At 70.7% G+C, this 56,378-nt stretch carries 55 protein-coding genes (1 of these 55 cut by a window edge); 16 read left to right on the top strand and 39 right to left on the bottom strand.

Going from position 1 to position 56,378, the window contains the following annotated elements:
- The 10 genes from ABZ815_RS42590 to ABZ815_RS42545 all read right to left on the bottom strand — a co-directional run.
- Positions 1-14, bottom strand: partial view of an MFS transporter gene (locus ABZ815_RS42590; protein WP_357707183.1) — the 5' portion only. Its footprint begins 1,225 nt before the window's first position; only the first 14 of its 1,239 coding nucleotides appear in the window; its start codon is at positions 12-14; the stop codon falls past the left edge of the window.
- Between the two features lie 201 nt (positions 15-215).
- Complete coding sequence (locus tag ABZ815_RS42585; RefSeq protein WP_357707181.1) at positions 216-1,106, bottom strand: serine hydrolase; 891 nt, start codon at positions 1,104-1,106, stop codon at positions 216-218.
- A 93-nt stretch (positions 1,107-1,199) separates the two neighbouring features.
- The gene (locus ABZ815_RS42580; RefSeq protein WP_357707180.1) at positions 1,200-2,144 is read right to left on the bottom strand and encodes a zinc-binding dehydrogenase; all 945 of its coding nucleotides are present in this window, start codon (positions 2,142-2,144) and stop codon (positions 1,200-1,202) included.
- A 38-nt stretch (positions 2,145-2,182) separates the two neighbouring features.
- Positions 2,183-3,076: an alpha/beta hydrolase gene (locus ABZ815_RS42575; RefSeq protein ID WP_357707179.1), complete on the bottom strand. Its 894-nt coding sequence runs from the start codon at positions 3,074-3,076 to the stop codon at positions 2,183-2,185.
- A 60-nt stretch (positions 3,077-3,136) separates the two neighbouring features.
- A complete protein-coding gene (locus ABZ815_RS42570; protein ID WP_357707178.1) occupies positions 3,137-4,531 on the bottom strand; it encodes an FAD-dependent oxidoreductase in 1,395 nt (464 codons plus the stop codon).
- Positions 4,532-4,710: 179 nt separating this feature from the next.
- Positions 4,711-5,502, bottom strand: coding sequence for an ABC transporter permease (locus ABZ815_RS42565; protein ID WP_357707177.1), 792 nt, complete (start codon positions 5,500-5,502; stop codon positions 4,711-4,713).
- Entirely contained in the window at positions 5,499-6,350 is an 852-nt protein-coding gene (locus ABZ815_RS42560) for an ABC transporter permease (protein ID WP_357707176.1), read from the bottom strand. Before ABZ815_RS42560 ends, ABZ815_RS42565 begins: the two co-directional genes overlap by 4 nt.
- Positions 6,351-6,352: 2 nt before the next feature.
- Positions 6,353-7,585 (bottom strand): spermidine/putrescine ABC transporter substrate-binding protein, encoded by a 1,233-nt coding sequence (locus ABZ815_RS42555; RefSeq protein WP_357707175.1) that lies wholly within the window; start codon positions 7,583-7,585, stop codon positions 6,353-6,355.
- Positions 7,586-7,594: 9 nt separating this feature from the next.
- Positions 7,595-8,662, bottom strand: coding sequence for an ABC transporter ATP-binding protein (locus ABZ815_RS42550; protein ID WP_357707174.1), 1,068 nt, complete (start codon positions 8,660-8,662; stop codon positions 7,595-7,597).
- A gap of 14 nt (positions 8,663-8,676) precedes the next feature.
- Complete coding sequence (locus ABZ815_RS42545) at positions 8,677-10,110, bottom strand: gamma-aminobutyraldehyde dehydrogenase (protein ID WP_357707173.1); 1,434 nt, start codon at positions 10,108-10,110, stop codon at positions 8,677-8,679.
- A gap of 203 nt (positions 10,111-10,313) precedes the next feature.
- Here ABZ815_RS42545 and ABZ815_RS42540 point away from each other — a divergent pair, with 203 nt between their 5' ends.
- Entirely contained in the window at positions 10,314-10,805 is a 492-nt protein-coding gene (locus ABZ815_RS42540) for an Lrp/AsnC family transcriptional regulator (RefSeq protein ID WP_125631294.1), read from the top strand.
- On the opposite strand, the gene ABZ815_RS42535 is transcribed toward ABZ815_RS42540, so the two are convergent.
- From ABZ815_RS42535 to speB, 3 genes are read right to left on the bottom strand one after another with little or no spacing between them, the layout of a single operon-like run.
- On the bottom strand, positions 10,802-11,458 hold the full coding sequence (locus ABZ815_RS42535) for a cyclase family protein (RefSeq protein WP_357707235.1): 657 nt from the start codon (positions 11,456-11,458) through the stop codon (positions 10,802-10,804). The genes ABZ815_RS42540 and ABZ815_RS42535 overlap by 4 nt on opposite strands.
- Positions 11,458-12,963, bottom strand: coding sequence for a cytosine permease (locus tag ABZ815_RS42530; protein ID WP_357707172.1), 1,506 nt, complete (start codon positions 12,961-12,963; stop codon positions 11,458-11,460). The genes ABZ815_RS42535 and ABZ815_RS42530 overlap by 1 nt, the downstream gene beginning before the upstream one ends.
- Complete coding sequence (gene speB, locus ABZ815_RS42525; protein WP_357707171.1) at positions 12,960-13,892, bottom strand: agmatinase; 933 nt, start codon at positions 13,890-13,892, stop codon at positions 12,960-12,962. Before speB ends, ABZ815_RS42530 begins: the two co-directional genes overlap by 4 nt.
- A 70-nt stretch (positions 13,893-13,962) precedes the next feature.
- On the opposite strand from speB, the gene ABZ815_RS42520 reads away from it, so the two are divergent.
- Entirely contained in the window at positions 13,963-15,417 is a 1,455-nt protein-coding gene (locus ABZ815_RS42520; protein WP_357707170.1) for a PucR family transcriptional regulator, read from the top strand.
- A 10-nt stretch (positions 15,418-15,427) separates the two neighbouring features.
- Here the strand turns inward: ABZ815_RS42520 and ABZ815_RS42515 are convergent, their stop codons facing one another.
- Genes ABZ815_RS42515 through ABZ815_RS42500 form a run of 4 tightly spaced genes read right to left on the bottom strand, consistent with a single transcriptional unit; the run spans position 15,428 to position 21,295 of the window.
- Complete coding sequence (locus ABZ815_RS42515; RefSeq protein ID WP_357707168.1) at positions 15,428-18,151, bottom strand: alpha-mannosidase; 2,724 nt, start codon at positions 18,149-18,151, stop codon at positions 15,428-15,430.
- A complete protein-coding gene (locus ABZ815_RS42510; RefSeq protein WP_357707167.1) occupies positions 18,142-19,230 on the bottom strand; it encodes a Gfo/Idh/MocA family oxidoreductase in 1,089 nt (362 codons plus the stop codon). Before ABZ815_RS42510 ends, ABZ815_RS42515 begins: the two co-directional genes overlap by 10 nt.
- On the bottom strand, positions 19,227-20,126 hold the full coding sequence (locus ABZ815_RS42505; protein WP_357707165.1) for a TIM barrel protein: 900 nt from the start codon (positions 20,124-20,126) through the stop codon (positions 19,227-19,229). The genes ABZ815_RS42510 and ABZ815_RS42505 overlap by 4 nt, the downstream gene beginning before the upstream one ends.
- Positions 20,117-21,295 carry a CehA/McbA family metallohydrolase gene (locus ABZ815_RS42500; RefSeq protein ID WP_357707164.1) on the bottom strand — a complete coding sequence of 393 codons (1,179 nt, stop codon included), beginning with the start codon at positions 21,293-21,295 and terminating at the stop codon, positions 20,117-20,119. The genes ABZ815_RS42505 and ABZ815_RS42500 overlap by 10 nt, the downstream gene beginning before the upstream one ends.
- 226 nt (positions 21,296-21,521) lie before the next feature.
- Here ABZ815_RS42500 and iolC point away from each other — a divergent pair, with 226 nt between their 5' ends.
- From iolC to ABZ815_RS42475, 5 genes are read left to right on the top strand one after another with little or no spacing between them, the layout of a single operon-like run.
- On the top strand, positions 21,522-22,460 hold the full coding sequence (iolC, locus tag ABZ815_RS42495) for a 5-dehydro-2-deoxygluconokinase (RefSeq protein ID WP_357707162.1): 939 nt from the start codon (positions 21,522-21,524) through the stop codon (positions 22,458-22,460).
- Positions 22,457-23,362 carry a deoxyribose-phosphate aldolase gene (locus ABZ815_RS42490; RefSeq protein ID WP_357707161.1) on the top strand — a complete coding sequence of 302 codons (906 nt, stop codon included), beginning with the start codon at positions 22,457-22,459 and terminating at the stop codon, positions 23,360-23,362. Before iolC ends, ABZ815_RS42490 begins: the two co-directional genes overlap by 4 nt.
- A complete protein-coding gene (iolB, locus tag ABZ815_RS42485; RefSeq protein ID WP_357707160.1) occupies positions 23,359-24,198 on the top strand; it encodes a 5-deoxy-glucuronate isomerase in 840 nt (279 codons plus the stop codon). Before ABZ815_RS42490 ends, iolB begins: the two co-directional genes overlap by 4 nt.
- Positions 24,195-26,030: a 3D-(3,5/4)-trihydroxycyclohexane-1,2-dione acylhydrolase (decyclizing) gene (gene iolD, locus ABZ815_RS42480; protein ID WP_357707159.1), complete on the top strand. Its 1,836-nt coding sequence runs from the start codon at positions 24,195-24,197 to the stop codon at positions 26,028-26,030. Before iolB ends, iolD begins: the two co-directional genes overlap by 4 nt.
- Positions 26,031-26,090: 60 nt before the next feature.
- Complete coding sequence (locus tag ABZ815_RS42475) at positions 26,091-27,095, top strand: AI-2E family transporter (protein ID WP_357707158.1); 1,005 nt, start codon at positions 26,091-26,093, stop codon at positions 27,093-27,095.
- Here the strand turns inward: ABZ815_RS42475 and ABZ815_RS42470 are convergent.
- Positions 27,076-27,672, bottom strand: coding sequence for a PadR family transcriptional regulator (locus ABZ815_RS42470; RefSeq protein WP_357707157.1), 597 nt, complete (start codon positions 27,670-27,672; stop codon positions 27,076-27,078). The genes ABZ815_RS42475 and ABZ815_RS42470 overlap by 20 nt on opposite strands.
- Positions 27,673-27,768: 96 nt before the next feature.
- On the opposite strand from ABZ815_RS42470, the gene ABZ815_RS42465 reads away from it, so the two are divergent.
- Positions 27,769-29,307 (top strand): FAD-dependent monooxygenase, encoded by a 1,539-nt coding sequence (locus ABZ815_RS42465; protein ID WP_357707155.1) that lies wholly within the window; start codon positions 27,769-27,771, stop codon positions 29,305-29,307.
- Positions 29,308-29,324: 17 nt separating this feature from the next.
- On the top strand, positions 29,325-29,972 hold the full coding sequence (locus tag ABZ815_RS42460) for an HAD family hydrolase (protein WP_357707154.1): 648 nt from the start codon (positions 29,325-29,327) through the stop codon (positions 29,970-29,972).
- Here ABZ815_RS42460 and ABZ815_RS42455 read toward each other — a convergent pair.
- Positions 29,969-30,469: a DivIVA domain-containing protein gene (locus tag ABZ815_RS42455; RefSeq protein WP_357707153.1), complete on the bottom strand. Its 501-nt coding sequence runs from the start codon at positions 30,467-30,469 to the stop codon at positions 29,969-29,971. The two genes, ABZ815_RS42460 and ABZ815_RS42455, sit on opposite strands and share 4 nt — an antisense overlap.
- A gap of 136 nt (positions 30,470-30,605) precedes the next feature.
- Here ABZ815_RS42455 and ABZ815_RS42450 point away from each other — a divergent pair, with 136 nt between their 5' ends.
- Genes ABZ815_RS42450 through ABZ815_RS42440 form a run of 3 tightly spaced genes read left to right on the top strand, consistent with a single transcriptional unit; the run spans position 30,606 to position 32,780 of the window.
- Entirely contained in the window at positions 30,606-31,373 is a 768-nt protein-coding gene (locus ABZ815_RS42450) for an ATP-binding cassette domain-containing protein (protein ID WP_357707152.1), read from the top strand.
- Positions 31,370-32,041, top strand: a complete 672-nt coding sequence (locus tag ABZ815_RS42445; RefSeq protein WP_357707151.1) for a hypothetical protein — start codon at positions 31,370-31,372, stop codon at positions 32,039-32,041. The genes ABZ815_RS42450 and ABZ815_RS42445 overlap by 4 nt, the downstream gene beginning before the upstream one ends.
- 31 nt (positions 32,042-32,072) lie before the next feature.
- Entirely contained in the window at positions 32,073-32,780 is a 708-nt protein-coding gene (locus ABZ815_RS42440) for an SGNH/GDSL hydrolase family protein (protein WP_357707150.1), read from the top strand.
- Between the two features lie 60 nt (positions 32,781-32,840).
- On the opposite strand, the gene rlmN is transcribed toward ABZ815_RS42440, so the two are convergent.
- The gene (gene rlmN / locus ABZ815_RS42435) at positions 32,841-33,941 is read right to left on the bottom strand and encodes a 23S rRNA (adenine(2503)-C(2))-methyltransferase RlmN (protein WP_357707149.1); all 1,101 of its coding nucleotides are present in this window, start codon (positions 33,939-33,941) and stop codon (positions 32,841-32,843) included.
- 132 nt (positions 33,942-34,073) lie between these two features.
- Between rlmN and ABZ815_RS42430 the strand changes: the two genes are divergently transcribed.
- Entirely contained in the window at positions 34,074-35,096 is a 1,023-nt protein-coding gene (locus ABZ815_RS42430) for a suppressor of fused domain protein (protein WP_357707147.1), read from the top strand.
- Here ABZ815_RS42430 and ABZ815_RS42425 read toward each other — a convergent pair.
- The 6 genes from ABZ815_RS42425 to ABZ815_RS42400 form a co-directional block, all read right to left on the bottom strand.
- The gene (locus tag ABZ815_RS42425; RefSeq protein WP_357707146.1) at positions 35,076-35,915 is read right to left on the bottom strand and encodes a phosphatidate cytidylyltransferase; all 840 of its coding nucleotides are present in this window, start codon (positions 35,913-35,915) and stop codon (positions 35,076-35,078) included. The genes ABZ815_RS42430 and ABZ815_RS42425 overlap by 21 nt on opposite strands.
- Positions 35,916-35,972: 57 nt before the next feature.
- Positions 35,973-36,530 (bottom strand): ribosome recycling factor, encoded by a 558-nt coding sequence (gene frr / locus ABZ815_RS42420; protein ID WP_352350337.1) that lies wholly within the window; start codon positions 36,528-36,530, stop codon positions 35,973-35,975.
- Between the two features lie 45 nt (positions 36,531-36,575).
- Positions 36,576-37,274 (bottom strand): UMP kinase, encoded by a 699-nt coding sequence (gene pyrH / locus ABZ815_RS42415; RefSeq protein ID WP_357707145.1) that lies wholly within the window; start codon positions 37,272-37,274, stop codon positions 36,576-36,578.
- A gap of 145 nt (positions 37,275-37,419) precedes the next feature.
- Positions 37,420-38,253 carry a translation elongation factor Ts gene (gene tsf / locus ABZ815_RS42410; RefSeq protein WP_357707144.1) on the bottom strand — a complete coding sequence of 278 codons (834 nt, stop codon included), beginning with the start codon at positions 38,251-38,253 and terminating at the stop codon, positions 37,420-37,422.
- 806 nt (positions 38,254-39,059) lie between these two features.
- Positions 39,060-39,998: a 30S ribosomal protein S2 gene (gene rpsB / locus ABZ815_RS42405; protein WP_357707143.1), complete on the bottom strand. Its 939-nt coding sequence runs from the start codon at positions 39,996-39,998 to the stop codon at positions 39,060-39,062.
- A gap of 243 nt (positions 39,999-40,241) precedes the next feature.
- Positions 40,242-40,856 (bottom strand): helix-turn-helix domain-containing protein, encoded by a 615-nt coding sequence (locus ABZ815_RS42400; RefSeq protein WP_357707142.1) that lies wholly within the window; start codon positions 40,854-40,856, stop codon positions 40,242-40,244.
- Between the two features lie 121 nt (positions 40,857-40,977).
- Between ABZ815_RS42400 and ABZ815_RS42395 the strand changes: the two genes are divergently transcribed.
- Together ABZ815_RS42395 and ABZ815_RS42390 are read left to right on the top strand one after the other, a co-directional pair.
- The gene (locus ABZ815_RS42395; protein ID WP_357707140.1) at positions 40,978-42,306 is read left to right on the top strand and encodes an MFS transporter; all 1,329 of its coding nucleotides are present in this window, start codon (positions 40,978-40,980) and stop codon (positions 42,304-42,306) included.
- A gap of 416 nt (positions 42,307-42,722) precedes the next feature.
- A complete protein-coding gene (locus ABZ815_RS42390; protein ID WP_357707139.1) occupies positions 42,723-43,907 on the top strand; it encodes a peptidoglycan DD-metalloendopeptidase family protein in 1,185 nt (394 codons plus the stop codon).
- Between the two features lie 1,371 nt (positions 43,908-45,278).
- Here the strand turns inward: ABZ815_RS42390 and ABZ815_RS42385 are convergent.
- From ABZ815_RS42385 to rpsP, 13 genes are all read right to left on the bottom strand, one after another.
- Positions 45,279-46,199, bottom strand: a complete 921-nt coding sequence (locus ABZ815_RS42385; protein WP_357707137.1) for a tyrosine recombinase XerC — start codon at positions 46,197-46,199, stop codon at positions 45,279-45,281.
- Positions 46,200-46,415: 216 nt separating this feature from the next.
- On the bottom strand, positions 46,416-47,705 hold the full coding sequence (gene dprA / locus ABZ815_RS42380; protein ID WP_357707135.1) for a DNA-processing protein DprA: 1,290 nt from the start codon (positions 47,703-47,705) through the stop codon (positions 46,416-46,418).
- A gap of 42 nt (positions 47,706-47,747) precedes the next feature.
- Positions 47,748-49,289: a YifB family Mg chelatase-like AAA ATPase gene (locus ABZ815_RS42375; protein ID WP_357707133.1), complete on the bottom strand. Its 1,542-nt coding sequence runs from the start codon at positions 49,287-49,289 to the stop codon at positions 47,748-47,750.
- Positions 49,290-49,643, bottom strand: coding sequence for a YraN family protein (locus tag ABZ815_RS42370; protein ID WP_357707132.1), 354 nt, complete (start codon positions 49,641-49,643; stop codon positions 49,290-49,292).
- A gap of 646 nt (positions 49,644-50,289) precedes the next feature.
- Complete coding sequence (locus ABZ815_RS42365; RefSeq protein ID WP_026215037.1) at positions 50,290-50,613, bottom strand: DUF2469 domain-containing protein; 324 nt, start codon at positions 50,611-50,613, stop codon at positions 50,290-50,292.
- 39 nt (positions 50,614-50,652) lie between these two features.
- Positions 50,653-51,321, bottom strand: coding sequence for a ribonuclease HII (locus ABZ815_RS42360; RefSeq protein WP_357707131.1), 669 nt, complete (start codon positions 51,319-51,321; stop codon positions 50,653-50,655).
- Positions 51,322-51,371: 50 nt separating this feature from the next.
- On the bottom strand, positions 51,372-51,968 hold the full coding sequence (gene lepB, locus ABZ815_RS42355) for a signal peptidase I (protein WP_357707130.1): 597 nt from the start codon (positions 51,966-51,968) through the stop codon (positions 51,372-51,374).
- The gene (lepB, locus tag ABZ815_RS42350; protein WP_357707129.1) at positions 51,968-52,825 is read right to left on the bottom strand and encodes a signal peptidase I; all 858 of its coding nucleotides are present in this window, start codon (positions 52,823-52,825) and stop codon (positions 51,968-51,970) included. Before lepB (ABZ815_RS42350) ends, lepB (ABZ815_RS42355) begins: the two co-directional genes overlap by 1 nt.
- 143 nt (positions 52,826-52,968) lie before the next feature.
- Complete coding sequence (gene rplS, locus ABZ815_RS42345; protein WP_357707128.1) at positions 52,969-53,331, bottom strand: 50S ribosomal protein L19; 363 nt, start codon at positions 53,329-53,331, stop codon at positions 52,969-52,971.
- 137 nt (positions 53,332-53,468) lie between these two features.
- Positions 53,469-54,248, bottom strand: coding sequence for a tRNA (guanosine(37)-N1)-methyltransferase TrmD (gene trmD, locus ABZ815_RS42340; RefSeq protein WP_357707127.1), 780 nt, complete (start codon positions 54,246-54,248; stop codon positions 53,469-53,471).
- Positions 54,248-54,748, bottom strand: coding sequence for a ribosome maturation factor RimM (gene rimM, locus ABZ815_RS42335; RefSeq protein ID WP_357707126.1), 501 nt, complete (start codon positions 54,746-54,748; stop codon positions 54,248-54,250). The genes trmD and rimM overlap by 1 nt, the downstream gene beginning before the upstream one ends.
- 74 nt (positions 54,749-54,822) lie before the next feature.
- Positions 54,823-55,068 (bottom strand): RNA-binding protein, encoded by a 246-nt coding sequence (locus ABZ815_RS42330; RefSeq protein ID WP_020546537.1) that lies wholly within the window; start codon positions 55,066-55,068, stop codon positions 54,823-54,825.
- A 1-nt stretch (position 55,069) separates the two neighbouring features.
- Entirely contained in the window at positions 55,070-55,519 is a 450-nt protein-coding gene (rpsP, locus tag ABZ815_RS42325; RefSeq protein WP_357707125.1) for a 30S ribosomal protein S16, read from the bottom strand.
- 254 nt (positions 55,520-55,773) lie between these two features.
- Between rpsP and ABZ815_RS42320 the strand changes: the two genes are divergently transcribed.
- Positions 55,774-56,378: hypothetical protein (locus ABZ815_RS42320; RefSeq protein WP_357707123.1), on the top strand; the 605-nt coding region annotated here is incomplete at its 3' end.

Raw genomic sequence — 56,378 nt, 5'->3', positions numbered from 1 at the left:
AGATAGGACTTCAAGGGTCTCCGTCCAGATCATGACGGAGACCTCCCGGGGGGAGCACACCGTCGGAGGTGGGCTTCGACCGGGGTAGATACCGGCGCGCGCCGGCCGCCGAGCGGTCAATCAGTTCACTTCAGTCAAACGTGACGAGAGCCGATCCTATTGCAGGGATCGGGCTGCTTGCCGCCGGCAGGGTGCGACGGCCGAGAGGAACACTGTCAGGCGGCCGGGTTCCTCGGGCAGGACCGGGGCGTCGTCGGGGACAGCTCGTCGAGCCGGGAGCCGATCATCCTGGCCACCCCTTCGATGGTCTCGATGCCCACCCCCTCCCCCGGCTGCCCGTCGGTCTGCACCGCCAGCAGCAGGTCGCGCCCCGGCCCGACGACGCGGCCGTAGCTGGTCACCGCCCACGTGTTGTGGATGAACGGGCGCGGCGTCCAGCCGTTCTTCAACGCCACCCGGTCCACCGGGCGGGCGGCCGCGCTGACGCCCCACGACTGGTCCTTGACCACCCGTCCCATCAGGCCGAGCACGAGGGCGCGGTCGCGGTCGGAGAGGCCCTCGCCGCCGTTCACCAGCACCTGGAGCAGGCGGATGCGGTCGGCGGGGCTGGTGTTGGTGCCGCCCCAGAAGACGCCGGGCCCGGGGACGGTCTCGTTCAGGCCCATGCGCCGGTAGAACTCGCCCATCGCGCCGCCGACCCGGCCCCACAACGCGTCGGCGGCGCCGTTGTCGCTCTCGATGATCATGCGCTCGGCGAGGTCGCGCTCCTCCTCGCCCAGGGTCCCGTGGCCGAGCACGAGCGCCGTGAGGATGTCCACCTTGACGCCGCTGGCGGTGATCATGTCGTGCTGGTGCTCGGCGCGGCCCAGGGTGAGGCCGCTGGTGAGCTCCAGCATGCTGTAGGCGACCCGTCCAGGGCGTCGGGAGACGTACTGCTCGACGTCGTGCTCAAGCCGGGCGCGGGCCGCCCTCCCGGCCCTCTTGTCCCGAAATTTCAGGACGCATCGGTCGACCTTCGCTCTGACCTTCACCACGCCCGGCACCCCGGGCAGTCGCTCGACCGAACAACCGGTCACGAACCCCCAGACCACCACCAAGACCAGCAATCTCCACCACACCTACAAAACCCCCGCGATCATCACTTCTCGGGGGTTTTGATCACCCTCTGCCCAGTCGCGGCATTGGCCACACCCTGCCTGTCAGGGCAGGAGCACCACTTTTCCGACAGTTCGCCGTCCGGCCAGGTCCGCCACGGCCCGGGCCGCCTCCGCCAGCGGGTACTCGCCGCCCACCAGCGGACGCAGCCGTCCGGCCGCGGTCAGCGCGAGCAGCTCGCCCAGCGGGGGCCCGACCATCTCCCGCCGCCCCCGCAGCGGACGCAGCCAGAACCCGAGGACGGCGAGGTTGCCCGCGGTCAGCCGCGCGGGATCGACCGGCCGGGCCTGCTCGCCCGACGACGACCCGTAACTCACCAGCCGCCCGAAGGGGGCCAGGACGGTCAGCGCCGCGTCGAAGACCGCCCCGCCGACGGCGTCGAGCACCACGTCCGCCGGCCGGTCGCCGTTGGCCTCGATGACGCGCTCGGCGTACCCGTCGGCCGCGCCGTCCACGGCGGCGTCCGCGCCCAGGTCGAGGGCGAGCGACCGCTTGTCCTCGCTGGAGGCGGTGGCGATCACGCGTCCGGCGCCGAACACCTTGGCCAGCTGCACGGCCAGGCTGCCCACGCCGCCCGCGCCGGAGTGGACGACCACGCTCTCGCCCTCCCTGAGCCGCGCCGACGAACGCAGCAGATGCCAGGCGGTGAGCCCCTGGACGAGCAGCGCCAGCGCCTCGCCGGCCCGCAGCGAGTCGGGCACGACCACGACGTCGCCCTCGTCCAGGACAGCCTTGGAGGCGTAGCCGTTGGCGGTGAAGCCCATCACCCGCCGTCCCCGGTGGTCGCGCCCGACGACCTCGCTGCCGGGGATGTGCGGCAGGCGGTCCGGGCTGGAGTAGTGGCCGGAGATCTGCCGCACGTCGGCGAAGTTCAGCCCCGCGGCCTCGACGTCCACCAGCACCTGGCCCGGTCCCACGACCGGATCGGGCACCTCGGCCTCTTCGAGCACCTCCGGGCCGCCGAAGCGGGTGAACTGGATGGCACGCATGAATCCCCCATTCCGCGCGATACCCCCCAGCGTAGACGTCAGGCTCCGGAGCCGCCCGGCCGGAGGTGCTCGGCGAGGAAGTCCGCGGTCGCGTCCACGGCCTGCGACACGTACGGCTCGCGGTCGTAGAGGTCGACGTGCTGCTTGGCGTCGACCCAGACGAGCTTCTTGGGCTCGTCGAGCCGCCTGAACGCCTCCTCGGCCCCTTCCGGCGGGCAGAACCGGTCGATCACGCCGTGCACGATCAGGGCGGGCTTCGGCGACAGGAAGTCGGCGCCCATCATGTTGTCCATGGTGATCAGCTCGCGCAGACCGGCCCGGGTGACCGCGTTCCGCCAGGAGGAGGAGGCCCCGCGCTCGGTGCCGTAGTAGGCGAACGGCTCGTCGCCCGGCATCGCGGCCTCGCCGTCCTCCGCCACGGCGGGCAGGTACTCGACCGGGCCGCCCAGGTCCTGCCGTTCCAGCACGCCGGCGAACCCGGCCAGCGCCTCCTGGTAGTCCATGCCCGACCGCATCGTGTACGGGTTGTTGTAGGCCCCGGCGATGCCCGCGAACACCCGTACGCGCGGGTCGAAGGCGGCGAACTTCAGCGCGTACCCGGCGCCCAGGCAGATGCCGAAGGCCCCGATCAGGTCGCCGTCCACCTCGGGGCGCGACCGCAGCAGCGACACCGCCGCCCGCAGGTCGTTCAGCTTGGCCTGCGGATCCTCGTGCCCACGTGGCTCGCCGCCGGACTCGCCCCAGTTGCGGTGGTCGAAGGCCAGCGTCACGTAGCCCCGGCGGGCCAGCCGCTCGGCGTACAGGCCCGTGACCTGGTCGCGCACCCCGGTGAACGGCCCGGTGAGCACCAGACCCGGCCAGGGGCCCGTGCCCTCGGGCAGCCGCAGGTCACCGGCCAGGGGCACGCCGTCGGCGGCGAACTCGATCCTCATGGTCACAAGTGTGCGCCAGGCCCGCGGCACGCGGGCCTGGCGCCCCCTCGGAACACCGGATCAGGAGTCGAAGCCGAGGCCCATCCTGTCGAGCGTGCGCAGCCACAGGTTGCGCCTGCCCTGATGCTGGTCGGCCTGAGCGATCGACCACCGGGTGAACTGGATCACCCCCGACCGGACCGGCTCGGGCGGGAACGGCACCGGCTTCTCCTTGACCATCCGCAGCTCGGTCCGCTCGGTGGCCTCCCCCGACAGCAGGTCCAGCATCACGTTCGCGCCGAACCTGGTGGCCCCGACGCCCATGCCGGTGTAGCCCACGGCGTAGGCCAGCCGGCCGCCGTGCGCCGTGCCGTAGAAGGCGCTGAAGCGACTGCAGGTGTCGATCACGCCGCCCCAGCGGTGCGTGAAGCGCACCTGGGACAGCTGCGGGAAGGTGGTGGCGAAGTGCTCGGCGAGCTTGACGAAGGTCTCGTCGCGCTGCTCGTACTCCGGCTTGACCAGGCCGCCGTTGTAGTAGACCGCGTCATAGCCGCCCCACAGGATGCGGTTGTCGTCGGTGAGCCGGTAGTAGTGGAACTGGTTGCCCGAGTCGCCGACGCCCTGCCGGTTGTGCCAGCCCACCTCGGCGAGCTGGGACGCGGTCAGCGGCTCGGTCATCAGGGCGTAGTCGTACACCGGGACGACGAAGTGCTTGAGCCTGCGCAACAGGGGCGGGAAGACCCCCGTGCCCAGCGCCACCCGCCGGCCCGTCACCGACCCGTACGGGGTCCGCAGGGTGATCGTCGTGCCGTCGTCGCGCAGCGAACGCACCGGGCTGCGCTCGAAGACCCGTACGCCGAGCCGCAGGCACGCCTCGCGCAACCCCCAGGCCAGCCGCGCCGGGTCCAGCATGGCGCAGCCGCTGCGTTCCCAGAGCCCGCCCAGGTAGGTCGGCGAGTTGACCTCGGCCCGCACCTGACGCTCGTCCATCGGCACGTAGTCGAGGCCGAGCTCGGAGATCAGGTCCAGGTGTTCGGCCAGCGAGTCGAGCTGCCACGGCTCGGTGGCCACGTGCAGCTCGCCGGTGCGCTCGAAGGAGCAGTCGATGCCGTGCCGCTCCAGCGTGCGCTCGATCTCGTCGAGGTTGTCCACGCCCATGCGTTCGAGGCGGCCGATGTCCTCCGGCCACCGTTCCAGGCCGTTGGCCAGGCCATGGGTGAGGGTCGCCATGCAGAACCCGCCGTTGCGGCCGGTCGCCGCCCAGCCGATCCTGCGCCCTTCGAGCAGGACGACGTCCAGCGAAGGGTCACGTTCCTTGGCCATCAGGGCCGTCCACAGCCCCGAGAAGCCTCCGCCGACGACGACCAGGTCGGCGTCGGTCTTTCCGATGAGCCGCGCGCGCGGCTCGGGTCTGGCCGGACTGTCCAGCCAGTACGGCTTGCGCTCCGCGTCAGCCAGCGCCTTCAGCGGATCCACAAATCCCACTTCCCTACGAAGTTCTTAGATTGTTCATTGTTTTTATTGCGGGATCCAAAGGGGTGATGTGATCACGCGCGGGTTCCCCCCGCCGAAATCCGATCTCGCCTCCCTGTTCTTGGTCGGAATACACCAATCCCCCCGCCGGATCGCGGGGGGAAAGCCTGTTGGAGCAGATCCTAGGCGCGGCGTCTGGCGGCCACCGCGTTCGCCACGGCGATCAGGACACCGATCCCGAAGATGAGCGTACCCATCACGTTGACCTGCGGTGGAATGCCGGTCTTCACCGCGCCCACGATCCACAGCGGGAACGTGACGGTCGAGCCGTTGACGAAGCTCGTCACCACGTAGTCGTCGATCGACAGCGCGAAGGAGAGCATCGCGCCCGCGAGCACGCCCGGCATGATCGAGGGCAGCGTCACCTGCCGGAACGTGCCCCACGCGGTCGCGCCGAGGTCCTTGGCCGCCTCCTCCAGCGACGGGTCGAGCGTGATGACCCGCGCCCTGACCGTCACCACGACGAAGGAGAGCGAGAACAGCACGTGCGCCACGATGATCGTGTTGCCGTCGCGCGGCACGTTGCCCGAGACGAACAGCGACAGCAGCGAGGCCCCCATCACCAGCTCCGGCGTGGAGATGGCGGCGAAGACCAGGAAGTTCGTGGCGCCGAGGCCGCGGAAGCGGTGCCGGCCGACGGCCAGGCCCAGCATCGTCCCGATGACGACCGTGATCACGGTGCTGACCAGCGCGATCACGATCGAGTTGCGCAGCGCCGTGGTCAGGTCGGAGATCTCGAAGAGCTCGCCGTACCACTTGAGGGTGAAGCCCTGCCAGCTCGTGTTCGACTTGCTCTTCTTGTCGTTGAAGCCGAACAGGATCATGACGGCGATCGGCGACGACAGCCACAGGATGATCAGCCAGGTGTAGACGTGCAGCAGGCGGTCGCCGAACCTGCCCCGCGCGCCCCTCATCGCGCCGCCGCCTCAAGAACGTTCTCGGTGCCGAGCGCGCGGGCGTAGACGAAGATGCCCACCAGCAGGATCGCCATCAGCGTGAACGACAGCGCCGAGGCGGTCGGGTAGTCGAGGTTGGTCAGGTACTCGGTCTGGATGATGTTGCCGATCATGGTGTTGGCCGTGCCGCCGAGGATCTGCGCGTTGACCGGGTCGGCCGTCGCGGGCACGAACGTCATCAGCACCCCGGCGAAGACGCCCGGCAGCGACAGCGGCAGCACCACCCGGCGGAAGGCCCCGGCTCGGGTGGCGTACAGGTCCTGGGCCGCCTCGACCACCCGCGGGTCGACCCGTTCCAGGGCCACGTAGATCGGCAGGATCATGAACGGCAGGAAGTTGTAGGTGAGCCCGCCCACCACGGCCACGGTCGTGGCCAGCACGTGGAAGCCCTCGGGCAGCACGCCCCAGCCCTTCAGCGTCCCGAACAGGATGCCGTTGTCGGCCAGCAGGAAGTTCCACGAGATCGTCCGCAGCACGAACGACACGAAGAACGGCAGCAGCAACAGGAACAGGTACACCGACTTGCGACTGCCGCCCTTGAAGGCGATCCAGTACGCCACCGGGTAGCCGATCACCAGCATCGCCACGGTGGCCAGGCCGCCGTACAGGAGCGAGCGCAGCAACTGGTCGCTGTACCTGCCGAGCGCGTCGGCGTAGTTGGAGAAGCTGAACGTCATGGCGTAGCCGTCGATGGCGTTGCCCGTCTGGAGCGAGACCGACGCCATCGCCACCATGGGCACGACCAGGAAGATCGCCAGCCACAGCCAGCTCGGCAGGGCGAGCAGGTAGGGGGTGAGCCGTTTCATGGCTATGCCTGGGTGATCGACTGGAAGATGGAGTTGAACACCTGCTCCTGCTGCGTGGTCAGGGTGGTGTACGTGCGCAGCTTGGCGTAGTCGGCCGCCGAGGGGAACATGAGCGGGCTGTCCACCATGTCCTCCAGGGCCTTCTTGTCCTCGCCCTTGGCCGTCGCGGCCTTCTCGCGCAGCAGGTCCTGGACGGCCGGGATCGGGGTGACGAACTGGATGAACTCATCCAGTTCGGCGGCCACCGCAGGCTGGTACAGGTAGTCCATGAGGGTGAGGGCGTCCACGGGGTTGGCCGCGCCCTTGGGGATGAGCATGTTGTCGGTCCAGATTGTGCCGCCCTCGTCGGGCACCACGAACTTGACCGGCTCGCCGGCGAGCTGCCGCTGGAAGATGTCGCCCGACCAGGCCATGGTCAGCCAGACGTCGCCCTTGGAGACCGCGTCGATGTAGCTCTGGTCGTAATATTTCCGGACGATTCCCGCGTCGCGCTGCTGCTTGAGCTTCTCCCCGGCCTTCTTCCAGTCCGCCTCGGTCGACTTCTCCGGATCGACGCCGAGGGCGAACATGCCGAAGTTGCCGATCTCCTGCGCGTCGGCCATCATCCCGACCCGCCCCTTGTACTTGGGGTCGAACAGGGCCTCGATGCTGGTGATGTCGTCCTTGACGTACTTGGTGTTGTACGCGATGCCGGTCACGCCCGAGGAGTAGGGCATCGTGTACTGGTTGCCCGGGTCGTAGGCGCGTTCCTTGTACTTGTCACCGGCGTTGGCCAGGAAGTTCGGCATCCGGCTGTGGTCGAGCGGCACGATGTAGCCGAGCTCGACCATGTGCTGGAGCTGCACGCCGTTGGTCATCACGACGATGTCGTAGCCGAGCGACTGACCGGCGCGGAGCACGGGGTCGGCCTTGCCGAAGAACTCCGCGTTCTCCTGGATGACCTCCTTGTACTCCACGGAGATCCCGGTGGTCTGGGTGAACTTCTTCAGCGGGGCCTGGTCCTCGGGCATGTACTCGGGCCAGTTGGCGAAGACGAGCTTGCCGTGCTTGCTCTGCTTGGCCCAGTAGTCCTTGACGGCGTCGGCCTTCGGAGGGGCGGCCTTCTGGCCCTGGACGCCGCAGGCGGCGAGCGCGAGGCCGGCGGCCGACAGTCCGGTGACACGGAAGAAGTCGCGGCGGGTGCGGGGCTGGGTCATGCCCCTGAGGAGGGCGGGGGTGATCTGGCGGGGGTTCATGGGGTGCTATCAACTTCCAATCACGTAAGAGTGCTGCGCCTCCCACGACAGCCACACGGAGTCGCCCCGCTCCGCGGTCGCCGTCGCGTCATGCGCGTTCTGCTCAAATACGGTCATCTCGGCCCCGTCGGCGAGCTGCACCGCATAGCTGTTGGAGGTGCCCAGGTAGACCATCTCCGTGACGGTCCCGGGGACGGCGCTCAGCCCGCGCCCCGGCTCGTCCGCGCAGATCGTGATCTTCTCGGGGCGGACGGTCACCGTCACGTCGCCCTCGCGTCCCGGCACCAGCACCCGGCCGCCGCCGATCTCCAGCACCCCGCCGGTCACCGTCCCGCTGATCAGGTTGGAGGTGCCGATGAAACCCGCCACGAACGCGGTGGCCGGCCCTTCGTAGATCTCCCGCGGGCTCGCGAGCTGCTCGACCAGCCCGTCGTTCATCACGGCGATCCTGTCGCTCATGGTCAGCGCCTCGTTCTGGTCGTGCGTCACGTACACGAACGTGATGCCGACCTCGCGCTGGATGCGCTTGAGCTCGATCTGCATGGCCTGGCGCAGCTTGAGGTCGAGCGCGCCCAGCGGCTCGTCGAGCAGGAGCGCCCGCGGCCGGTTGACCAGGGCGCGGGCCAGGGCCACGCGCTGCTGCTGGCCGCCGGACATCTCCCGCGGCCGGCGCTTCTCCCGGCCCGAGAGGTCGACGATCTCCAGCATCTCGCCGACCCGCCGCTGGATCTCCTCCTGCGGCGTCTTGCGCTGCTTCAGGCCGAACGCCACGTTGTCCCACACGCTCATGTGCGGGAACAGGGCGTAGGACTGGAAGACCATGTTGACGTCACGCTTGTTCGGCGGGACGTTCGTGACGTCCTTGCCGTGCAGCCTCACGAGCCCTTTGGTGGGCTCCTCGAAGCCGGCGATCATCCTCATGGTCGTGGTCTTGCCGCATCCGGACGGGCCGAGGAGGGAGAAGAACTCCCCCTCGGCGATGTCCAGCGACACACCTTTGACCGCCTGGACGACCTCGCCGTGCGAGAGGTACTCCTTGACGACGTCCTCTAGCTGGATCGCGAATAGCTCGGTCATGTCCAGGCTCGTCCTTATTCGCCGATGTAGTGCATGACGTGCTTGACCCTGGTGTAGTCGTGCAGACCGAACACCGACAGGTCCTTGCCGTACCCGGAGTGCTTGAAGCCGCCGTGCGGCATCTCCGAGACGAACGGGATGTGCGTGTTGACCCAGACCACGCCGAAGTCGAGGCGGTTCGACATGCGCATGGCGCGGCCGTGGTCGGAGGTCCACACCGAGCCGGACAGGCCGTACCGGACGTCGTTGGCCTTGGCCAGCGCGTCGGCCTCGTCGGTGAACGTCTGGACGGTGATGACGGGGCCGAAGACCTCGTTCTGCACCATCTCGTCGTCCTGCTTGAGGCCGTCCACGACGGTCGGGGCGAAGAAGTAGCCCTTGTCGCCGACGCGGTGACCGCCGGTGAGCACCTTGGCGTGGCCGGGGACCCGGTCCATGAAGCCCTGGACCCTGGAGAGCTGGTTCTCGTTGTTCAGCGGGCCGTAGAGCGCGTCCTCGTTGGCCAGGTCGCCGGTCACGGTGGCGGCGGCGGCCTCGCTCAGCGCGGCCACGAACTCGTCGTGCACGCTCTCCTGGACGAGCACCCGGCAGGCCGCGGTGCAGTCCTGGCCGGCGTTGTAGAGACCGGCGGTGGCGATGTCGGCGGCGGCCTTGGCGAGGTCCTTGACGTCCTCGAAGACCACGACCGGCGCCTTGCCGCCGAGCTCCAGGTGCACCCGCTTGAGGTCGTCGGCGGCGCTCTTGGCCACCGCCATGCCCGCGCCGACCGACCCGGTGATCGCCACCATGGAGGCGGCCGGGTGGCCCACGACGAGGGCGCCGGTCTCGCGGTCGCCGGTGACGACGTTGAAGACGCCGGGCGGCAGCACCGAGCCGACGATCTCGGCCAGCTTGAGCGTGGAGGCCGGGGTGGTGTCCGACGGCTTGAGCACGATCGTGTTCCCGGCGGCCAGCGCCGGGGCGATCTTCCACACGGCCATCATCATCGGGTAGTTCCAGGGGGTGACCTGGCCGATGACGCCGACGGGCTCGTGCCTGATGACGCTGGTGTGCTCGGCGAGGAACTCCCCGGCCGTGGGCCCCTCCAGCGTGCGCGCGGCGCCGGCGAAGAAGCGGAAGTGGTCGGCCGCGACCGGCGTCTCGTCCTCGGCCATGCGGGCGCGCGGCTTGCCGGTGTTGAGGCACTCGGCCTCGTTGATCTCGTCGGCCCGGGCGTCGATCGCGTCGGCGACCTTGAGCAGCAGGTTCGCCCGCTCACCGGGGGTGGTCCGACCCCACGACTCGAACGCGGCGGCCGCCGCGGCGTACGCCGCGTCGACGTCCTCGACGCCGGAGATCGGGGCCTGGACGTAGGCCTCTCCCGTGCAGGGGTCGATGATGTCGGAGAACCGGCCGCTCTGGGCGTCCACGAACTCACCGTTGATGAAGTTCTGCAGACGGGTGGTCAATGCACGACCTCCTCGTTGAGGTGGCTGAGATGCCGCGACTCTTACAGAGCAGTTGCATCTGGACAAGGGATTTCGTGGTGAAGATATCAAATTGCTACGAATTCGCTTGACACACCGCCAAGAACTGACAACATGTCGCACCAGGACGGCAATCGAGCGGGAACGCCCCCGTAACGCCGGACCGCTAGGAGGATTCCTCTGACATGACGACGCCGCCCCGCGTACGACGAACCAACGCCAGTTCCGGGCCCGTCGTGCTCGACGATCTCTCCAAGCAGATCATCGAGCAGCTCCAGTCCGACGGGCGTATGCCGTACGCCGCGATCGGCAAGGCCGTCGGGCTCTCCGAGGCCGCGGTCCGTCAGCGTGTCCAGCGGTTGCAGGACGCCGGGGTGATGCAGATCGTCGCGGTCACCGACCCCCTCACCCTCGGCTTCCCCCGCCAGGCGATGATCGGCGTCAACTGCGAGGGCGACCTCGAATCGGTGGCCGACGAGCTGTCGGCGATCGAGGAGATCGACTACGTGGTGCTCACGGCGGGCTCCTTCGATGTGATCGTCGAGGTGGTCTGCGAGGGCGACGGGCACCTGCTGGAGATCCTCAGCAAGATCCGCGCCATCCCCGCCGTACGGGCCACGGAGTCGTTCGTGTACCTGAAGCTGCGCAAGCAGTCGTACTCCTGGGGCACGCGCTAACCGATCCGCGCCACGGCCCGTACGGGAGCGCCGTCGGCGCCGTCGAGCCGCAGCGGCATCATCCAGACCTCGATCGGCCTCCCCTCGCCCTGGGCGTCGAGCAGCCGGTCGAGGCCGGTCAGGTTCTCCGCGATCACGGCGTGCGCCCCGCACAGGACACGGTGGGCCGGGAAGTCGTCGGCCGGGGTCGGGTCGACGCTCAGCGCGTCGATGCCGACCGTGCGCACGCCCCGCTCGACCAGCAGCGTGGCGGCCTCCTCGGTGAGGAAGGGGTGGCCCAGGTAGGTCTCGCTCCCCCAGTGGGCCGACCAGCCGGTGGCGACCAGCACGATCGGCGCGTCACCGCCGCCGGGCCAGGGCAGGCCGGCCAGGAGCCCGGCCCCGATCGGCGAGCGGGGCGCGAGCCCCCGGGCGTCCGCCACGACGGCGGGCCCGGCGAAGCGCGACAGCGGCAGCTCGCCGAGCGCCGGCAGCGCGTCGTCGATGTGGACGGGCGCGTCGACGTGGGTGCCCGACTGGGAGCCGAGGTGCAGGCCCAGTACGTTGACGCCGTCGCGGGCGACGGTGAGCGCGGGGGCGACCGAGACCTCGGGATCGCCCGGGTAGACGGGCATCCCGGTCTCGACGGGCACCGACAGGTCGACGAGTTCCATCACGCCATCGATTCTGCCGCGTCCACGATGGGCAGGATCGGCGTGTCGGCCGAGCGCACCAGGCGCGGGCCCTGCGGGCCGTACACCTCGCGCGGTTCGGGGAAGAGCGCGAGCAGCGTCAGGTACAGCACGGCCGCGACCGCCAGGCCCAGCGGCAGCGAGATGTCCACGCCGCCGGCCAGGTCGCCCAGCGGCCCGACGAACTGGCCGGGCAGGTTGACGAACATCAGCGCCACGGCCGCCGCGAGCAGCCACGCCGTCAGGCCGCGCCAGTTCCAGCCGTGGGTGAACCAGTACCGGCCGCCGCGCTGGCGCCGGTTGAAGACCTGGAGGGCGTCGGGGTCGTACCAGCCCCTGCGGGTCACGTAGCCGAGCATCATGATCACCATCCAGGGCGCGGTGCAGGTGATGATCAGGGTGGCGAACGTGGAGATGCTGGCCGTCAGGTTCGCCGCGAAACGCCCGACGAAGATGAACACGATCGACAGGGTGCCGATGAACACGGTCGCCTGCACCCGGGAGAAGCGCGGGAACACGCTGGAGAAGTCGAGCCCGGTCCCGTACAGGGAGGTGGTGCCGGTGGACATGCCGCCGATCAGCGCGATCAGGCAGACCGGGACGAAGTACCAGGCCGGCGAGATCGCCAGCAGCCCGCCCACGTAGTTGGGGGCGGCCGGGTCGACGTACTCGGCGGCCTTGGAGGCGATGATCGAGGCGGTGGCCAGCCCGAAGAAGAACGGCAGGATGGTGGCGATCTGCGACAGGAAGGCCGCCGTCACCACGCGGGAGCGGGGGGTCGAGGCCGGGATGTACCGGGACCAGTCGCCCAGGAAGGCGCCGAAGGAGACGGGATTGGACAGCACGATCAGCGCCGCCCCGATGAACGACGGCCAGAACAGCGGGTCACCGGCCGCCAGCGTCCCCGGATAGGACGGGTCGAAGTCCCCGGCGAAGGCGAACAGCCCGAGGACGAACAGCAGCGACGCCGCCGCCACCGCGATCTTGTTGACGAACAGCATGAAGCGGAAGCCGTACACGCAGACCACGAGGACGAGCAGGGCGAAGACGGCGTAGGCCACGCCGTAGGACAGGTCGGTGTCGGGCAGGCCGACGAGCCGGTGCGCGCCGCCCACCAGCGCGTCGCCCGACGACCACACCGAGATCGAGAAGAACGCGATGGCGGTCAGCAGCGACAGGAACGAGCCGACGACCCGGCCGTGCACGCCCAGGTGGGCCGAGGAGGAGACGGCGTTGTTGGTGCCGTTGAGCGGCCCGAACAGGGAGAGCGGCGCCAGGATCAGCGCCCCGACCACCAGTCCGAGCACGGTGGCCGCGAGCCCCTGCCAGAACGACAGGCCGAACAGGATGGGGAAGGCCCCGAGGACGCAGGTGGCGAACGTGTTCGCGCCCCCGAAGGCGACCCGGAACAGGTCGAAGGGCCCGGCGGTGCGGTCGGCGTCGGGGATGCGCTCGACGCCGTAGGTCTCGATCTCGGTGATGCTCATGTCTTCTCCTGCATCGCCAGCAGGCTGACGAGGTCGTAGGCCACGTGGGAGGCGGCGACCGAGGTGATCTCGGCGTGGTCGTAGGCGGGGGCCACCTCGACCACGTCGGCCCCGATCAGGCGGCAGCCGGCCAGACCGCGGAGGATCTCCAGCAGTTCCCGGCTGGTGAGCCCGCCGGCCTCCGGCGTGCCGGTGCCGGGGGCGTGGGCGGGGTCGAGCACGTCGATGTCGACGGAGACGTAGAGCGGGCGGTCGCCGACGCGCTGCCGCAGCACGTCGATGACCTCGTCCAGGCCGCGGCGGAGCACGTCGGCGGCGGTCAGGATGCCGAACCCGAGCCGCCGGTCGTCCTCCAGGTCCTTCTTGCCGTACAGGGGACCCCGGATGCCGACGTGGCTCAGCGCCTCGGTGTCGAGGATGCCCTCCTCGACCGCGCGCCGGAAGGGGGTGCCGTGGGTGTACTCGGCGCCGAAGTAGGTGTCCCAGGTGTCGAGGTGCGCGTCGAAGTGCAGCAGCGCCACGGGACCGTGCTTCTTGGCCGCCGAGCGCAGCAGCGGCAGCGCGATCGTGTGGTCGCCGCCGATGGTGACGAGCTTGGCGTCCAGCTCGTCGGCCGCGGCCTCGATGGTCTCGACGGCCGCGCCGATGTCGAACGGGTTCGCCGCGATGTCACCGGCGTCGGCCACCTGCACGCGCTCGAACGGCGACACGTCCAGCCCCGGGTGGTAGGGGCGCAGCAGCCGGGACGCCTCCCGTACGGCGGCGGGCCCGAACCGGGCGCCCGGACGGTAGGACACGCCCGCGTCGAAGGGCACGCCCACGACGGCCACGTCCGCCCGCTCGACCTGGTCGAGCCGGGGCAGCCGGGCGAAGGTGGCGGGCCCGGCGAAACGCGGGACCCGGGAGGAGTCAACGGGACCGATGTGCATGTCCGTCAGTGTTCGTCACGCTTCTGACCTGCGGCAATTGTTACTCCCACAAAGTAATACGGTGTGTGTTGTGGTTGACCACAAGATGACGGTCGAAGACCTTCTCCGCTCCCCGGCTCTCCAGCTCCGCGTGCTCGCCGGCGAGGCCGGGCTGTCCCGCTCGGTCTCGTGGGCGCACGTCAGCGAGCTGGCCGACCCGACGCCCTGGCTGCTCGGCGCCGAGGTCATCATGACCACCGGCATCGGCCTGCCGCGCTCGGCCGCCCGGCAGCGCGCCTACCTCGAACGCCTCGACGACGCCGGGGTCTCGGCGCTCGCCCTGTCGGCCCAGCTCCACGTCCCGCCGCTGCATCCGGCGTTCTTCGAGACCGCCGAGGAGCGCGGCATGCCGGTGCTGGAGGTGCCGCTCGCGGTGCCGTTCATCGCCGTCTCGCAAGAGGTGGCGGCGGCGCTGCAGGAGGACGCCAGCCACCGGCTGGGCGCCCAGCTCCAGGTGTTCGGGGCGCTGCGCTGGCTGGCCGCCGAGGACCTCGACACCGTCACGTTGTTCAAACGCCTGGAACGCCTGTCCGGCTACGACGTCTACCTGTGCACCCCGCAGGGCCGGCCGCTGCTGCCCGGCGTGCCGGTCCCCTCGCTCGACGTCCTGCCCGCCGAGCCCGACGCGCCGCCCACGATCCCGGGCGGCTTCGCGCTGCCGGTGCCGGCGCCCGGCGGCCCCGCCGGGTTCCTGGTGGCCTTCGAGCGCGAGGGCGCGCGGCCCGCCGGGCTGGCCGTGGTCCAGCACATCGCCACCGTGGCCGCCCTCCAGGTCGCCATGGCCAGGCACGAGCGCGAGACCCTGCGCCGAGAGGGCGCCGAGACGTTGGCCGAGCTGCTCCAGGACGTGCTCGACCCGCCCGCGGCCCGTCGCCGCCTGGCCCGGATGGGCCTGCCGCTGGAGGCCGGGTCGGTGCTGCTCGTCGTGCGTCACGCGCCCGACGACGCGCTGCGCAGGGCGGTGGGCGAGCTGCCGCACCTGATGCTCAGGCGCGGCGACGACCACTACCTGCTGGGGCCGCCCGGCCTGGCGCCGGCGGTCGCCGCCGTGCCCGGGGTCAGCGCGGGGGCGAGCCGCCCGTTCCCGCCGGGCGAGTCGCTGCGGGTCGCCCAGCGCGAGGCCGTGTGGGCCGCCGCGCACGCCGCCGAGTCGGGCAAACCGCTGGTCCACTACGGCGACGACACCACGGGCCGCTGGCTGCCCGACGACCCCTCGACGCTGTCGGCGCTGGTCGGCCACGTGCTGGGCGAGGTGCTGGCCTACGACGAGGCCCACGACTCGCGGCTGCTGCTGTCGGTGCGCACCTGGATGGAGCGCAACCGGCACGTCGAGAACGCGGCGGCCGCGCTGCACGTCCACCCCAACACGCTGGCCTACCGGCTGCGCAGGTTCGCCGCGCTGAGCGGACGCGACCTGTCCTCCAGCGCGGCGTTCGCCGAGGTCTGGCTGGCCGTGCGCGCCGCCCGCCAGCTCGGCCTGTGCTGAGCCCTTCCGGTCAGCGGAGCTGGACGGTGGCGATCTCCCATGGCTTCAGCGGCAGCCTGAGCGTGCCCTCCTCCGCCTCCAGCGGCTCCTCGGGGCGGCCGGTCAGACCGGCCCGCCTGGCCCTGGTGAAGGCGCCCCGCACGACGGCCTCCGTGTCCGTCTCGGTGAGCGCCACCAGGCGCAGCTCGTGCCAGTCGTCGCGGCGGCGCAGCGAGGTCATCGTCACGCCCTGGCCGGACACCGACAGCCCGGCCGCCGCCGGGGGCTGCGGCAGGTCCCATTCGCCCCTGCCGGGCACGACCAGCAGGTCGTGCCGGAACCTCTCCGCCTCCGGCGGCACGTCCCGCCAGTCCATGTACGGCATCAGCGCCAGCGACACGGTGTGCGGCCCGCGTGACTGCGCCGCCGGGGTCGGGAGCTGCGGACCGGCCGGCTCGGGGCGCAGCGCGTTGTGGTTGCGCGACAGGTAGCCGACCGAGCGGAGCAGCGTGAGCGCCAGCTCGTAGCCGTCGTCCAGCAGCTCGTACTCGGTCACGTGCTCCAGCAGCGCGGCCACGCCGCCGGCGGCCACCCAGCCGGAGGCGGGGAAGGTCGGCAGCGGGGTCTCGCCGCAGCCGCCCTCGCTCTCCAGCCCCCGCCTCACCACCGCGAACTGCCCCTCGGCCAGCGAATGGTCGGCATGCCGGGGCAGCGGCACGTGCAACCGCACCCGATGGTCGGCGCACCGGTTGTCGAACGACACCCGCAGCCGGACGAACGGCTCACCCGCCCGCAGCTCGACCCGCATGGTGACCATGACGTCCTCGGTCTCGCCGGTGCGCGCGAGCGGCGGGAGCTGCGGCGAGAACTCGACGCCCTCGCCCGCCGCCGGCCACAGGTACATCCGGGTCACCTCCACGACGGCCACGAGCGGGCCCGGGCAGATGAGCTCCGTGCTGATCGACACCGGCTCGGACACGACCAGGTCGTCCTTGGGGGGCGCGTGGTTGTAGGTGTCGCCGGAGTCGCCGCCGTCCTCGATGCGGCACACGCCGGTGATCGTGCGGCCGTCCTTGCCGAACAGGCCGAGGGTGCCGTCCGGCTCGATCTCGACCCGCAGCAGGCCGTTGTCCAGCGCGCTCTCGTCGGCCTGGACGGGCAGGACCTCGGTGTCGGAGCCGAACCAGCAGTGCTGATGATGCCGGCTCTTCCAGGTCTCCCCCGGCGGCATGGAGTACGGGACCCCTTCCTCTCCCGGCAGCAGGTTCGTGTGGCCGAGGGCGGGCACCTCGACGAAGGCCGCGACCGTGCGCCGGACCTCGGCCTCGACGCGGACGTACTCCACGCCGTCGAGCGCGCCGCGCAGCTCGGCCGGGTCGAACGGGCCGATCGGCTCGCGGGCCACGGTGAGGATGAGGGTGTCGTCCAGCACCTCCCAGTCGACGATGTGCTGGCCGTACAGCTCGGTGCCGTGCACGTAGGTCAGCACGGTGGCCGGGTCGATGCGCTCGTCCAGCAGGAGCGTCGGCGCGTACTCCAGGGTGTGGGTGGGCACCGGGAGGCCGGCGGGGTCCACCAGCGGTTCCAGGCCGGCCATGTCGACGATCACCACGCCGCTGCGGTCGGCCGGCGTCGGGTTGACGACGAGCACGCCGTGGACCGGCACCGCCGCCGCCAGCCGCGCGGTCACCATGTCGCGGACGGCCTGCCCCAGGTGCTCGGCCTCGGCGATGCGCGCGGCGACCTGCTGGGCGGTCTCGTCCACGCCGCAGCCGGTGACCGAGTCGTGGCCGCTCGCGTCCACCAGCCGCCGCCAGGCCATGTCGAGGAACCGTCCGGGCCACGGGCCGCCCCAGAGCGCGGCCAGGGGCTCGGCGTAGCGCTCGACCATGCGCTCGGCCCGGCCCATGGCCTGCTTCACGGCGGCGCGGACGGAGATGACGCCGGGCAGGATGTTGGCGCGGGCGTGCGAGCGCAGCTCGCCGAAGACCTCGGGCAGCCCCGCGGTGTCACCCGGAAATTTCTCGATATAGCCGGACAAGGTGTCCATGCGGGCGCCGATGGCCGCCACCATCTCCGGCAGCCCGCGCACGGGGGCCGAGTGGTCGGTGCCGTACATGGCCAGCAGCTCGCCCTCGGGGCCGTGCCAGGCCCGCATGGACGTGACGAACTCCGCCGCCCGCCCCTCCAGCCCCTTGACGTCGGAGAACAGGTGGGCGCCGTTGCCGTAGCCGCCCTCGGGCAGGTACTGGGTGCGGATCGCCGTGCCGTCGGGAGCCACCCAGGCGAAGGCGTCGGTCGTCACCGACGATGGCACCCCGCGGTAGACGCAGGCGTGCTCCAACCCGGCCCGCCGCAGGATCTGCGGCATCTGGGCGGCGTGGCCGAACATGTCGGGCAGGTAGCCGACCCGCATCGCGCCGCCGAGCTTCTCCGCCCCGGCCAGCCCGAGTTCGAGGTTGCGGACGATGTTCTCGCCCGAGCACAGGAACTCGTCGAGCAGGATCTGCCACGGCCCCACCGCCAGCCGTCCGGACTCGACGAGCGCGGCGACGCGGTCCCGGTTCTCCGGGCGGACCTCCAGGTAGTCGTCCACGCAGGCGAGCTGGCCGTCGAGGGTGAAGTGGTAGGCGGGCTCGGCCTCCATGGTGTCGAGCACCTCGTCGAGCAGGTCCACCAGCCTCAGGCGGAAGCGCTGGAAGGGCTCGTACCACTCTCTGTCCCAGTGTGTGTGCGGAACGACCACTATGTCCATGCCGCCGCCTCCCCTCCGATGGGCAGCCGATGCTGGACGGCGTAGCGGGCGGCGATCCGCTGAGCCGTCACGATGTCCTCCAGTGCGCCGCCCGCGTCGGTGATCGGCGGGCTGCCATCGTTCACATAAGCATGGAAGGCCGTCAGTTGTACCTCGAACGCCTCGGTCACCTCACGGTGCTCGGCGCGGGTCTCGGCCCCGGAGACCACGGTGAGGGTGGTGGGCGCGTTCATCAGGTAGGGGGTGGGGAAGGCCAGCTCGAAGGTGCCCTCTTCGTGGTGGATCGCGACGGTCTCGCGGTAGGCGGGGTAGTCGTCCAGGTAGTGCCAGCGGATGTGGAAACGGCCCGCCACGGGCAACGGCCCGGAGATCTCCAATGAGCCGGGCGTCGGCCCCCAGCTCTCCACGTACGAGATCTCCTCGGGCGAGCCGGTGAAGCGCCGCAGCAGCGACAGGTCGTGGCAGATCGACCCCAGGGAGACCGCGTACACGTTGCGCAGCGACTCCGGGGCCGCCTGGCCCAGCGCCCGGGAGACGAGCGCGTCCTCGGCCTCGCGCAACGCCCCGAGCACGCCGGGCTCGACGTCGCCGGCCCGCGTCAGGTTCGCGAACGCCAGCTGCGACTCCCCGCTCGGATGCAGCACGGTCACCTCGACCGACCGGATGGCCGCCGGCCCGCCCAGCTCGTCCAGCAGCGCGGCGGCCCGGCGCACGGCGGGGTCGTACTGCTTCATGTAGCCGACCATCAGCCGCCCCTCGGGCAGCGCCGCCACCTCGGCCCTGGTCAGCGCGAGCGGCTTCTCGCACAGCACGGCGTACCCGGCGGCCAGCGCCCGGCGCACGGTCTCGCCGTGGGAGCCGGAGGCCAGCACGATCACGGCCTCGAAACCGCCGTCGGACAACATCTCCGCCAGGTCGGTGTGGCGCCGGGGCGCGCCCAGCCGGTCGCCGACGGCGTCGGCCAGCGTGCGCGACAGGTCGCAGACGGCGCTCACCTCGAACAGGTCCCGCCGCCTGGACAGCAGCGGCACGTAGACCGCCTGGGTGACGGCCCCGCACCCGACCAGCGCGATCTTCACAGGCCCAGCTCCCTCAGCCGGTCGCGGTTGGCCGCCTGGTCGGCGATGTTCCGCTCGACCGGCCGGCGGCCCGGCATCGTGTCCTGCTCGACCACGATCCAGCCCTCGTAGCCGATGGCGTCGAGCGCCGCCACGACCGCGGGCAGGTCGAGCTCGCCCGCGCCCAGGCGGGTGAAGCCGCCCCTGCCCATCAGCTCGCGCAGGTCGGCGCCGTCGTCGAGGGCCTGGGCGAGGATCTTGGTGTCGCCGTCCTTGACGTGCACGTGCCCGATCCGGCCGGCCCAGTCGCGCAGCGCCGCCACCGGGTCGCCGCCGGCCAGCAGCAGATGGCCGGTGTCCAGGCAGAGCTGCACGTCGGTCAGCTCCAGGAGGCGCTCGACGTCGCCGGGGGTCTCGACGTAGGTGCCGAGGTGGTGGTGGAAGGCGGGTTCCAGGCCGCGTTCGCGGCAGCGGTCGGCGGCCTCCTGGACGCGGGCGGCGTACCCGGGCCAGTCGGAGGCGGGCAGCCCGGGGGCGCTCCCGCCGGGCCTGGCGAACCTCTCGGGCGAGCCCGAGCAGGCCAGCGTGGGCCGGGGCGCGAACGGCGCGGGCGCCTCGGGCGCGGCGGTGAACACGTCGAGCGCGGCCTCCAGCGCGGGCAGCCCCCGCCGGTACGCCTCGGCGTCGCCGTAGCGCAGGTCGACCCAGCCGCCGGCGAGCAGCAGGCCGTGCGCCGCCAGCCGGGCGGCCAGCTCGGGGCCGGTGCCGAGGTAGCCGATGGGCCCGGAGTCGATGCCCTGGTAACCGGCCTCGGCCAGCGCGCGGACCATCTCGTCGGGGCCCAGGGGCGGCGGCGCGTCGCTGAGCTCGAAGACGCCGAAGCTCACCGGCGCGTTCGCGATTCTCCTCACTCGCATAGGGCGATCACCTCGTTCTCGTAGGTCTCCAGGCGGTGGCGTCCCTCGGCGGCCGGCAGCAGCACCCGCTCGCCGCGGACGGCCTGGCGGGCGCCACCTGGGCGGACCAGCACCAGGCCGTCGGCGTCGAGCGCGAGCAGTTCGTCGCCCAGTCGGAGCAGCAGTGGCGCGTCCGGCCCGGCCGAGACCGCGGTGCGCCCGGCGCGTACGCCGTCGAGCACCGCGCCCGGCTCCTCGGCCAGCACCCACGTGGTCGGCGCGCCCGGGAGCCCGTCGCTGCCGTCGCGGTGGAAGTCGCTGCCGCCGATCGCCACCACGTCGTCGCGCCAGGCGTCGGCCCAGGCCAGCGGCGCCCCCCAGCGGCGGTCCCACCACCCGGAGCTCCACACCTCGGCCACCCTCGGACGTTCGGCGAGGGGCAGCAGCCAGGCGCAGTCGCCGCCCAGCGGGTGGTTGATGGAGATCAGGCCGCCCGCGCGGTCGGCGTGCTCGGCCCAGGAGTCGGCGGGCCGCCGGAAGTCCACCCAGCCGACCTCGCCGAACACGTTGGCGTGGCCGCGGTCGGCGGTGACCTCCTGGCCGGGGATGAGGGTGACGCCGCGGTCGGTCGCGCGCAGCCAGGGGTGGTGGCTGACGGTGTTGTGGTCGGTGACGGCCAGGAAGTCCAGGCCCCGGCCGCGGGCCAGCTCGGCCAGCTCGGCGACGGTGAGCGAGCCGTCGCTGTGGACGGTGTGCGCGTGGAAGTCGCCGGCGAACCAGCGCAGCCCGCCGACGTCGGGGACGTCCCTGCGCGGCGGCCGTTCGCCGGGCGGCGGCTCGGCGGCGACCGGCTCGGACGGGGCCGTGCGCAGGACCGAGACCTCCAGGGTGAAGTCGAGCCCCTGCGGCGGCACGCGGTGCAGCCCGAGCCACACGTGCCAGGTTCCGGGCTCGGGGTCGCCGGGCAGGTAGCCGGGGGTGGCCCAGTCGCGGGTGATCGTGAACTCGGCGCGCGCCCCTCCCGACCAGCCGCGGAAGCCGTCGGGTGAGCCGCAGCCGAGGTCGAGCACGCCCTGGGACCGGTCGTAGTCGAGCCGCACGGTGACGGCCCCGGACCCGGCGGGCACCTCGAAGGGCAGCTCGCGCAGCGCCCGTTCGAGGCGGTCGTCGAGGCTCCAGTGGCCTTTCACGCCGCTCCGCCCTTGCCTGAGGCGGGGCGGAAGGAGAGCTTGGTGGTGTGCTGTTCGTGGTGGACGCCGTTGGGGACGAACATGAGCGAACCTCCTCACCGTCCGACACTACAGAAGTGAGGTGACGGGGGCCCGGCCTGAACGATCATTCCCTAACTTAGCGGACATCCTTATGTCATGACAATATGCCATAGTGTCGAGATAGGGTGCGTCCTCTGGAGGTGCGTTGTACGACCTGATCACGATCGGCCGCTGCGGCGTCGACGTCTATCCGTTGCAGACCGGCGTCGGGCTGGCCGACGTCGAGACCTTCGGCAAGTTCCTCGGCGGCAGCCCGACCAACGTCGCCGTCGCGGCGGCACGCCATGGGCTGCGCTCCGCGGTGATCACCGCGGTGGGCGCCGACCCCTTCGGCGCCTACGTACGACGGGCCATCCGCGACTTCGGCGTGGACGACTCCCACGTCAGCGTCATCGAGGGCCCGGCCACCCCCGTCACGTTCTGCGAGATCTTCCCGCCCGACCACTTCCCGATCTACTTCTACCGCGGCGAGCACCCGCCCGACCTGCGTCTCACCCCCGGCCACCTCGACCTCGACGCCATCCGCGCGACCGGCCTGTTCTGGTTCTCGCTCACCGGCCTGAGCAAGGAGCCGAGCCGCGCGGCGCACACCGCCGCCCTGTCGGCCCGCACCTCCGGCTGGACCGTGTTCGACCTCGACCACCGCCCGGCGCTGTGGGAGTCGCGCGAGGCCGCCCGCGCGGCGGCGCGCGAGGCGCTGCCGCACGCGAACGTGGCGGTCGGCAACCTCGACGAGGTGGAGAACGCGGTGGGCGTGCGCGACCCGGAGGCGGCGGCGAGGGCGCTGCTCGACGCCGGGGTCCGGGTGGCGATCGTCAAGATGGGCCCGGCCGGGGTGCTCGCCCGCACGGCCACCGAGACCGTCGTGGCCGAGCCGGTCGAGGTGAAGGTGGTCAACGGCATCGGGGCCGGGGACGCGTTCGGCGGCGCGGTCTGCCTCGGGCTGCTGCGCGGCTGGCCGCTGGAACGCACGATCCGCTTCGCCAACGCCGCCGGGGCCTTCGTGGCCGCCCGCCTGGCCTGCGCCGACGCCATGCCCACCACCGACGAGGTGCACGAACTGCTGGACGAGGTGCCCACGTGAGCGACCTCACGCTGCCGGGGACGGCCCGCTACGAGTGGCTCACGCGCGTCCGCGCGACGCGCCCCGAGGAGATCGCCGCGGCCGCCGCCCGCCGGCGACGCCGGAGGATGCCCGAGGCGGACGAACGGCTGCTGATCATCGCCGCCGACCATCCGGCCAGGGGCGCCCTGTCCGTACGCGACCGCCCGCTGGCCATGGGCAGCCGCCACGACCTGCTCGACCGGCTCCAGACGGCCCTGGCCCGGCCGGGGGTGGACGGCGTCCTCGCCTCCCCCGACGTCCTGGAGGACCTGCTCCTGCTGGGCGCGCTGGAGGGCAGGCTGGCCTTCGGCTCGATGAACCGGGGCGGCCTGCAGGGCTCGGTGTTCGAGCTGGACGACCGCTTCACCGGCTTCGACCCCGAGGCCATCGACTCGATGCGCCTCGACGGCGGCAAGATGTTGTGCCGCATCGACCCCGGTGACCACGCGACGGCCGCCACCCTGGAGTCGTGCGCCCACGCGGTGACCGGGCTGGCCCGCAGGCGGCTGGTGGCCATGGTGGAGCCGTTCTGGGCGGCGCGCTCGGAGTCCGGCGTGCTGCGCAACGACCTGTCCCCCGACGCCGTGATCCGCTCGATCAGCGTCGCCCAGGCACTCGGCGCCACCTCGGCCCACACCTGGCTGAAGATCCCCGTGGTGGCCGAGATGGACCGGGTGATGGCCGCCACCACGCTGCCCACGCTGCTCCTCGGCGGCGACCCGCCCGACATCGGCGCGGCCTACGCCGACTGGCACCGCGCGCTGGCCCTGCCCGGCGTGCGCGGCCTGGTCGTCGGCCGCGCCCTGCTCTACCCATCGGACGACGACGTGGCGGCTGCGGTGGACGGCGCCGCCGCCCTGGTGAGAGAGGCACACGCATGACCTACCTGCCCTACGGCAAGGCCGCCGGCGGCCCCTGGTCGGTGGAGATCACTCCGTCGCTGGCCGGATGGACGTACTCGGGGCTGCGGGTGGCGGACCTGACCGGCGCGCCGCTGGAGTTCGACACCGGCGAGGAGGAGATGATCGTCCTTCCGCTGGCGGGGTCGTGCACGGTCGAGGTCGCCGGGGAGACGTTCGTGCTGGCCGGGCGCGGCTCGGTGTTCGAGGGGCCGAGCGACTTCGCGTACCTGCCGATCGGCGTCCGGGCCACGTTGAGCGGCGCGGGACGCATCGCGCTGCCGTCGGCCCGCGCGACCCGGGCGCTGCCGCCGCGGCACGTGCCCGCCTCCCGGGTGCCGGTGGAGATCAGGGGCGCGGGGCAGGCCAGCCGGCAGGTGAACAACTTCTGCGCCCCCGGCGTGTTCGACTGCGACAAGCTCATGGCCGTCGAGGTGCTGACGCCGGGCGGCAACTGGTCGTCCTATCCGCCGCACAAGCACGACACCCCCAACCCCGGCGAGGCGGTGCTGGAGGAGGTCTATTACTTCGAGGTCGCCGGCGACGGGCTCGGCTACCAGCGCGTCTACTCCTCCGAGCGGGGGCAGGTCGACACGCTGGCCGAGGTCTCCTCCGGCGACGTCGTCCTGGTCCCGTACGGCTACCACGGGCCCTCCATGGCCGCCCCCGGGTACGACCTGTACTACCTCAACGTGCTGGCGGGCCCGGCGGAGGAGCGTTCGATGGCGTTCTGCGACGATCCCCGGCACGCCTGGATCCGTTCGTCCTGGTCGGGCCAGGACATCGACCCGAGACTGCCGTTCGGGGGGCGCGCATGACCCGGTTGACCGTCGCGCAGGCCGTCGTGCGCTTCCTGGCCGCCCAGTGGAGCGAGCGGGACGGCGTGGAGCGCCGCTTCTTCGGCGGCTGCTTCGGCATCTTCGGCCACGGCAACGTCGCCGGGCTCGGCCAGGCGCTGGCCACCGGCGGCGACGACCTGCCCTACCACCTGGCCCGCAACGAGCAGGCCATGGTGCACACGGCCGCCGCCTACGCCCGGACCGCCAACCGGCTGGCCACGCTGGCCTGCACGACCTCGATCGGCCCCGGCGCGACGAACATGATCACGGGGGCGGCCGGCGCGACCGTCAACAGGCTGCCCGTGCTCCTGCTGCCCGGCGACGTCTTCTCCACCCGCGTCGCCAACCCGGTGCTCCAGGAGCTGGAGGACCCGCGTTCGTACGACGTCTCGGTCAACGACTGCTTCAGGCCGGTCTCGCGGTACTGGGACCGGATCAACCGTCCGGAGCAGCTGCCGGCCGCGCTGACGGCGGCCCTGCGGGTGCTCACGGACCCGGCCGAGACCGGCGCGGTGACGCTGGCTCTGCCGCAGGACGTGCAGGCCGAGTCCTGCGACTGGCCCGAGGAGCTGTTCGCCCGCCGGGTGTGGCACGTGCCGCGCCCGCGGCCGGACCGCGCCGCGCTGGCCAGGGCGGCCGAGCTGATCAGGTCGGCGGCCCGTCCGCTGATCGTCTCGGGCGGCGGGACGATCTACAGCGAGGCCACCGCCGAACTGGCCGCCTTCGCCGAGGCGCACGGCATCCCGGTCGCCGAGACCCAGGCCGGCAAGGGGTCGCTGCCGCACGGCCATCCGCTGGCGATGGGCGCGGTGGGCGCGACCGGCACCACCGCGGCCAACGCGCTGGCCCGCGAGGCCGACGTGATCATCGGGATCGGCACCCGCTACAGCGACTTCACCACCGCGTCGAGATCGCTCTTCGCGGCGGACGCCAGGTTCGCGAACGTCAACGTCACCGCCTTCGACGCCGCCAAGCTGTCAGGGCTGCAACTGGTCGCCGACGCCCGGGAGTGCCTGACCGACCTGACCGCGGCCTGCGCCGGCCGGCGCCCCGACGACGCCTACCTGGCCAGGGCCGCCGAGCTGTCCCGCGACTGGGACGCGAGCGTGGACCGCGCGTACTCCCTCGACGGCTCCCCGCTGTCGCAGGCGGCGATCATCGGCGCCGTGAACGCGGCGGCGGGCGCGGACGGCGTCGTGGTGTGCGCGGCCGGGTCCATGCCGGGCGACCTGCACAAGCTGTGGCGGCCGAGCGGCCCCGGCAACTACCACGTCGAGTACGGCAACTCCTGCATGGGCTACGAGATCGCGGGCGGCGTGGGCGTCAAGATGGCCGCGCCGGAGCGCGAGGTGTTCGTCCTGGTGGGTGACGGGTCGTACCTGATGATGGCGCAGGAGCTGGTCACCGCGGTCGCCGAGGACGTGAAGCTGGTCGTCGTCCTGGTGGACAACTCGGGTTTCGCCTCCATCGGGCGGCTGTCGGAGAGCGTCGGCGCGCGCCGCCTGGGCACGTCCTACCGCTCCCGTACGGGCGGCCCGCTGCCGGTCGACCTGGCGGCCAACGCCGCGAGCCTGGGCGCGGCCGTGCTGCGTCCGGAATCGCTCGCCGACCTGCGCAAGGCCCTGGAGGAGGCCCGCTCGTCCGCCGGGACGACCGTCGTGTACGTGCGCACCGACCCCATGGCCGACGACGCCCCCTCCTCGCAGGCGTGGTGGGACGTGCCCGTCGCCGGGGTGGGCGCGGCGGCCGAGCGGGCGGCGTACGAGGAGGCCAAGCGGTCGCAGCGTCCGCACCTGACCCCGCCGTCCTGACAGGGTTGCCCTCGATCACTGCCGGGAAAAGCTCTGACCAGGCACGATCGGGGGTTGGGCATGAGGCCGTGGCGGGCGCTGGGGTGGATCGCGATCATCGCGGTGGCCTTCTTCTGCCTTTATCACCTGCGCACGGTGGTCATGTCCGTCATCATCGGCGTCTTCCTCACGGCGTTGCTGCACCCGCCGGCCCGCTGGCTCACCTCCCGCGGGCTCGGCCCGGCGCTGGCCACCACGGTCGTCTTCGTCGGCGGCCTGGTGCTGGCCGGCGCGCTGATCGCGCTGCTGGTGCCGCCCACGGTCGACAGCCTGAGCGAGATGCGCACCAGCCTGGGCAAGGCGTTCGACGACCTGCACGGCCTGGCCGCCCGCTTCGGGCTCGACGACCAGCGGCTGCTCGCGCAGGCCAGGGAGTACGTGTCCAAGCAGGGCAAGCAGATCACCAGCGGCGCCATCGCCGGGGTCAGGACGGCCGGCGAGATCGTCGTCGGCGCGGTGCTCGCGGTCATCCTGTCGGTGTACTTCGTGCACGGCGGCGAGCGACTGTTCGCCTGGATCGTCGATCTCGTGCCCGAGGGGGCCAAGGCGCGCTGCCGCGACACCGGCACGTTGATCTTCGCGGTGATCGGGCGCTACATCCGCGGGGTGGCGATCGTGGGCGTGGTCGACGGGTTCTTCATCGGGCTCGCGCTGTGGATCCTCGGCGTGCCGATCGCGCTGCCGCTGGCCGTGCTGACGTTCGTGGGGGCGTTCCTGCCGGTGGTGGGGGCGTTCATGGCCGGGCTGCTGGCGGCGGTGGTGGCGCTCGTGGCCAAGGGGTGGCTGGTGGCGCTGATCGTGGTCGCGGTGACCGTGGCGGTGCAGCAGCTCGAAGGGCACGTGCTGGCGCCGCAGATCTACGGCAAGGCGCTCGACCTGCCGGGGGCGGTCATCCTGGTCGCGATCACGGTGGGCAGCGTCATCGCGGGCATCACCGGGGCGTTCCTGGCCGCACCGGTGACCTCGGTGCTCGTCGCGCTGCTGCGGCGGCCCGCGGCCCATCTGATCACTCCCGGGCCGCGCTGACCTCCTCAAGCTGCTCACGCGACCACTCGATCCGCCCCTCCCGCAGGTCGGCGATGACGGCGCGGAGCCAGCGGGCCTCGGCCGCCGTCACCTCGCGCAGATATTCGCACTCCAGCATCGTGATGCGCGGCAGGTCCTCTTCGGCCGACAGGCTCGACTCCAGCTCGGCGAGCGTGCGCTCCACGGCCGCCGCCCGCCGTTCCAGCGCGTCGGCCAGCACGCCGGGCGGGAACAGCATCGCGCTGGCCAGCGCGGCGGGGAACTGGGGGAACTCCTGCCGGGGACGGCTGAGCATGTCGTCCAGCCACTCCTCCAGCCGTTCGCGCCCGGCGTCGGTGAGCTCGTAGACCGTGCGCTCCGGGTACTGCTGGTCGCGCTCGGTCTCCCTGACCCTGAGCAGCCCGGCCTCGGCCAGCCGGTCGATCGTGCGGTAGAGCCCGGCCCGCTGGCCCACGTTGACCACCTGGTCCTTGCCCCACTGCTTGAGCAGCCGCTGCATGCCGTACGCGTGCAGGGGCTGGGACCGCAGCAGCGCCAGCACGGTCAGAGCGAGCGGCGAGCCGCGGTCCAGAGCCATGGCCCTCATCGTACCCTCACGACAACTAGTTGACTTGAGACTAGTTGCAATGCAACTATCGAGCCTATGACCACAGCAGACCGCCCAGAGGGCGTCATGACCGAAATTCCCGTGCTGATCGTCGGCGGCGGCTACGCCGGGCTCACCGCCGCCCTGTTCCTGTCGCACCACGGGGTGCCCTGCGTGCTCGTCGACCGCCACCCCGGCGTGTCGCTCCTGGGCAGGGCGCGCGGCATCACCCCGCGCACGATGGAGATCTACCGGCCGTTCGGCCTGGAGCAGGCCGTCAAGGAGGCCGGACGGCCCTTCGACGAGGAGGGAGGCGTGGCCCGCTGCGCGACGCTGGCCGGCGAATGGCAGTGGCTCTTCGAGGGCGGCTCCTCCCGGGCGATGCCCGAGCTGACCGCGGGCGAGTACGGCATGGCCGACCAGAGCACGGTCGAGCCGGTCCTCGCCGAGGCCGCCCGCGCCCGGGGCGCCGACCTGCGCTTCGACACCATGTGCCGGTCGGTCGAGCCCGACGCCGACGGCGTCACGGTGGTGACCGAGGACGTTCGCACCGGCGAGCGCCGGACCCTGCGCGCCCGCTACCTGATCGCCGCCGACGGCTACCGCGGCACGATCAGGGATCAACTGGGCATCGCCCGCGAAGGGCACAGCGTCCTGCGTAACTACCTGTCCTTCGTCTTCAGGGCCGACCTGTCGGAGCTGGTCACCAAGCGGGCGCTGTTCTGGATCCTCGGCGCGCCCGGCGGGGCGGCCTCGGGCGCGCTGGTCTCCCACGCGCTGCCGAACCATTGGGGCATGGCCCTGACGTACGACCCCGCGTCCGAGTCGCCGGCCGACTTCACCGACGAACGGCTGGCCGCCTCGGCCAAGGAGCTGATCGGCCGCGACCTGCCCGTGGAGATCGTCAGCAGGGCCGCATGGGAGGAGGCGGTGGGCGTCGCCGCCCGCTACCGCGAGGGGCGGGTCTTCCTGGTCGGCGACGCGGCGCACGTCTGGCCGCCGGCCGGCGGGCTGGGCGCCAACTCGGCCGTCCAGGACACGCACAACCTGGCCTGGAAGCTGGCCGCCGTGCTCGACGGCCGGGCCGGCGACGCGCTGCTCGACACCTACGAGGCCGAACGCCGCCCGGTGGCCCTGACGCTGGCCGACCTGACCGTACGCAGCCAGGCGGCCAGGTTCGGCCCCGGCCAGGAGGACGACCCGCTGGACCACGTGCTGGCGATCTTCGGACAGCGCTACCGGTCGTCGGCCATGGTCGGAGCCACGCACGAGACGGTGCTCGGCGACACGGTGGCCCAGGGCGCCCGTGCCGGCACCCGCGCCCCGCACCTCTGGCTCGACCGGGACGGCGTGCGCATCGGCGTCCACGACCTGTTCCACGACGCCTTCGTCCTGCTGTGCGGCCCCGGCGGCGCCGACTGGGCGCGGGCCGCCGGCCCCGGCGTACGGGTCCACCAGGTGGGCGCGGACGTGCTCGACGTCGAGGACGCCTGGGCCGCGCGCTTCGGCGACGCCGCCGCCGTCCTGGTCCGCCCTGACGGCTACGTGGCCTGGCGGGCCGACGGGCCGGCGGTCGAGGGCGAGGTCGGCAGGGTGCTCGCCCAGGTGCTCGGATCCGGCACATGACCGTCATATGGTGAGTCATGCGATGGATCACGTTCGACTGTTTCGGCACCCTCGTCGACTGGCGGCACGGCATCGGCAGCAGCCTTGAGCTGATCGCGCCCGGCAGAGGGGAGGAGCTGCTGGAGGCGTACCTGCGGCACGAGACCGCGGTCGAGACCGAGACGCCGCGGGCCCGCTACCGCGACGTCATGGCCGAGGCGCTGCGCCGCGCCTGCGCCGACGCCGCGTTCCCGCTGAACGACGACGACGCCCGGGTGCTGGGCGACACCCTGCCCTACTGGCCGGTGTTCGGCGAGGTCGGGGAGGAGTTGTCGGCCCTGCGGGCGGCGGGCCGGCGGCTGGCGCTGCTGACCAACTGCGACCGCGACCTGATCGCCCAGACGCTGCGACGGCTGCCCGTGCCGTTCGACGCGGTGGTCACCGCCGAGGACGCCGGGGCCTACAAGCCGGACGAGGCGCACTTCGAGCACTTCAGGAAGGCGTACGAGCCGGCGGAGTGGGTGCACGTGGCGCAGAGCCACTTCCACGACATGGTCCCGGCCCAGCGCCTCGGCCTCCGCCGGGTGTGGATCAACCGGCACGGCGAGCGGCCCGCCGACCCGGAGGTCGTCCGGGTGGTCCTGCCCGACCTCCGCGGCCTGCTCGCCGCCGTCGAACGGGCCTAGCGGGGCTTGTCCAGGATCTCGGCGACGCCTTCGAGGAAGGAGTCGACGTCGGCGATCAGGTAGCCGGCGCGGAAGAGCACGGTCGAGAACCGGGCCTCGCGCACCTCCTCGGCGGTCACGGCGAACTCGGTCGTGCCGCGCAGGGTGGCGACGACGCGGTCGAGGAAGGCGTCCACCTCGTCCTCGTCGTAGCCGGTGCCCATGCGGCCGGGGCGGAAGGCCACTCGTTCGACGCGGGCGGCCTGGGTCTCGAACCACTCCTCGCGCAGCAGTTCCCCGGTGGGTTCGGCCATGGCCGGCCGTACCGGGCGCTTGGCCTGGGTCTCCAGGGCCACGACGAACGCCTCCAGCGCGAAGTCCACCGCGGTCTCGTGGTAGCCGCCGCGCTTGGCGCGGAAGGTCGCGGCGCGGACGTCGTCCGCGGTGACGGGCTCGACCGTGTGCGGGCCCCTGCCGAGGGTCGACTCGATGCGCACGATCAGGGCGTCGACTTCCACGGGGTCATAGCCTGAACGCATACCCATGACGCGCGGAAAGCGGTTCAAGCCCACTCCTCCAGAGATGTGCCGGGGTGTCTCCATTGTGAGGGCCTTTATCCCCGCCCTGCGCCCTGACATATAACGTTGCAGCACCATGCGACTGTTACAGGTCTCTTTCCGCTACCGGAGACGTCAGCCCTTCATCCTCGAAGAAGCAGACGCGCAGCTCGCACCGGGCGACGTGATCGAGCTGACCGGGGTCAACGGGGCGGGGAAGTCAACCTTGCTGCGGCTCCTCGCGGGGCTCGCGCGGCCGACGCGGGGGCGCATCACCGACCGTCCCGGCGTCGTGGGCTTCGCCCCCGACCGCTTCCCGACGTCCCAGCCGTTCACGGTGACCGCCTACCTGAACCACATGGCCTCCGTACGCGGCGGCGCGCGGTGGCGGCCCTGGGCCGAACGCCTGCACATGGGCCACCTCCTCGGCCTGCCGCTCGGCGAGCTGTCCAAGGGCAGCGCGCACAAGGTCGGCCTGGTCCAGGCCCTGATGGCGGACCCCGGCCTGCTGATCCTGGACGAGCCCTTCGCCGGCCTGGACGCCGACGCCCGCGAGACGCTGCCCGCCATCGCCACCGAGGTCGCCGGACGCGGGGGCATCGTCATCGCCAGCGACCACCAGGGCGGCCTGCGCGGCCTTCCCGGGCTGCGCTCGTGGTCGGTCGTGGACGGCCGGCTCAAGGAGGCCACCCCCGCGGCCACCGGCCACGAACGCGACCCGGAACGCCCGAGGGTCACAGTGGCGGTCACCCTGCCCGCCGACGAGCTCCCGCTCTTCCTGACCAGAATGCGCGACAAGGGCTACCAGGCGGGCGAGATCAAGGACGCCCAAGCCCTCCCCCACCCCGCCGAGGAGCCCGGATGATCGCTCTGGCCGTCTTCCGCCTGGCCGCGTACGTGCGGTCGCACCGCGTCCACCAGGCGCTCCTGCTCACCCTCGCGATGCTCGCGATCGTCTACGGCAGCCGGGCGCCCAAGGGCACGGAGGCCGCCGTGCTGGCCGACGGCGCCGTGCTGATCATCCCCATTCTGGCCTGGGCCACGCGAAGCCTGCTGGACACCGAGCCCGACCGGCAGCGCGAGCTGTCCGCGATCATGGTGGGCGGGCGCGGCCAGGAGGTCGCGGCGGGGCTCGTGGCGAGCCTGGCCGCCTGCGCCGGGCTGGCCGCCCTCGGGCTCGGCTGGGCCGTCCTGCTCGGGCTGAGCGAGCGTCCCGGCCGGGACGTGCTCGGCGCGGCCCTCGTCCTGCACGCCCTGGCCGTGCTCGCCGGGACCGCGCTCGGGGCGCTCACCAGCCGGGCCGTGCTGCGCTCCCCCGCGGTCTCGATCATGTCGCTGGTGCTCGGCTTCCTGGTGATGCTGCTGCTCAGCGCGTCCCCGGCGTACTGGCTGACGGTTCCGCTGGTGGTCTGGATGCGGACGGCCGGGTCCGGTGAGCTGCTCGACCAGCTGCCCCAACTGGCCGCGATCTCCCTGGTGTGGTGCCTGGCGGGACTCGCCCTGTATGCCTGGAGGCGCCGTAGGGTAGGTTAGTGAGCATTCACTCACCCCTGAGGAGGCAACGGTGAAGGTGATCTGCCTGGGTGACAGCATCACCCGCGGGCAAGTGAGCGTCGACTACGTGGCCATGCTGCGCGACCGGCTGCCCGGCGAGACGGTGATCAACGCGGGCGTCAACTACGAGCCGTCGTCCGAGCTGCTCAAACGCCTCGACGACATCGTGCGGCAGGATCCGGACGTGGTCACCGTGCTCATCGGCACCAACGACGCCAACGCCACTCTGAGCGAGAAGCGGGCGAGGGCCCTGCGCAAGCGCTGGAAGCTCGCGGAGAACCCCACGCCCGCCGCGTACGCCGCCAACCTGACGGCCATCGCCGCCCGCCTGCAGAACGAGACCATGGCCCGCGTGGCGCTGATCTCCCCGCCGGTCATCGGCGAGGACCTGGACTCGGTCCCGGTGCGCCGCACCCAGGAGTTCGCCGAGATCGTCAGGACGGTCGCCGCCGAGCAGGGCGTGACCTACCTGCCGCTCAACGAGCGCATGACCGCCGACCTGGAAGGCACCTCGCCCCGCACCCACTACCGCCCCGAGGGCAATCAGGCGCAGACCGCCGCGATGCAGCACTTCCTGCTCGGCCGCAGCCTGGACGCCATCTCCACCGGCCGCGGCCTGCGGCTCACCACCGACACCGTGCACCTCAACAGCCGGGGCGCCGCCATGATCGCCGACTTGGTCGAGACCTTCGCCGCCCGCTCGACCGCCACGAGATGAACCGCCCCCGCCGACCGCCGCGAGGTGCAGGCGCGCGCTGATCGGTGGCGGGGCCGGACCCTACTCGGCCGCGGCGAGCTGGCCGCAGGCGCCGTCGATCTCGCGGCCGCGGGTGTCGCGCACGGTCACCGGCACCCCGTGGAACTCCAGCCGGCGCACGAACGCCCGCTCGTCCTCCGGCCGGGAGGCCGTCCACTTGGAGCCCGGCGTGGGGTTGAGCGGGATCAGGTTGACGTGCACGAGCTTGTTCCTGACCAGCTTGCCGAGCAGGTCGGCCCGCCACTCCTGGTCGTTGACGTCCTTGATCAGGGCGTACTCGATGGAGATGCGGCGCTTGGTCCTGGCCGCGTACGACCAGGCCGCGTCGAGGACCTCGGCCACCTTCCAGCGCGTGTTGATCGGCACGAGCGTGTCGCGCAGCTCGTCGTCGGGCGCGTGCAGGGACAGCGCCAGCGTGACCGGCAGCCCCTCGTCGGCGAGCTTGCCGATGGCGGGCACCAGCCCGACGGTCGAGACCGTGACGCCGCGGGCGGAGATGCCGAGGCCGTGCGGCGCGGGCTCGACGATACGGCGCACGGCGCCGATCACCTGCTTGTAGTTGGCCAGCGGCTCGCCCATGCCCATGAAGACGATGTTGCTCACCCGGCCGGGCCCGCCCGGTACCTCGCCCGCCGCCAGCGCGCGGGCCCCGGAGACCACCTGCTCGACGATCTCGGCGGTGGACATGTTGCGGGTCAGGCCCGCCTGGCCGGTGGCGCAGAACGGGCAGTTCATGCCACAGCCGGCCTGCGACGACACGCACATCGTGACCCGCTCGGGATAGCGCATGAGCACCGACTCGACCAGCGCGCCGTCGAACAGCCGCCACAACGTCTTGCGGGTCGTGCCGCCGTCGGTGGTCAGCTCCTTGACCGGCGTGAGCAGCGTCGGCAGCAGCGCCGACAGCTTGTCGCGGGCCGCCGGGGACAGGTCGGTCATCGCGGCGACGTCGGTGGTGTGGCGCTCGAAGTAGTGGCGCGAGAGCTGGTCGGCGCGGAAGGCCTTCTCACCCAGCTCGGTGACCGCGGCCCGGCGCTCGGCCATGGACAGGTCCGCCAGGTGCCGCGCGGGCTTGGCCCGCCGCGGCGCGACGAAGGTGAGCTGGCCTGGCTGCTGGGACACGTTTCTGCCTTTGCTCGGGGGACTACCGGGATTTCTCACCGGCCAGGTTAGTGAACGCCGGCCGCGGAGGCGGCATTCCTGATCACGGTACGGCTCGCGTCAGGGTCGCCGCCCGATCTACAGTCATCTCGTATGGCGATTTTCCGGTCGGCATCTGGCGAGGGTGGGACCGAGGTCGTCCTCGCCGCCGGTAACCCCTACGGCAGCCGCACGCTCGTGGTCGAGCGGGACGAGGACTCCTCGGTAGCTTACCTGTGCTCGCCGGAGGGCGCCGTCCACGGAGCGGTCTGGCTGGCCAACCATCGGCCGGCCCCGGCCGTGGTCGACCTGGCCCGGATCAACTCCGGCCTGCCCCCGCTGATGCCCAGGAGCAACACGACGCATCCCGAGGGACGCAGGCCGCTCGGGCAGCTGTCCGCCCTGTGGTTCGAGGAGGGCGACGGCGTGGCCCTCTACGAGGACGACGACCTGCTCGCCGTCATCCCCGGCTGGGCCGACATGAGCAGGGGCATGCCCGGGTACGCCCGCGACGCCGTGGGCGAGTCGCCGTTCGCGTGGGCGCTGTCGGAGGCGCTGGAGGGGCTGCGGCCGCGCATCTCCAACGCCACCTCCTACTGGCGCTGGCGGCACGGCGAGGGGTCGTGGCCGTCGTTCCAGCAGTTCGTCATGGGCCATCTCGACCGGGTGCTGGGCCCGGCGGGCCGCTACTGGGACGCCAGCGGCGAGCGCCTGCCGACCGTCGGCATCACCGAACGGCCCCCGTACGAGGGCCGCGAGCCGACCGTGCTGTCCACGGTGGGGATGAGCTGCCAGCGCATGCCGACGGTCGAGCAGTGGATCGACCGCCCCGACGCCTACGCCCGGATCGAGCTGGCCGTGGCCACCCACGACGACCCCAGGGACGCGGCGCTGCTGCTGGTGTGGCTGGCCCAGTATCCGTGGCACTCGGTGACCTGGCTCGGCCACGGGCACACGGCCAAGTGGTACCACGAGCCGTCGACGTTCCCGCTGGGGCCGCAGTACTCGGGGGTCCTCATGCGGGCCGACCCACCCGACATGCCAGACATGTCGGGGTTCGCGTTCGGCGGGGAGGCCGTCCGGTGGTTGTGGCTCACCCCCGTGACGACGGAGGCGTTAGAGGAACAGCGTCAGTAGCAGCCAGACCGGCACCAGCGTGGTCACCAGCGAGTCGAGGCGGTCCATCAGGCCGCCGTGCCCCGGCAGGATCGTGCCGAGGTCCTTGATGCCGAGGTCCCGCTTGATCATCGACTCGATGAGGTCGCCCACGGTCGCCAGCAACGCCGCCAGCGCCCCGATCAGCGCGCCCAGCCAGAGCGGGCCGTCCAGCAGCCAGGTCACCAGCCAGCCGCCGACCAGCGTGCAGGCGATCACCGACCCGGCGAAGCCCTCCCAGGTCTTCTTCGGGCTGATGACCGTCATCTTGTGCCTGCCGAACAGCACACCCGCGACGTAGCCGCCGATGTCGCTGGCCACGGTCACCGCGATGAAGATCAGCACCCGGTCGCGGCCGTCGGGCGGCGCGAGCAGCAACGCCACGAACGCCGCCAGCATCGCCGGGTAGAACAGCGTGAACACCGAGGCCGTGCCGTCGCGCACGTAGCCGTCGGTGCCGTCGCTGAACATCCGCCACACCAGCAGCACGAACGCGAACACCGCGAACGACCCCAGCAGCCAGAAGGGACCGCCCCAGTACGCCCCGGCCTGCATGGCCACCAGCCCCGCGAGCACCGGGACGGCCGGGACCTTGATCCCGCGCGTGGCGAACGCCTTGGTCAGCTCCAGCACGCCCACGCCGACGCACACCACGACCACCAGGAGGAAGAGCTCCTTGATCGTGTAGAGGGTACCGAGGACCAGTGCACCCAGCCCCACACCCACCGCGATCGCGGCCGGCAGGTTCCTTCCGGTACGGCTGCCGCCGTCGGGACCGGTGCCGGCCGTACGTTCTTCCACAGACACTCTCCATAGCCACGGCCCCCGCCTTCCGGCGAGGGCCGCGAGGCGTGCCGCTCAGACTTCGAGCAGCTCGGCTTCCTTGTGCTTGAGCAGCTCGTCGATCTTGGCGACGTGCTTCTGGGTGAGGTCGTCGAGTTCCTTCTCCGCCCGGCGGACCTCGTCCTCGCCCGCCTCGCCGTCCTTGATCATCTTGTCGAGGGCCTCCTTGGCCGTACGACGGATGTTGCGGATCGACACCTTGGCGTGCTCGCCCTTGTTCTTGGCGACCTTGATGTACTCCTTGCGGCGCTCCTCGGACAGCTCCGGGAACGTCACGCGGATCACGTCGCCGGTGTTGGTCGGGTTGACGCCGAGGTCGGAGTCGCGGATGGCCTTCTCGATCGCACCCATCGCGCTCTTGTCGAAGGGCTGGATGATGACCATGCGCGCCTCGGGCAGGTGGAACGAGGCCAACTGCTGCACCGGTGTCGGAGTGCCGTAGTACTCCGCATTGATCTTGTTGAACATCGCGGGGGTGACCCGGCCGGTCCGGATGGTCGCGAAGTCCTCCTTCGCGACCGAGACGGCCTTGTCCATCTTCTCCTCGGCTTCGAGGAGGGTTTCGTCGATCACAGCGGCTCCCTGTCTACTAGCTGGCGGTGTCGGGCTAGAGCTCCCTCATTTGCCTGCGGGACTCACCAGCGTGCCGATTTTCTCACCGCGTACCGCTCGCAGGATGTTGCCCTCGCCCATCAGGTCGAAGACCACGATCGGCAGATCGTTGTCCTTGCACAGGCTGATCGCGGTCGCGTCCATGACCGCGAGGTCGCGGAGCAGCACCTCGCCGTAGTCAAGGTGGTCGAACCGGACCGCGTCGGGGTTCTTGCGCGGGTCGGAGTCGTAGATCCCGTCGACCTGCGTGCCCTTGAGCAGCGCCTCGGCGCCGATCTCCAGGGCCCGCTGGGACGCCGCGGTGTCGGTGGAGAAGTACGGCGAGCCGAGACCCGCCCCGAAGATGACCACGCGGCCCTTCTCCAGGTGCCTGATCGCGCGGCGCGGCAGGAAGGGCTCGGCGACCTGCTGCATGGTGATGGCGGTCTGGACGCGGGTCTCGACGCCCCGCCTCTCCAGGAAGTCCTGCAGCGCCAGGCAGTTGATCACCGTGCCGAGCATGCCCATGTAGTCGGCCCTGGCGCGGTCGATGCCGCCCTGGGACAGGGTGGCGCCGCGGAACATGTTCCCCCCGCCGACGACGACCGCGACCTGCACGCCCTCGCGCACGGCCTCGGTGATCGAGTCGGCCAGGTGGTCGACGACGGCCGGGGCGATGCCCAGCGGGTCGTCTCCGGCGAACGCCTCGCCTGACAGCTTCAACATCACCCGCTTCCACCTCAGTGGACTCTGCGGGCTGGGTGATGAGGAAGCCGCCGTCCGTGTGGATTCGTGGGCTGACTCCCGGTGGTCCTGCACGGCGGCGGCCTCCTTCATAGGGTGGAACTCTGGGCAGGCAGTTTGCTCAAGCCTAAGCCTGGCCGACCTTGAATCGGACGAAGGCGAGCACCTCGACGCCGTTCTCCTCGGCGTACTTGCCCACGCTCTTCTTGTTGTCCTTCACGAAGGCCTGCTGGACCAGGGTGAAGTCCTTGTACCAGCCGTTGACGCGACCCTCGACGATCTTGCCGATGGCGGCCTCGGGCTTGCCCTCCTCGCGAGTCATCTCCTCGAAGAGCTTGCGCTCCTTCTCGACGACCTCGGCGGGGACGGAGTCGGCCTTGAGGTACTGCGGGGCCATCGCCGCGGCGTGCTGGGCGATGTCCTTGGCGACCTCGGCGTTCGGCTTGTCGAGCTGCACGAGCACGCCGACCGCCGGCGGCAGCGCCGGGTCGGTCTTGTGCATGTACGCGCCGATGTAGCCGCCCTCGAGCACGGCGAAGCGGCGGATCTCGATCTTCTCGCCGAGCGCGGCGTTGGCCACGTCCAGGTGCTCCTTGACGGACTTGCCGTCGAAGGAGGAGTCGAGCAGCGTCGCCACGTCGGCGGGCTTGCTCTCCAGGATGTGCGCGACCACACCGGCGGCCAGCTCCTGGAAGCGCTCGCCCTTGGCCACGAAGTCGGTCTCGCAGTTGAGCTCGAGCAGGGCGGCGGAGGAGTCGCCGTCCTGCTGGAGGGCGACGAGGCCGTTGGAGGCCGTACGGGCCTCGCGCTTGCCCACGTCCTTGGCGCCCTTGAGGCGCAGGAGCTCGATGGCGCGGTCGAAGTCGCCTTCGGACTCCTCAAGCGCCTTCTTGCAGTCCATCATGCCGGCAGCGGTGATCTCGCGAAGCCGCTTGACGTCGGCCATGTTCACGGAAGCCATTGCTCTTATTCCTTGTGGGATTTCGTCGTCGTCGTGGGATCGGGGTGGACGCCCTGGGCGCCCTCCCCTGGTCGGTGCGGCAGGAGCGTGCCGTACCAGGGCCTTGTCGTGCGCGGGTCGTGCGCGGGTCGTGCGTTCTGCCTCGGTCTTGCGCGGTCTCAGGCTGTGATGCTCGGTTGCGGACTGTCGTGCCGGGTCGCCCTTGGACGATGCCCGGACGCCGAACTTCCGCCGACAGGCCGGCCTTCCACCCGCCCCCGGACTCCCGCCCGACGGGCAAGGCTTTCACCCGACCACCTGGACTTTCGCCCAGCCTTTCGGCCATCCGCCCGATCGCCCCGGGTTCCGCCTGGCCTGCCTGGCTTTCACCTGGCCTGCCCGGCTGTCGTCCGGGACTCCGCGTCAGCAGGACGGGCTCCGCCGGTGGAGCGCCGCTCCGCCTCGCTCGGCATACTGCCCAGCGAGGCTCGGCTTATCGCTCCGGCCCGATGGTCATCCCCCTCGGCTCACCGCCTCGGTTCCCGATGGCCACCCGGCCTCGCTCACCGCCTCGGCCCGACGCCACCCTGCTTCGGCTTACCGCCTCGGCGTGGTGCCGTCCTGCCCGGCTTGCCGTCCCGGCTCGGCCGTTTGCCCAGTCGAGACGCGCACCTTGCCCTTCCAAGCCTCAGCCCTCACGGGACCTCGGTTCCGCTCGCCCTCGCTCAGCCGGGTGCCCGCCCCGCGCCGCGGTCTGTGACGACCTGCGGCGCGGAACCGGCGCCTGTGCCGTGCCCGGCCTCACGCCCGAGCCCGGCGGCCGGGTCTCAGGCCTGCGGCTCGGACTCGGGCTTCGCCTCGGCGGCCGGAGCGTCCTCGGCCGGAGCCTCGGCAGCGGGGGCCTCCTCGGCGGCGGCCTCGGCCGGAGCCTCCTCGGCCGGAGCCTCTTCGGCGGCGGCCTCAGGAGCGGCCTCCTCAGCGGCGGCCTGACCCTGGCCCTGCTCGATGAGCTCGCGCTCCCACTCGGCCAGCGGCTCGGCGGCGGCCGGCTTCTCGTCGCCGCGGGCGGCGCCGGAGCGAGCCATCAGACCGGCGGCGACACCGTCGGCGACGACCCTGGTGAGCAGGCCGACGGCGCGGATGGCGTCGTCGTTGCCCGGGATCGGGTAGTCGACCTCGTCGGGGTCGCAGTTGGTGTCGAGGATCGCGACGACCGGGATGCCAAGCTTCTTGGCCTCGCTGATCGCGATGTGCTCCTTCTTCGTGTCCACGATCCACACCGCGCTGGGCACGCGGCCCATGTCACGGATGCCGCCGAGCGTGCGCTCGAGCTTGTCCTTCTCGCGACGGCGCATGAGGAGCTCCTTCTTGGTGAGCCCCGAGCCGGCGACGTTGTCGAAGTCGAGCTCCTCGAGCTCCTTCAGACGCTGAAGCCTCTTGTGCACGGTGGAGAAGTTGGTGAGCATGCCGCCCAGCCAGCGCTGGTTCACGTAGGGCATGCCGACCCGCGCGGCCTGCTCGGAGATGGCCTCCTGAGCCTGCTTCTTGGTGCCGATGAACAGGATCGTGCCGCCGTGGGCGACGGTCTCCTTGACGAAGTCGTAGGCACGGTCGATGTACGACAGCGACTTCTGCAGGTCGATGATGTAGATGCCGTTGCGCTCGGTGAAGATGAAGCGCTTCATCTTCGGGTTCCACCGACGGGTCTGGTGGCCGAAGTGAACGCCGCTCTCGAGCAGCTGTCGCATGGTGACGACGGGGGCCATGTGATGGTCCTCCAGGTCTGGGCGCCCTGCGGATGGGCGCAGTTCTCGGTTGTGCCGCGGCAGCGCGTTGTCTACCGCCCTGATGCCCCAAAACCGCTCCAGCCGGGCCGAGGCCCGGACCGAGGGTGCGGTCCGCAACGGGGCATGCGAAGTCGGCCTGTTGCCACAGGCCATCGAAAAGTCTACCTCCCACACCGCCCCAGGCTGACCGTCTGAGGTCAAACCGACATTCCTGGGTACGGCTCAGCCCGCACCGTGGTCCTCCGTGGGCAACCCCGGCCACGTCCTGGGGGCGACCGGGAAGAGGCTGATCTGCGCCTCGGCGACCCTGGCCCCGCTCGGCGCCTCCTCCGGGCTGCGCTGATGAGCGATGTACGGCTCCAGCAGCTTCTCGATCTCCGCATTCAGCCGTCCGAGCTCGCTCGCGTCGACCCTGATCCGGGTGCGGCTGAAGCGGATCACGTCGCGCCATTCGTCCGGCTCGTGCTCGCTCCTGGCCAGGGCCCGGTCCGCCTCGTCGCCGGCCTCCTTGCGGAACGCCTTGATCAGCAGGGTCTTGGCGTCACGGACCTCCGGCTGGTCGTCCGGCAGCACGCCCACGCTGAACGGCTTGTGCGTCGATCTCCACAGCCGTTCGCGTCCGTCGCCCCTGGGCGGGGCGTCCTCGACGAAGCCGTACTTGGCCAGCATGCGCAGGTGGTAGCTCGCGGCGCTGGGCGTGATCCCGGCGATCTCCGCCACCTCGGTCGCCGTGGCACTGCCCTCCACGCCGAGCCGGTTGAGGATCAGGAGCCTCGCCGGGTGGGCCAGCGCTCGCATCATCTTGGGATCGCTGAGCCTCTCCATGTCCTGCGTCATGTGCCAAAGGTACCCGCCGGCAGATGTGAAGCATTCCCTTTACAACTCTGAAGGAATCCCTTCATACTTATGAAGTCTTCCTTTCACACCTGCCCCTAGCACTACCCCGGAGACCCCGAGCATGGACACGACGCCCCCAGTCCCCCTTCGCAAGCAGCGCGACTACCGCCTCCTGTGGAGCGCCCGCACGATCTCGATCACCGGCTCGGAGGTCTCCAAGCTGGCCGTCCCCCTGACCGCCATCACGCTGCTGACCGCCTCCCCCACCGAGATGGGGCTGCTCACCGCCGCCGCGCCCCTGCCCGCCCTGCTGTTCGGCCTCCAGTCGGGCGCCATCTCCGACCGCCTCGCCCGGCACCGCCCGCTGATGATCGCCTGCGAGCTCGTGTCCTGCGCGGCGGCCCTCACCGTCCCGCTGGCCTGGCTGTTCGGCGTCCTCACTGTGCCCTGGCTGGTCATCGTGGCCCTGGTCATCGGTACGGCCGGCGTCATGTTCAAGTCCGCCAACTTCCCCTACATAGCCGCGGTCGTGGACCCGTCGCAGCGCACCGAGGCCATGGCCGGCTTCCAAGCCTCGTACTCGGTGGCCTCCGTGAGCGGACCCGGCCTGGCCGGCATCCTGGTCCAGACACTCACCGCGCCGTTCGCCGTACTGGCGGAGGCGCTGGCCTTCCTCGCCTCCGCCTTCCTGCTGCGCTCGATCCGCACGCCCGAGCACAACGAGCCCAACCGCTCGTCCAGCATGTGGCGCGACATCGTCGAGGGCCTGCGAACCAGCCTCACCAACCGCACGCTCCGAGCCGTCCTCGGCGCGGGTGTGACGATCAACTTCTTCGCCATGGCGTACATCGCCGTCTACATGCTCTACATGGTCAACACGCTCGGCATCCCCAAGGGGATGATCGGCTTCCTCACGGCCCTGAGCGGCCTGGGCGGTCTCCTGGGCGCCTGGCTCACCTCCCGCCTGGCCAAGCGCTACGGCGAGAACCGCGTCCTGCTCGTCGCCGTCCTGTTCTTCCCGCTGGACATCCTCGCCGTCGGCGTCGTGGACGGTCCCCTCTGGGTGAAGCTCACCGTCCTCGGCCTCACCGGCGTGATGACCGGCGTCATCGTGGTCGCCTTCTCCACCTGCATGGGCGTGATCACACTCCGCGACACCCCCACCGCCCTCCGGGGCCGCGTGAACGCCACCATGACCTTCGCCGTGCAGGGCGTCCTGGCCCTCGGCGGGCTGACCGGCGGCGTACTGGGCGAGTTCATCGGGCTGCGACCGGTCATTCTGCTGAGCGCGGCGGGCATCGCCCTGAGCACCCTGTGGATCTGGCTCTCCCCCCTACGCCCCAACAGTCCTCAGAAGCAGCACCTCCACACCCCGCCCCCTCCCTCTCAGCCCTCCCTCCCCCACGCGCTGACCCACCTCATCGAATCCAAGCGCCGCTCCCTCATCTAGCCCCTCGACCGCGCCCGACGAACTCCACAGCACCGCACAACGCCCCGCACCCCCTGGCCTCCCGCCGCCACGGACCCTCCCCCTGAGGCTCCTCGGCCCCGCCGCCACGGCCCCTCCCATTGAGGCTCCTCGACCCTGCCACCACGGCCCCTCCCTCCAAGGCTTCTCGATCCGCCGCCACGGACCCTCCTCTGTGTCACGGTCGCGCGGCGCTCAACAGCGCCCGTTCTGGTGACGCCGACGGCGCCGTTCTCCGCCCCCGCCCATCGCCACCACCTCTTGCTCCCCACAGCTTCCCCACCCGCCCCCTAACTGGCTGCTACCGCCGTCCACAAGAGGCTCACCACTGCTCCCTTCGTCCCCAGAATCCCGCTCGCCTCGACCTCCGGAGGGCGCCCCCGACAAGACTCCCCGCCATGTCCCCTCACCCAGCACCCCCACCGCCGGAGCCCTGCCCCCGGAACAAGGCACGCCAAGCCCTGACCGCATTGGCCATGCTCACAACGATGATCAGCATCACGGCCATCACCGCCCCGGTTCCTCCGGCAAGGGCCACCCCACCCGCCTGGCGCTGGCCACTCGACGGCACCCCCCGCATCCTGCGCCGCTTCGCCCCGCCCTCCGCCCCATGGCTGGCCGGACACCGAGGCATGGACCTGGCCGCCCCGGCCGACACGCCCGTCCTGGCCGCCGGCACAGGCACCGTCCACTACGCAGGCTCAGTAGGCGGAAGAGGGGTCGTCACCATCGACCACCCAAGCGGCCTCCGAACGACGTACCTGCCGATCACCGCGTCGGTGAAGCAAGGCGAGCCGATCACGATGGGCGCCCGTCTGGGAGTCGTACAAGCCGTACAGGGCCACTGCCAGGAGTCATGCCTGCACTGGGGCCTCATCCAAAGCTCCCGCTACCTGGACCCGCTGCTCCTGTTGGGCCACGCCTCCATCCGCCTCCTCCCCCTCTGGCCCACATCCACCACGCCCCCAGTCACCCCACCCCTGCTGCCTCCAACCCCCAAGGCACGGTCCGAATCGCCCCTCACCTTCCCCTTCGCCCCCACTGAAAGCTCTGCGCCCAACACCACAACCCCGCCGCCCCCGCTCCTCGTCCCCCAACACCCGTCCCTGCTCACGCTCCTGGGGCACCACGACTCCCCTTCCGCCCCGCAGAACCCACCCCCATCCCCCAACGCCACCGCCCTGCAAGCGCTCGCGCCTGTCGCACTTCCGGGCACCGAACCTCTGATCATCACCCCTGAAGCCACCCCCTCTCGTCCCGAGATGCGCTCCAGCAACCTGCCCCTCCGCACCCGATGGACCCCAGCTCCCAAGCAACCGTTTGATCCAACCGAGCGCCCCACCACACCCCGCAAACCCGACATCCAGCTCCTCACACATGCGGCCTCCCTGCCCACAGCCACAGCAGCCGGACTGGGCACTCTCCTTGGCGCCGTCCTCCTGATCACGGCCCTACGCCGCCGCCGACGCCTCCACAAGAAGCCGCACAGCCCAAGAACCGGCCAACCCGGTCAACATCGCAAGCCCCCACGATCGGAAGGAGCACACAGACGCCCGGATCCCCCCTCACAGCGCTCCGCCTGAAGCCCGAAAACCCACCAAAAAAGAGACCTTCGCCCTCAGCGCTCCAACGCTCGCGCATGCAGCCCCAAGCTCACGCCGAGACCCACAGCTGTCACTCCGAGAACCGCATAGATCCCTCCAGAGCGGCCACGATGCTCCTTCGCCCCGGAATGATGCACGCGACCCGCCAACCCTCATCGGGGCACGCTTGAGTCTCCGAACCGGACCAAGCCCCTCCCCCAGAGTGACTCCTTCGCCCCTCGCCACCCTCACCGCCGCGGGCGCCATCGCCACCGCCAGCGCCGCCGGACCCTCGGACCACCAACTCGCGAGGCGACAGGCTGCCCTGCCGAGTTGTGGCGTGAAGTAGCGCACGAGTCGCACAACCCCGTGGAAGTTGTGAGTCGCGTGTTGCAACACGCCGTCCGTTGCAAAGTGAGTTGTGGCTGTTCGTGGCGACCAGGGCGCCCCGCCCCTAAACGAGCAGCGCCGATGAAGTTCGTGGCCGCGTGGAAGGCCGATGTCACTGGCTGCCCGGCCATCGCTTCCTACATGCGAGACACCTCCCTGCGTCGCGAAGGGAAGCTGATGAAGCGACAACCACGCCTTGGTCCCCCTCTGGGCACACAGGGGCGACCCATGTCTTCTTTTCGTACGCACTCCCAGCGGGTGATCCCTCTTCCCCTGCTCCGTTGCGGGAAAGTCGGCTCCACCTGCTCCGTTGCGGGAAAGTCCGGCGATGCGCGTGCCCTGTGATCTGGAAGACGCTGGGTCATCTGGGAAGCGCCGGCGAAATGGGGTGTCCCCTGTACCGGCACAAGCCAGGCTCTTCAAACGTTCAGCGCAGGCACGCCTCGTCTCCGCACGCTTCCTGTCCAGCTGTACTCGCACGCCTCCTGTCCAGCCGTACTCGCACGCCTCCTGTCCAGCCGTACTCGGACCCGGCGCTTGGCGGCCAGGTGGATCACCGCCTCCTTGTCTCTCCGGACCGTCGTACATTCACGACCTGCGCCAGCGGAGGCACGCGCCTTCGCTCCGTCGCTTTTCATCCCTCCAAGGGTCCTCACACAGGCATCACCGCTGGGTCTTCACACCGTCTGGTCCTCAGGCCGATGTGTCGTCATGCCTTGCGGGTCGGCGTCGCCTGGGCGGTGCGCGTTGAACCCACCTGCGTTCGTGAGCTCAAGCTTCGACGCCCAACGGCCCACTCGCTCCCTCGTCTCCCAGCGGGTCAGCGAAGGCCACAGAGCGAAGGGTTTCTGGGCGAAAGGCCGCAGGTCGCCAAGGTGGAGGGTTGTGAGGGGGCGGAGGGTCGTAGGCAGTCAGTGGGAACGGTGTGAGGAGGGGCGTGAGGGATTTGTGAGCGGACGGTTGCAGCCCTGGTTTCATCGATCAGGCGCGGGGGTGGGCTTGGCGGTAGGCGGTGCGGAGGCGGTCGATCGAGACGTGGGTGTAGATCTGGGTCGTGTTGAGGGAGGCGTGACCGAGCAGTTCCTGGACGCTCCGCAGGTCCGCTCCCCCTTCGAGCAGATGGGTTGCCGCGGTGTGCCGCAGGCCGTGTGGGCCCATGTCCGGGGCGCCCTCCGTCTGGGCCAGTCGCGCGTGGACCACCCGCCGTACGGTGCCCGCGTCGATCCGGCCGCCACGGACGCCGAGGAAGAGGGCCGGCCCGGAGCGTTCTCGAACCCAGATGGGGCGTCCGTTGATGCACCATCGGTCCAGGGCTCGAAGGGCCGGTAGTCCGAACGGCACGGAACGCTCCTTTCGTCCCTTGCCCAGGACCCTGATGACATGCCGGTCCCGGTCCACGTCGTCGACGTCGAGCGCGCAGAGTTCACCCACCCGCACGCCTGTGGCGTACAGGAGCTCCAGGAGAGCCTGGTCTCGGAGGTCCTTGGGGTCGCCCGTGGAGACGGGCGCGTTCAGGACGGTCTGGGCCTGCTCCTGGTCGAGCACGGCGGGCAACGGGCGTGGTGCCTTGGCGCTGCCCAGCAACAGCCCGGGATCGGCGGCCAGCCAGCCCCGGCGATGGCAGTACGCGGTGAAGGTGCGGACGCAGGCTGTTCTGCGGGCCAGCGTGGCCCTCGCCTTGCCGGCGCCGTGCTGGTCGGCCAGCCAGGCTCGCAGCTCGCCGATGTCCAGGCCGTCGAGCCGACCGCGAAGGTGGTCGAGGAGGGCGGTGATGTCGGAGAGATAGGCCCGCACTGTGTGCGGAGAGAGGTCGCGTTCGAACCGCAGGTACCTCTCGAACTCCGCAAGGACTTCGTCGGCATTCAGGTCGGGGTTCAGGCTGTCGTTCAAGTCGTTGTCCAAGGCTTCCCCACTGTCCGCGCGGACATCCACCAGTCGTATCACTGCTCGCTCATGCCCGGCTCAGTACGGTGCCCACCGGGCCGGGTCGGCAACCCCACCGTCCCAGTGATCGCGCACGTCCCGCTACAGGCGCTGACGGCGGCTCGGCTGCGCGTCACGCCGTCCACATGTCGGTCACCTGCGTGCGACTCATCCCATGAACTCGTGCGGGACCGGTCAGAAGGGGGTTGCGAGTTCTTGGGGGTGGGGTGGGGGCGGAGTGTCGTCTTCCGTGGGGGGAGGTGGGTCTGTGGCTGGGGCTTCGTTGGCGGGAGGCGGGGCCAGAGCCATGGTTTCAGGGGCTTTCAGGTAGCTGGTTGTGGTTTTGCGGAGGCGCCAACCGCCGGCTGCTCGTTCTATGTAGCCGGCCGCGGCCAGGCCGCCCAGGGCGCTCAGCGTGATGTCCATGCTGACGCCGGCTGAGACTGCTATCGATGCGGGTCCGGCGCCGCCGCGGGTGGGGATGGCGTCCAGGACTCTCTTGGTGGATTCGCTGAGACGGTCACGGGGGACGACGGGGGTTCTCGTCTGTTGGGCCAGGTCGTCGCCTATGACGCCGACCAGCTCGATCATTTCCTCCGGCGTCGTGACGCAGACCGCCTTGCGTTCGCGCAGGAGTTTGTGGCACCCGGCCGACAGCGCGGACGTGGTGGGGCCTGGCACGGCGCCCAGGTGCCGATTGAGGGTGAGCGCGTGGCCTGCGGTGTTCAGGGCACCGCTGCGCAGGGCTGCCTCCACCACGGCCGTTCCTCTGGTCAGGGCGGCGATGAGACGGTTCCTGATCAGGAAGCGAGCGCGGGTGGGGTGGACGCCGGGCGGACATTCGCTCATCACGACACCCTGGTCGCGAACCTTGGCGAACAGGTCCTGATGGCCGCTCGGATAACAGATGTCCACTCCGCAGGCCAGGACGACCACCGTGGGCGACTCGGCCAGCAGGGCGCCCTTGTGCGCCGCGCCGTCCACCCCGTACGCGCCGCCGGAGACGACGGACCAGCCTGCCTCGCTGAGGCCGATGCCGAAGTTGGCCGCGATGTGCAGGCCGTACTGGGTGGCCGCTCGCGCTCCTACGACGGCCACGGATTTGAGACAGGCGAAGCGGAGGTCGGCCGAGCCGTGCAGCCAGAGGCCGAGGGGACGGCTCGGGCCGAGGTGGTCCAGCTGCGTGGGCCATTCGGGATCGCCGGGGATGATCAGCCTGGCTCCGAACCGCTCGCCGGCTTCCAGGTCGGCGGCGGGCTTCGAGGCCGCCAGCCGGACGAACCAGGCGTTCAGCCGCCCCGGCAGGTCACACGGACGTTCCTGCCGCGACTCCTGAGCGGTGAAGGCCGGGGGAAGTGCGCGCTCGCGGATCGCCTCCACCGCGCCGGAGGCACCGAGGTGTGCCACCAGACGGCCCATGGCCGTGTCGCCCACGTCGGCGGCTCGCATGAGGGCCGCACGTGCCACATGCTCCGGACTGGTCACATTGCCTCCTGATGATCTTCATGGGCGGGTGGGTGGCCGGGGTCACGGTCGTACTCCGAGCCAGAAGCCGAGGGCTGCGGTGGTCTCGTCTTCTTCGGGGCGGTCTTTGCCTGCGAGGTCGGCGAGGGTCCAGGCGACGCGCAAGGTGCGGTCGAGGCCGCGGGCGGTGAGGGAGCCCGAGTCGAGACAGGAGGTCATGGGCTTCATCGCCGCCTCGGAGGGACGGAAGTCGGCATGGAGGACGGAGGAGGGGATCTCGGCGTTCGTCCGCCAAGGGGTGTGGGCCAGGCGCTTGACGGCGCGTCGGCGGGCCAGCAGGACGCGTTCCGCCACCGTCTCGCTGGACTCGACGAACTGACGGTCGGCCAGAAGCTCGCGTCTGGACGAGCGGGCGACCGTGACCTTCATGTCGATGCGGTCGAGCAGGGGGCCGGACAGTCGGCCCAGGTATCGGCGTCTGGTGGTGGGCGAGCAGCGGCAGGTGGCGCCGGCCTGGTCGTCGGCCTGGGCGCAGGGGCACGGGTTCGCGGCCAGCACGAGCATGAACCGGGCGGGGAACGTGACCGAGGCCGCGGATCTGGACACGGTGACGCGCCCGGATTCCAGCGGTTGCCGCAACGAGTCGAGGACGTGACGAGGGAACTCGGGAGCCTCGTCCATGAACAGCAGGCCCCTGTGGGCGAGGGACACCGCGCCCGGACGGACGACCGTGCTGCCACCGCCGATGATCGCGGCCGCCGTCGCCGTGTGGTGAGGGCTGACGAACGGCGGACGGCTGACCATGGGACTGTCGGGCGGCAGCAGACCCGCGACGGAATGGATGGCCGTGACCTCCAGGGCGTGGTCGAGCTCCAGGTCCGGCAGGAGAGTGGGAAGGCGTTCGGCCAGGAGGGTCTTGCCGGTGCCGGGCGGGCCGACCATCCACAGGTTGTGGCCGCCGGCCGCACACACTTCCAGCGCTCGGCGCGCCACGGGCTGGCCGACGACGTCCGCCAGGTCGACGGCGGGCTGTGTCACGGGCTTGGGCGTCTCGGCACGCCCATGGGCCTCGGGTTCGGGCGGCTTGTCGCCTTTGCGGAGCCACTCGACCAGCTGACGCAGATGAGCCACCGGGATCACCTTCACGTCGGGGACCAGACCGGCTTCACCCGAGTTCTCCGACGGGACGATCACCGTGGCCTCCTCGTGCGCGGCCGCGGCGCCGAGGATGGACGGGAGCACGCCGCGTACGGCCCTGATGCGGCCGTCGAGGCCGAGTTCGCCCAGGAAGAAGGGCTCGGCGATGCGCTCCGCCGGGACGACTCCGGAGGCTCCCAGGATGGCCATGGCGATGGCGAGGTCGAACTGGGAGCCTCGTTTGGGGAGGCTGGCGGGGAAGAGACTGACGGTGATGCGGGCGTCCGGCCACGGGTAGCTGCTGTTGACCACGGCGGAACGCACCCGGTCGCGGGCCTCGCTGAGCGCCGTGTCGGGCAGGCCGATGAGGTGGATTCCGGCCAGGCCGTTGCCCACGTCGGCCTCCACCTCGACGCTGCGGCCGCTCACCCCGACCAGTGCGACGCTGCGGGTCCGGGCCACGGTCATCTAGATCGCCCCCCGGATGTGGCGCAGGGCGAAGTTGCCCGCGAAGCGCTCAAGGGCGATCACGTCGATGCGCACGGCATCGAAGGAGCGGGACTGCGCCGACAGCCATTTGGCCGCCAGCATGCGGAGCCGGGCCAGTTTGGTGTGGCTCACGGACTCCAGGGCTGTGCCGTGGGACCTGCTCGATCGGGTCTTCACCTCGACGACCACCAGGACCTGACCGTCGACGGCGATGATGTCGATCTCGCCGCGGCGGCAGCGCCAGTTGCGTTCGAGGATCGTCATCCCCTTGGCTTCGAGGTAGATCGCGGCCAAGTGCTCGCCTTCTTTGCCGAGCTCGTCTTTGGGGGCCATGCGCCGTCTCCGTTCATCCGTCTGTCGGGGTTGTTCGGGGACCGACCTTGGCGGATGGCGAGGGGTTCGGAAGGAGGCGAACGGGATTCTGGGGACAGCCAGGGGATGACGGTGATGGCCTGTGGATAACTTCGCGCTACGGGGTGCTCTCCTGCCTCGACGCGCGACACCGGTGCGCTGGCCTCGGGGATGAGGGACGCCGGCGAGCGCCCAGGGCGGGCCGTAGGACGCCAGAACCCTAACTCCGGGACGGCGGAACGCCGGAGCGCCCTACGCCGGGACAAACGACGCCAGCGCGCCGCAGGGCGGGTTGAGGCACGCGCGCCGCAGGGCGGGTTGAGGCACGCGAGCGCTGCGACGTGGCCGACCGCGGGCCAGACGCTGCGCGCTCAGCCCGGTGTGGCGCCCCGGGAGAGGCGGCTCTCGGGAGCGCGCCAGCCGCCGCACGGCTCAATCAGGCGGCGATGGACGGCTGTCCCTACGGGCCGTTGCGGCGCTGCCATCGACTGACGTGTGGCAGGTGAGGGATGGCGCGTGGAAGACGGCACCTACGTGAACGGTGATGTTGCCGTGAAAGGAGGTGACGGCAAGCCCCGTCCCCCCACGGCCAGACGCCGTCGGCGCCCCGCGCCGACGGCCCCCGGTTCTACCCCGAGAACCCTTCCTTGGGCATCTCCAGGTCCGCCTTGGCCAGCTCTTCCACGTTCACATCCTTGAACGTGACCACCCGCACGTTCTTCACGAACCGCGCCGGCCGGTACATGTCCCACACCCAGGCGTCCTGCATCTTCACATCGAAGAAGACGTCGCCGTTCTCCGCGGTACGGACGTCGAGGTCGACCGAGTTGGTCAGGTAGAACCGACGCTCAGTCTCCACGACGTATGTGAACAAACCGACGACATCACGGTATTCGCGGTAAAGCTGCAGCTCCATCTCGGTTTCGTATTTTTCGAGATCCTCTGCGCTCATCGCGGTCCTCCTGTCGTACCGGTCCCCCGGTTCGCCTGCTCAGGCAACCCCGGCCCCCATCTCATTTTCACCCATGCCCCTGGCCACCGTGACGAAGGAGTAACGGTGTTCGGGGCACGGGCCATGCCTCTCCAGTGCCAAACGGTGTCCTGGCGTGACATACCCCTTGTGCTCGGCGAAACCGTACTGAGGAAATCTTCGATCCAGATCGACCATCAGGCGGTCCCTCGTCACCTTGGCCACGATCGACGCGGCCGCCACGCAGGCGGCCACCTGGTCCCCCTTCCACACCGCCAGGGACGGTGCGGGCATACCGGGCACCGGGAAGCCGTCCGTGAGGATGTACTCCGGGTCACACGGCAACTGCGCCACGGCCCGCCGCATTCCCGAGACGTTGCTCTTGTGCAGCCCTCGGGCGTCGATCTCCGCGGCCGGGATCACCACGATGCCCACGTGGGCGGTGGCGACGACGCGGTCGTACAGACGCTCGCGCACCGGCGCGGACAGCAGCTTGGAGTCGCCGAGACCGGCGATCTCCCTGCGCAGGACGACGGCGGCGACGACCAGCGGCCCGGCGCAGGCGCCGCGGCCCGCCTCGTCGACCCCCGCGACCGGGGTCAGCCCACGGCGGGCCAGCGCCCGCTCATAGGCGTAGAGTCCGGAATCGCGCCGGACGACGCTCGGTCGAGGGCGGAACGCAACTGTCATGACACTCGCAGCGTACGCCCCATTCGCCGCAAACCGCGACCGAAAGCCCCTTACTTGACCTTGTCGAAAGTCTCGGGTGTGGAGAACAGGTAGCCGCGCGACAGCGGCCAGTAGCGGACGACCGCCTTGCCGATCACGTCGTCGACGGAGATGAAGCCGCCGCCGGGCTCGTCCATGTGGGCGCGAGAGTCCGCCGAGGCGGTGCGGTGGTCGCCCATCAGCCACAACTTGCCGGCCGGGACGGTGACGTTGAACTTGTCGCCGCCGCCGAAGTCGCCGGGGAAGAGGTAGGACTCCTCGTCGAGCGGCGTGCCGTTGACGAGGATGCGGTGCTTGGAGTCGCAGCACTCCACCTTGTCGCCGCCGACGCCGATGACCCGCTTGATGGTGTCCTCGCCGGTGCGCCAGCCCTTGAAGACCACGATGTCGCCGCGCTCGGGACTGCCCGCCAGCTTGTTGACGAAGACCCGGTCGTTGATCAGCAGGGTGTTCTCCATCGACTCCGACGGGATGTAGAACGACCCGATGACGAACGCCTGCAGCAGCAGCGCGATGCCGACCCCGAGCACCAGCAACAGGACGGTCTCCCGGAAGCCGCCCTTTTTCTTCTCTTTGGCCACGCCCTCCGCCTTCTTGGTGACGGCCATCAGCGCTTCCTCCCCAACCGTCGCCGACGAACCAGGACCAAGGGTACGGCCAGCCCGAACCCGGCCACCAGCGGTACGGCGCCACCGAGTGCCTGCAGCGCGGGCTGCGCGAAGGTGTCGGGTATGGACAGCACGCCCGCCCGGTTGAACGGCCAGACGATCACGAAGGCCCGGCCGATGACCTGACCTTCGGGAATCGAGCCGCCGCCCTGGTCACCGGTGTGGGAGCGCGAGTCGAGCGAGACGGAACGGTGGTCGCCCATCACCCACAGCCGCCCGGGCGGCACGGTGATGTCGAAGAACCTGTCGGACGGCACATTGCCCGGATAGAGGTAGCTCTCCTCGTCGATGGCCGTGCCGTTGACCGTGATGCGCCCCTTGGAGTCGCAGCACTTGACGTGGTCGCCGCCGACGCCGATGACCCGCTTGATGTAGTCCTTCTCGCCGGGCACGACGCCGAAGGCCGTGCCGACCCAGCGGAAGAAGGCCCCGATGGGGTTGGACGGCTCCTCCATCTCGAACTCGCCGTCCCAGGAGTCGACGCCGGAGAAGACCACCACGTCGCCGCGCTCGATGTCACGGGTGTGGTAGACGAGCTTGTTGACCAGGACCCTGTCGTTCTTGAGCAGGGTGTTCTCCATGGACTCCGACGGAATGTAGAAGGCCTGGATCACGAACGTCTTGATGATCAGGGCCAGCACGAGGGCCACAACGACTAGAACGGGCAGTTCTTTCCAGAACGACCCCTTCTTCTCCTTGTCGCCTTTTGCTGGCTTCTGAGTCTCTTCGGCGACCACGTCCACCTCGTCCTCGACAGGGCGGCGCGAGGCGCCGTACTCCTGGTCTTCGCTTGTCATCGCTGACGAGCCTAGATGATGGAACGGCTCGACAAGCCTCGACCGACGTTACACCCAAGGGCGAGTCGCTCCACATAAAGGAAATGGCCCCGCAAAGCCGAAAGGCCCGTGCGGTGCACGGGCCTTTCGGGGAAAGATTCGGGTTACTTCGCGGGGGTCGCCTCGCGCTTCTCGCGGATACGGGCGGCCTTGCCGCGCAGGTCGCGCATGTAGTAGAGCTTGGCGCGACGCACGTCACCGCGGGTCACGAGCACGATCTTCTCGATGACCGGGCTGTGCACCGGGAAGGTGCGCTCGACGCCGACGCCGTAGCTGACCTTGCGGACCGTGAAGGTCTCGCGGGCGCCGCTGCCCTGCCGCCGCAGCACGAAGCCCTTGAAGACCTGGATGCGGGAGCGGTTGCCTTCGACGACTCGTACGTGGACCTCGAGCGTGTCACCGGGACGGAACGCCGGGACGTCGCTCCGAAGGGTCGCCTTCTCGAGCTCCTGGATCTTCGTGTGCATGAGAGCAGTCCTCAAGTCCTCGCGAGCACGCGGAGGTCCACCCGGCCGGAGCTCGCGGCGGACACGCCTGCTGATTTGATGAACCCGGGACCGTTACCCGGGCATGACGGACCAACCGTATGACGGTCGGCAGCGATTCAGTTTGCCACATCTTCCGGCCGGACGCGAAACGACAGCTCTTCGAGCAACTTCCTGTCGTGCTTGTCGAGCGTCTCCGGATCGAGCGCCGCCGCCAGTTCCGGCCGGTTCGCCACGGTACGCCGGAGCGCCTCGTCCCGCCGCCACCGGGCGACTTTTCCGTGATGTCCGGACAGCAGCACGGCGGGAACCTCGTGCCCGCGCCAGACCGGCGGCTTGGTGTAGACCGGGCCTTCCACCAGGTTCTGCATCGAACCAGGAGCGAAGGAGTCGTCGACGGCCGACTGGGCGTTGCCCAGCACGCCGGGCAGCAGCCTGCCGACGGCCTCGACCATCACCAGCACCGCGACCTCGCCGCCGGCCAGCACATAGTCGCCGATGCTGACCTCGTCGACCCGCAGCCGGGCGCCGTACTCGGCCATGACGCGCGAGTCGATGCCCTCGTAGCGCCCGCAGGCGAACAGCAGCCACGGCTCGGCGGCCAGCTCCTGGGCCAGCTCCTGGGTGAAAGGCCGACCGCTCGGCGTCGGCACGATCACCCGCGGCGTGCCGTCGCCGATCAACGAGTCGATGGCCTCGCCCCAGACCTCGGGCTTCATCACCATGCCGGGACCGCCGCCGTACGGCGTGTCGTCGACCGTCCTGTGCACGTCGTGCGCCCAGTCGCGGAGCTGGTGGACGCGTACGTCGAGGGTGCCGCGCTCGCGCGCCTTGCCGATCAGGGAGACGTCGAGCGGGGCGAAGTACTCAGGGAAGATGGAGATGATGTCGAGGCGCATCACAGCAGGCCCTCTGGCGGGTCGACGACCAGGCGCCCGCCCGTCAGATCGACCTCGGGCACCAGGGCCTTCACGAACGGGATGAGCGCGTCGTCCTGCCCGCACCGGCGTACGACCAGCAGGTCCTGGCCGTGGTGCAGCACGTCGGTGATCTCGCCGACGGGCTCGCCCGACACGGTCTCCACCGCCAGCCCGACGAGCTGGTGGTCGTGGAACTCGTCCGGGTCGTCCGACGGCTCCACCTCGGCGGAGTCGATGACCAGCATGGTGCCCCGGAGCTCCTCGGCCCCGTCGCGCCCGTGAACCCCCTCGAACGCGATCAGCAGCACACCCTTGTGCCAGCGGCGGCTCTCGATGACGAGCGGCCCCCTGCTCGCCGGGTCGGTCACGACGGACGCGCCCTCGGCGAAGCGCAGCTCGGGATCGTCGGTGCGCACCTCCACGGTCACCTCGCCGCGTACACCGTGCGGACGGCCTATCCGGCCGACGACCAGCTGCACGTGAAACCCACCTTCTCCTAACGCAAGCGCCCCCATCGGCCTTTCAGGACCGATGAGGGCGCGAATTCCTGACGCTAACGGACTGCTTCGTCCAGGTCGAGCAGATCGACCCGTACGTACTTCCCGTCGGCCAGGGCGTTCACAACGGTGCGCAGCGCCTTGGCGGTGCGTCCGCCGCGTCCGATGACCTTGCCCAGGTCCTCGGGGTGCACCCGGACCTCCAGGACGCGCCCGCTGCGAATGCGGCGAGCGCGGACCCGGACATCGTCAGGATGTTCGACGATGCCCTTAACGAGGTGCTCGAGAGCCTCCTCGAGCACGTCAGCCCTCGCCCTCGGTCGGGGTCTCGGCGGCGGGGGCGACCTCGGCCTCTTCCTTCTTCTTGGCACGCTTGGGCGCCGTGGTGGCGGCCGCACCGGTGTCGCCACCGGACAGCGCCTCCTTGGCCGCGGCCTCGTAGAGGGCGTGACGGTCGGGCGCGGGCTCGGCGACCTTCATCGGCGCCGGGGCGGCCTCGCCCTTGAACTTCTGCCAGTCACCGGTGAGCTTGAGCAGCTTGAGCACCGGCTCGGTCGGCTGCGCGCCGACACCCAGCCAGTAGGCCGCACGCTCGGCGTTGACCTCGATGCGCGAAGGGTTTTCCTTCGGGTGGTACAGGCCGATCTCCTCGATCGCCCGGCCGTCACGCTTGGTGCGGCTGTCGGCGATGACGATTCGGTACTGAGCGTTGCGGATCATGCCGAGCCGCTTGAGCTTGATCTTGACTGCCACTGGTGTGGTCTCTCCTGCATTCGAGCGTGGGTGAACGGCACCTCATCGAGTGGGGCACGATGAGACGACGCTCCAGGGACAGGCGCGGCTGGCGGGAGATGAGAGGGCACCCACCTGGTCACGATGTTCCAACATGTCATTCTGCCAGACCGCGGACACTGCCTTCGACCAGTACCGGCAGGCCGCGGCAAAGGCTCGGCAAGGGCCGCGTGTCACCTCGTCCGACTTGATCAACTTCCCTGCGGAATGAGTGGGTGACCACCACGACCCATCCGCTGCTCACCCGCCCGCGAGTGCTCACCGCCGGCGTGTCCGTCCTGCTCACCGGCGCCTTGTTCGGGCTTACGGCCACCGCCGCGGCGGGCGAGTTCGCCAACGCCAATGGTATGACCCTGACCATCACCGAGATCCCCGAGGTGGGCCAGCCCGGCTTCTCGGGCACCTGGGGCACCGCCTCCGTGGGGCCCGACCCGGGCGTCGACAACGGTGACTGGAGCGACCCCGACAACGTCACCCAATTCACCGACCTCGCCAACGAACAGCTCCAGGCGAGCGGCCTCGACGCGCCCGATGTCTGGGAGGCCAGCGCCTCATTGGTCGTCGACAACCTCTATCTCAACCAGAACGCCTCTGAGCCGCTGCTCGTCACGGGGAACGTGTCCACGCACGCGCGATGCACGCCGCCGGCTCCGGCGATGTCGTCCACCCTGGTGACGCCCGGGTCCGTCACAGTGCTCGGCGTGCCTGTGGAGGTGGGGACCACCGAGGTTCGCGCGACGGGCGAACAACTCGGCTACCCCGGCGAGGGGGGGGTGGGGGGGTGCGGGCTCTGGGAGGTCGTCGAGGAGCACGACCAGCA

Origin of the sequence: Nonomuraea sp. NPDC047529, from assembly GCF_040642995.1 — a bacterium.
Lineage (GTDB): Bacteria > Actinomycetota > Actinomycetes > Streptosporangiales > Streptosporangiaceae > Nonomuraea.
This window is presented reverse-complemented; position numbering and strand designations above follow the sequence as displayed.

What these genes read in the sequence shown, in the direction of transcription:
- ABZ815_RS42360 (WP_357707131.1), bottom strand. Translation starts at nt 51,321, where the DNA reads ATGACAGTTGCGTTCCGCCCTCGACCGAGCGTCGTCCGGCGCGATTCC.
- ABZ815_RS42370 (WP_357707132.1), bottom strand. Translation starts at nt 49,643, where the DNA reads ATGGCCCCCAAAGACGAGCTCGGCAAAGAAGGCGAGCACTTGGCCGCG.
- ABZ815_RS42530 (WP_357707172.1), bottom strand. Translation starts at nt 12,963, where the DNA reads ATGAGCATCACCGAGATCGAGACCTACGGCGTCGAGCGCATCCCCGAC.
- ABZ815_RS42515 (WP_357707168.1), bottom strand. Translation starts at nt 18,151, where the DNA reads ATGGACATAGTGGTCGTTCCGCACACACACTGGGACAGAGAGTGGTAC.
- ABZ815_RS42575 (WP_357707179.1), bottom strand. Translation starts at nt 3,076, where the DNA reads ATGAGGATCGAGTTCGCCGCCGACGGCGTGCCCCTGGCCGGTGACCTG.
- ABZ815_RS42540 (WP_125631294.1), top strand. Translation starts at nt 10,314, where the DNA reads ATGACGACGCCGCCCCGCGTACGACGAACCAACGCCAGTTCCGGGCCC.
- ABZ815_RS42375 (WP_357707133.1), bottom strand. Translation starts at nt 49,289, where the DNA reads ATGACCGTGGCCCGGACCCGCAGCGTCGCACTGGTCGGGGTGAGCGGC.
- ABZ815_RS42390 (WP_357707139.1), top strand. Translation starts at nt 42,723, where the DNA reads ATGTCCCCTCACCCAGCACCCCCACCGCCGGAGCCCTGCCCCCGGAAC.
- ABZ815_RS42450 (WP_357707152.1), top strand. Translation starts at nt 30,606, where the DNA reads ATGCGACTGTTACAGGTCTCTTTCCGCTACCGGAGACGTCAGCCCTTC.
- ABZ815_RS42465 (WP_357707155.1), top strand. Translation starts at nt 27,769, where the DNA reads ATGACCGAAATTCCCGTGCTGATCGTCGGCGGCGGCTACGCCGGGCTC.
- ABZ815_RS42555 (WP_357707175.1), bottom strand. Translation starts at nt 7,585, where the DNA reads ATGAACCCCCGCCAGATCACCCCCGCCCTCCTCAGGGGCATGACCCAG.
- iolB (WP_357707160.1), top strand. Translation starts at nt 23,359, where the DNA reads ATGACCTACCTGCCCTACGGCAAGGCCGCCGGCGGCCCCTGGTCGGTG.
- ABZ815_RS42365 (WP_026215037.1), bottom strand. Translation starts at nt 50,613, where the DNA reads ATGAGCGCAGAGGATCTCGAAAAATACGAAACCGAGATGGAGCTGCAG.
- ABZ815_RS42580 (WP_357707180.1), bottom strand. Translation starts at nt 2,144, where the DNA reads ATGCGTGCCATCCAGTTCACCCGCTTCGGCGGCCCGGAGGTGCTCGAA.
- ABZ815_RS42430 (WP_357707147.1), top strand. Translation starts at nt 34,074, where the DNA reads ATGGCGATTTTCCGGTCGGCATCTGGCGAGGGTGGGACCGAGGTCGTC.
- ABZ815_RS42565 (WP_357707177.1), bottom strand. Translation starts at nt 5,502, where the DNA reads ATGAGGGGCGCGCGGGGCAGGTTCGGCGACCGCCTGCTGCACGTCTAC.
- ABZ815_RS42470 (WP_357707157.1), bottom strand. Translation starts at nt 27,672, where the DNA reads ATGGCTCTGGACCGCGGCTCGCCGCTCGCTCTGACCGTGCTGGCGCTG.
- speB (WP_357707171.1), bottom strand. Translation starts at nt 13,892, where the DNA reads ATGCACATCGGTCCCGTTGACTCCTCCCGGGTCCCGCGTTTCGCCGGG.
- ABZ815_RS42395 (WP_357707140.1), top strand. Translation starts at nt 40,978, where the DNA reads ATGGACACGACGCCCCCAGTCCCCCTTCGCAAGCAGCGCGACTACCGC.
- ABZ815_RS42475 (WP_357707158.1), top strand. Translation starts at nt 26,091, where the DNA reads ATGAGGCCGTGGCGGGCGCTGGGGTGGATCGCGATCATCGCGGTGGCC.
- rplS (WP_357707128.1), bottom strand. Translation starts at nt 53,331, where the DNA reads ATGCACACGAAGATCCAGGAGCTCGAGAAGGCGACCCTTCGGAGCGAC.
- lepB (WP_357707129.1), bottom strand. Translation starts at nt 52,825, where the DNA reads ATGACAAGCGAAGACCAGGAGTACGGCGCCTCGCGCCGCCCTGTCGAG.
- lepB (WP_357707130.1), bottom strand. Translation starts at nt 51,968, where the DNA reads ATGGCCGTCACCAAGAAGGCGGAGGGCGTGGCCAAAGAGAAGAAAAAG.
- tsf (WP_357707144.1), bottom strand. Translation starts at nt 38,253, where the DNA reads ATGGCTTCCGTGAACATGGCCGACGTCAAGCGGCTTCGCGAGATCACC.
- iolD (WP_357707159.1), top strand. Translation starts at nt 24,195, where the DNA reads ATGACCCGGTTGACCGTCGCGCAGGCCGTCGTGCGCTTCCTGGCCGCC.
- rpsB (WP_357707143.1), bottom strand. Translation starts at nt 39,998, where the DNA reads ATGGCCCCCGTCGTCACCATGCGACAGCTGCTCGAGAGCGGCGTTCAC.
- ABZ815_RS42400 (WP_357707142.1), bottom strand. Translation starts at nt 40,856, where the DNA reads ATGACGCAGGACATGGAGAGGCTCAGCGATCCCAAGATGATGCGAGCG.
- ABZ815_RS42460 (WP_357707154.1), top strand. Translation starts at nt 29,325, where the DNA reads ATGCGATGGATCACGTTCGACTGTTTCGGCACCCTCGTCGACTGGCGG.
- ABZ815_RS42445 (WP_357707151.1), top strand. Translation starts at nt 31,370, where the DNA reads ATGATCGCTCTGGCCGTCTTCCGCCTGGCCGCGTACGTGCGGTCGCAC.
- ABZ815_RS42505 (WP_357707165.1), bottom strand. Translation starts at nt 20,126, where the DNA reads ATGCGAGTGAGGAGAATCGCGAACGCGCCGGTGAGCTTCGGCGTCTTC.
- ABZ815_RS42535 (WP_357707235.1), bottom strand. Translation starts at nt 11,458, where the DNA reads ATGGAACTCGTCGACCTGTCGGTGCCCGTCGAGACCGGGATGCCCGTC.
- ABZ815_RS42560 (WP_357707176.1), bottom strand. Translation starts at nt 6,350, where the DNA reads ATGAAACGGCTCACCCCCTACCTGCTCGCCCTGCCGAGCTGGCTGTGG.
- pyrH (WP_357707145.1), bottom strand. Translation starts at nt 37,274, where the DNA reads ATGTTGAAGCTGTCAGGCGAGGCGTTCGCCGGAGACGACCCGCTGGGC.
- trmD (WP_357707127.1), bottom strand. Translation starts at nt 54,248, where the DNA reads ATGCGCCTCGACATCATCTCCATCTTCCCTGAGTACTTCGCCCCGCTC.
- ABZ815_RS42550 (WP_357707174.1), bottom strand. Translation starts at nt 8,662, where the DNA reads ATGACCGAGCTATTCGCGATCCAGCTAGAGGACGTCGTCAAGGAGTAC.